Source organism: Xanthomonas sp. NCPPB 2866, assembly GCF_041475745.2.
In the GTDB taxonomy this organism is placed as follows: Bacteria; Pseudomonadota; Gammaproteobacteria; order Xanthomonadales; family Xanthomonadaceae; genus Xanthomonas; species Xanthomonas arboricola.
The window spans coordinates 4633336-4691006 of the sequence record NZ_CM192975.1; the positions used below are offsets into that span (position 1 = coordinate 4633336).

The following is a 57671-nucleotide window of genomic DNA, read 5'->3' on the forward strand; positions in this document are numbered from 1 at the left end:
CATCACCGGCCCGTACGGCGTATGCAGCTGCTCGCGCACCGCCTCCAGCAAGGCCGCGCGCTGCGCGCTGTCGGCGGTGCCGGCCAGCAGCGCAAAGCTCTGCGGATTGAGATAGATGCGTCCTTCCACATCCTCGGCGATGCCGAAGCGCACGCCATCGTCGGTGATGCCGCGCGCATACCAGTTGCCGTCCCACAGCTCGCGGTTGGCATCGGCGTTGATCGCCTGCACGGCCTGCGCAAACGTCTCCGCCTGCGCGCTTCGCCCATGCGCTGCGCAGATGCCCGACCACAGCCGCAATGCATACGCGGTGGCCACGGTGAGCCAGCCGGACACGCCCTTGCCGCGCCAGCCGACCATGTTCATCGGGTCGCACCAATCGCCCTGCGCGATGAAACTCAAGCCACGGGCATCGCGCGCGTCCAGCAGCCACTGCATCGCTGCATCCAGTCGCTCGGCCACGCTGAGCGCCTGTCCATCGTGCGTGCGGACCGCCGCATCGAGCACGCTGGCATCGCCGGTTTCGGCCAGATAGGCGCTCAGGAAGATCGGCAACCACACGCAGTGATCGGTATGCGGCACCTGGTTGATGTATTTGAGCTCGGCGCCTTCCACCAGCAGGATGCCGTCCGGCATCGCACCGCTGGGCTCCTGCTGCGAGAGCGCATGCAACAACGCCGCACGTGCAGTGGCCGGCTGCAGGTAGGCCATGCCCATGTGGTCCTGCAAATAGTTGCGCGTCTGCGGATCGGTGGTCAGGCGATTGACGTCGCCGTGATAGAACACCTGCCGCGGCAGCCAATGGTTGACCAGGTTGTCCAGGGCCGGATCGGGCGTGGCGATCTGCGCGCAACCCCGCCCGCCCTGCAGATATTGCGCGTAGTCGCGCGCGGCGGCGGCAAAGCCGGCTTCGGACAGATAACGCGCACGCAGCGCGGCGATCTCCGCATCGTCCTTGGCCGGCCCGAACGCGAAGCGGTAGACGTTTGCCGCATCGGCATCCAGCGTCAGCCGATACTGCAACGCGGCGGCCGGGTTCTCGTAGTGCGCATCGCTGTTGCCCAACTGCTCGGCCTGGATGGCCGAGGGCGCATGCAGGCCACCCTCGCCTTCGAAGGCCATCTGCTGCGCATCCCAGGCCACCGGCGGCTGCTCGTGCAACAGGAAGGTGCAGTCCTTGAAATCGCGCTGACGGAAATAGTCGTCCACCTTCTGGTACGGCGCCACGCTACGGCAGACGATGCCGCCCAGCGCCGGCTCGTAAGCGCCGCCCTGATGCATCCACGACATGTAGCCGATCGGAAAGTAGGGGTACAAGCTGAGCCGGCGCGTACGCCCGGACTGGTTATGCACGCGGCATTCCCACAGCTCCACTGCATCGTCGGTGGGCAACGCCACGCACAGGTCCACCACGATGCCGTCGTGACGCACCCGCCAGCGCACATCGTGCTTGCCCGCGGAAAACGCGAACTGTTCCGGCGTTGCGCGCACCGGTTCGTGCGGCACCGAATACAACGCGCCGCTGTCTTCGTCCTTGAGATAGAAGAAGCGCCCGGGATGATGCGCGTAGTACGGCTGCTCGGGCATCATGAAGTTGCGCGCTTCCAGCAGTGGCGCATGCGCGTACTTGGCCGGCTCCGGCTGCATGAACTGCCCGGTGGCGTAACCACGGCAGGTCAGCTGCAGCATCATGCGGCGGTTCCACAGGAATCCGCCCGCGTTCGGCATTGCGGTGGGGCTGTAGAGCACATAACGCGTGCCGTCGGCGCTGGGCGCCAGCAACGTGGACAGATCGTCGTCGGACGTGGACCTGGAATCGGCGTGGGAGAGTGCAGACACGGTCAGCGGTGCTCCTGTTCGTCGCGCTTGCGCGCGGCCAGTTCGTGTTGGATGCGGCGCAACAGGCCATCATCGAGTGGATAGAAACGCATGGTCCAGGCTGCCAGCAGCGCCACCGCGCCCGGGATCACCGTCAGCAGTAGCACGATGCCGGTCAACGAGGCGGCTGACTGCGCGCTGTTGGCCACATAGCCCATGCCCGCCAGCACCCAGGCGATGCCGGCCGAGGCCAGCGCACCACCGAGCTTTTGCGAGAAGGTCGCGGCGGCGAAGGTCATCGCGGTGGCGCGCCGGCCGGTGCGCCATTCGGTGTAGTCGGCGCTGTCGGCATACATCGAAAATGCCAGCGGCGACTTCGGCCCCAGTGCCAGCCCGATCAACATGTTCAGCGCGAAGATCGCCCACACCGCATCGGCAGGAATGAAAAACATCAGGCAACTCAACACGCCCACCACCGCCATCAGCGCGGTCATCAACTGGCGCTTGTCCCAATGCCGTGTCAGCAACGGCGTGATCGCCGCGCCCACTGCCAGCGACACCGAATAGCCACCCAGAAACAGCCCGGTCAGGTCCGGCCGCTGCACGTAGTACTTGAGGTAATACACGCCCGCACCACCGCGCATGACAATGGTGATCATGATGATCAGCGACAGCACGAACAGCACGCACCACGGCTTGTTCTGCAGCAGGTCGGCGATATCCCGGCGGATCGGCGTGCGCTGTTGCGGCGGTGGCTGCACGCGCTCGCGCGTGGTCAACGCCACGGTCACGAACAACGCCACCGCCACCGCGCCGTACAGCATCATGGTGCGCTGCCAGCCCAGTGCATCGTTGCCGGCACCGAACCAGGCCACCAGATCCAGCGTGCAGTAATTCACCAACGTGGTGCCGGCGAACGCGGCGATGAAGCGCAGGCTGATCAAGCTGGTGCGCTGGCTGCTGTCGGCGGTGATCACGCCGGACAATGCCGAGTACGGAATGCTCACCACCGTGTAGGCCAGCATCATCACCAGGAAGCTGATCGTGGCCCACCACATGCGCCCGTTCTGATCCAGCGCAGGCGTGGTGTAGGCGAGCACGCCGGTCACCGCCATCGGCACGGCGCCCCACAACAGATACGGGCGGAATTTGCCCCAGCGGCTGCGTGTGCGATCGGCCAGTGCACCCATCGCCGGATCGGCGATCGCATCGGCGATCTTGGTCAACAGGATCATCGTGCCCACCGCCGCTGCCGGCAGATGCATGGTGTCGGTGTAGAAGATCAGCAGAAACGCCGAGATGTTGGCCCAGTACAGATTCAGGCCCAGATCGCCGGCGCCGTAGCCCAGTTTTTCGCGCCAGCGCAGGCGCGCCGATGCAGGAGACGTTGCAGGCGATGACGGCATCGGCAGACCTTGGAGTGCGTTGAACCCGGCCGAGCGCGCCGTTACGCTGGGCGGCCCGCTCACCTGGCGAGGAGCGCCGACGCTACACCACGCATCGACTGCCGCCAACGTGAAATCCGGCAAAATGCCGAATCGATCCGGAGATATAACCTGACGTGATGGACACCGCCGCCCCCGCTACACCCGCGTCCGCTTCGCCCCTGGCCATCGTGGTGATGGGCGTTTCCGGCAGCGGCAAGACCACCATCGCGCAGGCGCTGGCAGCGCATTACAGCTACCGTTTTCTGGATGCCGACGACTACCACAGCGTGGCTGCACGCGCGCAGATGGCCGCCGGCCAGCCACTCACCGATGCGATGCGTCTGCCGTGGGTGGAGTTGCTGGCAGCCACCTTGCGCAACTGCGTACAGGCAGGCGAGTCGGTGGTGCTCGCGTTCTCGGGCTTGCGCGGCACGCATCGTCAATTGCTGCGCCGCAGCGGCATTCCGATCCGCTTCGTGTTCCTGCACGCCGCCCCGCACGTGATCGCCGCGCGCCTGAGCGCACGCGCCGGCCACTTCATGCCGGCCAGCCTGCTGGACAGCCAGTTGCAGACCCTGGAATTGCCGCTGGACGAAGCCGATGTGGTGTCGGTGGATGTGGACGCCACGGTGGCGGAGGTGGTGCAGGATGCGATCGCGCAGTTGGCGCTGATCGCTCCCGCTGCAGCGCACACCGCCGTGCCCTCGCCGCAAAGCGCATAACGCGCCGGATAGCGCAGCTACATGGCTGTTTCCTTCTCCCAGCGGGAGAAGATGCCCCGAAGGGGCGGATGAGGGGACGTGCGAAGCCTCGTGCATTTTGACGACACAGAAGCTTCGCCCCTTACCCTCTCACCCCAACCCCGCTCCGAGCCCCGGCCCGCGTTTGCGACGCGGGCGCTCCAAGGCACGCGCGCCAGTGGCGCGCAAACCGTGCCTTCTCGCCCCGCAGGGAGAGGGGCTGTGTTCGACACCGTGGCCAACCTCACAAGGTGGCGCAACATTTCCTGGTTACTTTTTGCAGACCATTGATTTGCATGCAAATACGCATGCATCGCGGCCAATCATTTTTTCTATCGCAGCGGCCGCCGATCGTGATGAATCATCAGCAATTGTGCGAATAGCGAACACGTTGAACGCAATTTTTTCGAGCTGGTGGCACCAGATGCGAGCGGACCCGACCGTTGAATGAATGCGGGAAGGTGCGTGTGTTGCACGGTCGCCACAATCGGCCATCTTCACTCGGCAGATCCGGGGGGATCCAGCGCTTCCTTCCATCTATGGACATGCCGTGATGACAAATTCAATTCGCCGCTTGCGATTTCGCAGTTTGACGCTCATTCCCTGCCTGCTTGCCAGCGCAGTGGCTTTCGCCCAGGCCGGCTCCGCAACCGCACAACAGTCGGTGTCGTCGCTGGATACCCAGGCTTTTGCACGCTCCGGCCAGATCTGGCGCAGCTTCGGCAATCAGCTGCCGTTCGCCAGTCCCACCAGCTGGACCACCGCCGGCGGCGGCTACTTGAATCAGCGCTTTGCGCCGGGCGAGTGGAAGATCAACCGCACCACCGTCAAAGGCCTCAAGCCGGCCTGGACCCTGACCACCACCGGCGACATCTCGGCCACCCCGAGCGTGGAAGGTGGAACGTTGTATGTGCCCGACTGGGGCGGCACGCTGTATAGCGTCGACACCCAGACCGGCAAACCGAACTGGCAGGCCAAGTTGTCCGACTACACCGGCAATGCCAACTCGGTGACGCGCAACACGCCGGCCATCAGTGCCAACAGCATCATCGTCGGCGACCAAGCCGCCGGCACCGTGCTGGCGATCGACAAGAAGACCGGCAAGCTGCTGTGGAAGACCACCGCCGAAGCCAACCCGCAAGCGCGCATCACCTCCTCGCCGGTGATCTACGGCAACCGCGTGTACGTGCCCGTGTCCTCCGGCGACTGGGGCAACCTGGACCCGACCCACACCTTCAGTTTCCGCGGCAGCGTGGTGGCGCTGGATCTGAACACCGGCAAGAAGGTGTGGCAGTTCTACAACGTGCCCGAGGGCTATACCGGTGCATCGGTGTGGGGCCAGGTAGCGATCGATCCGATCAACCGCCGCCTGTATTTCGGCACCGGCAACAACTACAACATTCCCGCCAGCGTGGGCAACTGCGTGTCCAACGCACGCTCTTATCGCGGCAGTGAACTCACCGTGCAGGACGAACTGGCGTGCATGGCGCCGGACAACTACGTCGACTCGGTGATCTCGCTGAATCTGGACACCGGCAAGCTGGTCTGGGCCGACCGTGCACAAGGCTACGACGCCTGGAACCTGTCGTGCATCGTGGCGCCCACCAATGGCCTGTGCCCGAACACCCAGGCAACCAACCTGACCGGGCCTGATTACGACTTCGGCGGCGCCGGCGTGCAGCTGTTCACCGTGTGGCGCGATGGCAAGGCGCAGCAGCTGGTCGGCGCAGGGCAGAAGAGCGGCATCTACTGGGCCTTCGACGCCAAGACCGGTGCCAAGGTCTGGTCGACCCAGGTCGGCCCCGGCGGCACCACTGGCGGCGTCGAGTGGGGCACTGCGTTCGATCCGTACAAGTCGCAGGTCTATGTGGCCATCAACAACAGCTCCAACGCCACCTATACGCTGGGGCCTGCGAATACCCAGAGCCACAATGGCGGCTCGTGGGCAGCGCTGGATGCCGCCACCGGCAGGATCAAGTGGCAGGTCAAGGTGCCCGGCATCAACCGCGTGAATCCGAACGTGCCGGCCGGTGGCCAGGGCTCGCTGACGGTGTCGCCGAACCTGCTCTACGCCGGTTCGATGGCCGGCAATATGGTCGCCCTGGATACCGACACCGGCGCTACCTTGTGGAACCACGACGCCACCGGCTCGGTGATCAGCTCGCCGGCCATCGTGGACGGTGCGCTGTACTGGGGCGCCGGCTACGGCCGCTTCAACTTCGGCACTGCCGCAACGGCCAACCAGCTGACCAAGTTCGTGCCGGAGGCCAGCCCGGCCAAGTAAGCGTCAACCCCTGTGATCTGCGTCGAGCGACGCGCAATCACGGCAGAACGACGGCGCCACCTTCGGGTGGCGTCGTTGTGTATCACGTCGCTACAGCCGCGTGACCTGGCACAAGCGGATCTGCCCCGCTTCCAGCCCATGCGCCTCCGCCGCACGGCGGCGCAACGCGGTGACCAGCCCGGCGGCATCCAGCACGCCATCGGCAGGCACGTCCACGCTGTGGGCCAGTTGCCCCCACAGCACCGGCCGACCGTCGCAATAGCCCTCGTAGTCGGCGAAGTAATGCAGCTGGCGCAGCTCAGGTACCGACGTGGACATCGCCCTGGATCTCCGTGCAGCCCAGATGTTCCAACGCAATTTCCAGCCCGAGCAGATAGCTCTGCGCGCAGTAACCGCGCACCGTCGCAATGCGTTGCCCGAACCCCTCCGGCAGGCAACGCTCCGGACGGTCCACGCTATCGTCGTGAGCCTCCACGAACGGATACGGCAACGCGCTGAGCACACGGTGCAGGCGCGCACTGTCCACGCAGCTACCCGGATCGATCAGCGCGATTTCCATCCGCGCCTGCCCGGCCACACGCAAGGCGTCCAGCAGCTCCTGCTCCGACCCGCAGGCACGCAAGGCCACCGTCTTGCCCGCGTCGCCGGCGCATTGCACGAGCTGCCGAATGACGGCCCGCGGCAACGGCTGCGGCCCACGCACCAGCGGCATCGCCGCCTCCGGCCCACGCACGATCATGATCGACATGGCGGCTTCCTCAGGCAGCGGCGCGCAAGGGCGCGCACAGCGACGGCAGACAACGCGCCGCAATACCCAGCGACATCGCATAGGCGCGCGATGCATCGTGCGGCGTAATCACCACCGCCAACGGCGCATGCTGCGGATGCAGCCACGGCTCCAGCTCCTGCGCCGCATCGGTATGCAGTTCGATGTAGGGCGCAGGCAGCGCATCCAGTGCGGCACGCAATGCGGTCGCATGCACCTGCGCACGCTCGGACGGCGCCAGATCACCCGAATCCAGCAGCACCAGTTCCACCTCGGCATCGCCACCGGCGGCCTGCAAGCCGGCAATCAAGCCATCGACATCGGCACACGCCAGCGTGCGCAACGCACGTCCCGCACACTCGGGCAGCTGCATCGGCGCCACCTGCGCCGGATCGGCCTGCGGACCTTGCAAAATCAGGATACACATCGTGTTCGACTCAACGCACCACAGTGCGGGAGTGCCAAGGTAGGCCTGCCGGGCATAAAGAGGCTATTTGCACCCTGGCGTGCGGGCATAAAGAGTGCGTAATGCCTGCCCGATGCCGGGCGTGCCCTGCCCCGCAACGTCGCGCGCCGGTTCTAGATCACCGCAGCGCTCGACCTGGCCATGCCTGACGCACGGCCTCATCCTGGACATCCGCATTGCGTCATGTCCCGACCTGACGCAATACAACACCACACACCGTCGATGCGCCGATGCACGGCGGGCGGCTACTTCTCCCGCCGCCAGTTCACCGAGCCCTTGGTCTCCACCGTGCTGGATTCGGCTTCGATATCGAAGCCGCGGCTGAGCAGGTATTTCAGCGTCAGGACCGAGCCGCTGCCGACCATCGAGACGCCGTAGCCGACGTAGAGTTTTGGCGAGAGGTACTTGCCGAAGCCCACGACCGAGCCGACGGTGCTGGATTCGCTCACCCCCGCTTCGTCCAGGCCAAGCTTGGCGCCGATCTGCGAGGCGATCAGGCTGCTACCGGCCGACAGGGCAGCCGAGGCGGCGCTGACCTGCTGGGTTTCGTCGCTGCTTGCGGTAGACAGGCCACGGCCGAGTACCAGGTACGACAATGCTTCGGATTGCGACATCGCCGGTTCCGACCACACATCGGCGCGCGGCGATTCGGCACGGCCGCTGACGTCGATGCCGGCGGTGACATCGCCGACCTTGCGCTCGGCGCGCAGGCTCACGCGCGGGTCGGAGACGATGTTGTTGTTCCAGGTCAGCTGGCCGCGGCTGATGGTCAGGTCCTGGCCGTAGGCCTTGTAGCGGCCGCGCACGTCCAGCCCGCCGTTGGCAGTCATCTCGCGGCCCGGGCGGGCGCGGATCTGCATCTGTCCGCTCAGCCCGCCCTTCAGGCCGAAGCCGCTCATGTTGACCTTGTCGCCAAGCACGATGGCCAGATCCATATCCAGCGGCGAAGCGGGCGCTTCTTCCGGATCCACCGGGTCCAGCACCACCACGTCCTCGGATACCGAGGTGCCGCGATCCAGGCGTTCCAGGTCGATGTCGGCTTCGGGCACGGTGACCTTGCCACGCAGTTGCATGGTGTTGTCGGTGATGCCGAACTGCATGTCCGGGTTGGCGATGATGCGCAACTCGCTGGTGTTGTAGGCCAGCACGTTTTCGCCGCGGATATTCAGCAGCAACGGCGTGCTGGTGCCGAACCACGACAGCCCGCCATCGATGTTGAGCGTGCCCCGCCCCGACTTGGCAGAAGCAGTGATCTTGGCCGAGCCATCCGGTAGCGCGTCGAAGCGGCCCTTGCCCTCGCTCAGGGTCAAACCCATCGACGGATATTCGGCAGTGAAATCGCTCAGGGTGGCATCGCCGCCCAGCAGCGGCTTGTCTCGAGTACCGCGCAGGCTCACATGGCCTTCGACCAGACCCTTGGGCCGCACCACATCGGCCACCACCAGCTCCAGCCAGTACAGCCGCGACATATTGAGATACAGCTCGCCGTTGAGCGGCGCGTACGCATCCCAGCCGGTGTTGAACTTGGCATCGACAAAGCCGGCGCCCTGGAAGCCGATACCCAGCTTGGCCTGGATCTGCTGCGGGGTGAAATCGGCCTGCACGCTGAACTGGTCGTAGCGCAGCAACTCGCCGCGATTGGGGTTGCCGGCCACCGCGGCGTAGCGGGTTTCGCCCAGGCGGATGCCGCCTTCGGGCGAGGCGATGCGGAACGAGCCTTCCCAAGCATTGCCGCGCGGCTTGAAGCTGCCGTCCAGCGACAAATCGCCACGCAGATAGATCTGCCGCCCCTCCTGCTTGGGCAGCCACGGTTGCACCAGCGACAGCGGCAGTGCATCGCCGTGCACCACCATGCCCTCGCGCGGCCAGTTGGCGCTGGCGCACAGCGCGCCGCCGGTGGCCGCGCCCAGGCAGGTGTCTGACAGCGTAAACGCGGCGCCATCGGTGCTGAACTGCGCCGGCTGGCGCAACGCCCAGGCATCGCCTTTGGCCGGTGCGATCCGCAGCGTGGCGACTTGGCCCTGCCAACGCTCGCCATTGCGACGGACATCGCCCTGCAGCGCGACGTTGGCCATGCTGTTGGCGATATCGGCATCCAGGCGCAGCGCTTCCACCGCACCGCGTGCCTGCACGCGCACACTGTCCAGCACCACGCCGGCTTCGATCGCGGTGCCCTGCAAGGCCAGCTGCCCGTCGCTGCCGCGCCACGGCAAACGCCCGCGCAAGCTGATGCTCTGCGCGCTGTAGTCGTTCCAGCGCAAGCCGTTGCCGACCAGGTCGGCAGTGATGTCGGGCGCGTCGCGACGGCCGCTGACCTGCAGCTGCCCGCGCATCGTGCCGGTGGCGCCGGGCAAGACATCGTCCAGCTGCAGCGGCTGCAATTGCGCGGCGATATCCAGCTGGTCGCCGACCTTGCCCTTGGCAGTGATGCGGCTATTGCCCAGCGACAGCTGCAATTGGCCCTCGCCCTGTTCACCACGCAGGGCGAACTTGCCGTTGGCCGACAGCGCGCGTTGACGCAGCTGGCCGGTCAGGCTCGGGATATCGGCCGTGGCCTCGAAGCCCGGCGACACGCCACCGGCCGGTGCCGGCAACTGGCGGCCCTTGGAGGCGACCTTGCCGGAGAGATTGCCGTTCCAGCCCGGCGCGAAGTAGCCCGGATCGAACTTGGCCAGCTGGGCAGTGACATCCCACTGCAGCTCCGGGGTCCAGCCCACCTCGCCGGTGAGATCCAGCGAGCCGCCCGGGGTCTTGGCCTGCACCTGCTTGAGTTGCGCACGTTGATCGTTGCCGCGGCTGTCGAACACCAGCGCGGCCTGCTGCCCGTCGCGCTCCAGCGTGGCGCGGCCGATTGCCGCCCACGCCTTCAGATTACCGGCCACGCCCAGGCGCGCATCGACCAATTCCACCGGCACCACCGGCGCATCGGGGGTGGCTGGGTCCGGCGTCGGAGTGAAGCGCAGGCCGCTGGCGTTGACCGCAAAACGAAAGCTCGGATTCTGCGTGTCGCGGAAATCGGCAGTCCCACGCAACTGCGCGCGGCCTTCGAAGGTATCGATCACCAATGGCTCTACGGTGATGACCTGGTCCAGCAGGCTGATGTGCGAGGGCTGCAAGGTGGCGCTCAGCTCGCCCTGCTTGACGCTGCCTTGCAGGTCGGCGTTGCCGCCCTTGCCGGAGGCCTGCAGGTTCAGCGCGATCGGTGTGGCCGGGGCGGCGTACTCCCCATTGGTGGCCGGCGTCAGCAGCGAGGTATCCAGCGCGTCGGTGACGGCCTTGAAGGCCCAGGTCGGATCGTCGCGCCCGGTGAACACCAGGCTGGCCTGCAGCGGCGCCGGCGCGCGGCCGGCGATGGCCACTTCCATCTTGTCCAGATCGCCGCGTGCGACCAGCCCCAGGCTGGCCGGGGTGCGCCCAGGCGCGGCCGGCAGCACCGCGGTGGCGGTCAGGTCGGCGCGGTAATCGTCGTTGGGCACGTAGTCGCCGTGCAGGCGGAAGTCGCCCATGTCGGTATCGACCACCAGATTGCGCGTGCGCAATTCGCCGGTGGCCACTTCCAGCCCGCCCTGCACCTTGTGCAGGACGATCATCGGCTGCTGCAGCTGGGTGATGCGCAGATTTTCCACGGCGATCTTGTCGGCCTGGATCGCCAGCGGCACGTTGATCTGCGGCAGCGATTCGGGCCAGCTCGGCAGCGTGAACGGCTCCTCGCTCTTGCCCAGATTCAGGCTGGCATTGCTGACCTGCACCGCATCCAGTTGCAGCTTGCGCCCGAGCAGCGGACGCAGGTCCGGCTCCAGGTATACACGCTCGGCGGTGAAGTGGATGTCCTGATAACGGAAATCGACATCGCGCAGGGTCAGCGGGCCGGCCACCGGGCCTTCGACCTTGCCATAGGTAAAGGTGGCACCGACCGGCAGGCGCGCGGTCACCTGCGCCAGCAACACATCGCGCCCGGCCACGGTCTGCAGCAGCCAGTACACCGCGATCAGCGCCAGCAACACCAGCCCCAGCACGGTCAGCCCGGAGCCCACCCAGAACCGGCGGCGGCGGTAGAAACGCGCGCGGCGCGGTGCGGGGGGTGGCGTAGGGGTCGGCGTACTCACAGGTTGGCCCCGATATCGATATAGAGCTGGAACTGCGAGTCGGGGTCGTTCAGGCCATGCGCGATGTCCACGCGCACCGGGCCCACCGGCGAGCGCCAGCGCAGGCCGAAGCCGATACCGGTGTGCCAGTCGGGCGTGTCGTCGAAGGCACTGCCACTATCGACGAACACCGCGCCGCCCCAGGGGCCGCCCTTGAGGTAATGCTCGTATTCGGCACTGGCGGTGACCACGTTCTTGGCACCGAGCGCGAATTCGTCCGGCTTGGGCGTGCGCGGGCCCACTTCGCGGAAGGCATAGCCGCGGATGCTGTTGGCGCCGCCGGCAAAGAAGCGCAGGCTCGGCGGCATCGCCACCAGGTCGCTGGTCCAGGTGGTGCCGCCTTCGCCGCGCAGGATCACCCGGCCGTTGTCGCCCGCCCCCAGGAACCAGCGCAGCTGGCCGTAGAGCTGGCCGAAATTGGTATCCGAGCCGGCGCCTTCTGCACCGCCGCGGATGAACGCCTGCCCGGACACGCCACTGCGCGGGAACAGGCGGTCGTCGACATTGACGTAATTGACCTGCAACTGCGGATAGATCAGCGTGGAGGTCTCATAGACCGCATCGGTGAAATCGCTGCCGCTGCTGAACCGCCAGCGCTCGCGCAGGGCGTTGATCGAGGCGATCGCACTCCAGCGCTCGTTGATCTGGCCGCTGCGGCTGCCGGTGAGTTTGACGTTGCGCAGGTCGATGTATTCGGTCTGCTCGTCGTAGAGCCGCGCCGACGCGGTGTACCAGCCATCCAGCCAGCGGAACGCCGGCACGCGGTAGCTGGTGGTCAGGCTCTTGCGGTTCTGCGCGTAATCCAGCTGCGTGTCCATCTTGTGGCCGCGCGAATTGACGTAGCGTCGCTCCACGCCGCCACGCACACCGGCGCCGCTCTCGCTGCCGTAGCTCAAGCCGGAGGTGTAGACGGTGCGCTTGGCGCGGGTGAGCTTTACATCCACCGGCACCCGGCCCTGGTCGTCGGCTTCTTCGGGCTTGGGCTGGATGTCGATGGTGCTGAAGTAATCCAGCTTGGTCAGCGACTCGCGCAGGCGATCCAGCTTGCCTTCGTGGTAGTAGCTGCCCTCGTCCCAATACACCAGCGGCTCGAACAGGCCGGGGCGGAAGTAGTCGTAGTCGAAGCGCACCTTGCCCATGTCGTAGCGGCGGCCGCTGTCCCAGTTCAGATCGATATCGGCGGCGTGCTCGGCGCGCGTCACCGCGACGCGGCGCTGGGTGAAGTCGGCATCGAAGTAACCGCGCTCGGCCAGCCGGCGGGTGATGCGCACCTTGCTCGCTTCGTATTGCGGATGGCTGAAGACCTGGCCTTCGCGCGGCTCGAACTGCTTGAGATCCTGGCCCAGGTAACGGTCCTGCTCGGCCCAGCCGGTGATGGAGATATGCGACTGCCGCACGCGTACCGGTTCGCCGCGCTCCACGGTGATCACCACGGTCACCTTGTCGCCGGTGCGCGGCGCAGCCAGCTCGATGGTCGGCGAGTAATAGCCGAACGGTTCCAGTGCCTCGCGCGTCTGCCGTTCGGCCTGCGCCAGCAGGTACTCCAGCCGCGACTCGCCCTGCTCCTTGCCGACGGCCTCATACAGAGACAGGGAGACCTCGATGTTCTCGATCATCTCGGCGTCGGCGTCGGCGTCCAAGCCCTTGATTTCGATCTTGTCGATGGTCGCCCGGGCAACCGCTTGCAGCGGAACGAACAGGGTGCACAGCAGGGAGAGAGCAAACGCGGCTTTAAGCATCGGCAAAGGATACCCAGCCTGGGCGTGAAGGGACAAAAAAACTGAAGAAACACGCCTATACGGCATCGGATAGAACTCGGTACAGTCGGTACGTTGTTAACGTTTCGTTGACACCCATTGCGTGCGGCCCCCCCCCCCGATTGCCGCGCGCCCGTTCATACCTTTGGAGAGAGAGGTGCGTTTCATGAAACGTCATTTGCTGGTCACCGCCGTGTGCACCGCCCTGACCATGCCATCGCTTGCGATGGCACAGGATTCAGGTGAAGTGACTCAACTGGACAAGGTCACGGTGACAGGGTCGTTGATTCCCCGGTCCCAGGTCGAAACCGCGACCCCGGTGTTTTCGATTACCGCTCAGGACATCCAGCGCCGCGGCTTCAAGGACGTCTACGACGTGCTGCGCTCGCAACCGATGGCCACCGGCTCGGTCCAGGACGGTCAGTTCAGTGGCGGCTTCACTGCCGGCGCCAAATCGCTGAGCCTGCTCGGCCTGGACCCCGGCTTCACCCTGGTGCTGATCGACGGCCGGCCGATGGCCGATTACCCACTGCTCTACAACGGCCAGAGCAATTTCGTCGACCTGGCCAGCGTGCCGGTGGGCATGGTCGAACGCATCGACGTGGCGCCGGGCAACCAGTCCTCGATCTACGGCTCCAGCGCCATTGCCGGCGTGGTCAACATCATCCTGAAGAAGCGCATGGACGGCGTGCAGATGAATTACCGCATGGGCACCTACGACGGGGGTGGCGGCAACAACCAGCGCTTCCAGCTCACCGGTGGCAACGAAATCGGTGGCGCCAACATCGTGTGGGGCCTGCAGCTCAACAATCAGGATCCGATCTACGGCTACCAGCGCCGCGACTTCGATTCCACCAGCGACAATCCTGACCCGACCCTGCGTTACGGTTCACGCATTGCCTTGCATAACCTGCCCACCACCTATCTCGATCCGGGCGCCGAAAATTGCGCTGCATTGGGACCGCTGTTCAATGGCTCGGTGCAGTACGACAACCGCGCCAACCGCGGCAACTTCTGCAGCAGCCGCACCGAGCCGGGCTACGCCAGCATCCTCAACAAGGAACGCAGCGCCAGCGGCTATGCCAACCTGAGCTATGCCTTCAACGACAACGTCGAGCTGTACTCGACCCTGCTGCTCAATCGCACCAAGGTCGAGGTCAATAGTGGCCCCCGCTTCTGGCAGACCTCCTCCGATACCGGTGGTTTTTTCTACAATCAGGACAGCCAGCAGCTCGAAAGCTATCAACGCATCTTTGCGCCGGAGGAAACCGGCAATCAAAACTTCAACAACGACCGCCAGACTGCCGACTCCTACAACATCGCGCTTGGCCTGAAAGGCGGCCTGGGTGCCAGCAACTGGACCTACGATGCCTACTACGCACGCTCGGAATATCGCATCGAAAGCCGTCAGCAGTGGCCGCTGGCCGACCGCATCGAAGATTTCTTCCGCGAACAGTTCCTTGGCGCTCCGCAGGGCGAGTATTACGGCTACCCGATCTATTCACCCAACGATGCCAACTTCTATCGCGCCTTGACGCCGGCGCAGTACCGCAGCTTCAACGACGAAATCCGCACCAAGTCCCGGACCTGGACCCAGAACGTCAACCTGCAGCTGACCAACACCGAGTTGTTCAACCTGCCGGCCGGTGCGGTCGGCGTCGCCGGTGTGGTGCAGGCCGGTAATCAGTACTGGACTAACCCGACCGACCAACGCGTGATCGCTGGCGACTTCTACCAGCTGACCGGCACCCAGGGCAGCGGCAAGCGCGAGAACTGGGCGGCCGCCTTCGAAATGCGGGTGCCGATCCTGAGCACCTTGACCGCCAATCTGTCGGGCCGCTACGACGACTACAAGAACCAGGGCGGCGGCGGCGATTCCAAGTTCACCTACAAGGCCGCGCTGGAATTCCGTCCGATCGATTCGCTGCTGTTCCGCGGCAACTACGCCACCGCGTTCAAGGCACCGGACATGGCGTTTTCCTTCGCTGGCGACAGCGGCTTCTTCCAGGGCGTCAACGATTACTACCGTTGCGCACTCGAAGAACCCAACGTGCCGATCGCCGACTGCACCTATGGCGGCACCAGCATCCAGGGCCGTCGGTCCGGTAATGCGGATCTGAAGTCGATCACCGCAAAGTCCTGGGGTGCCGGCGTGGTGTGGTCGCCGAGCGCAAGCTTCAGCGTCAACGCCGATTACTACAACATCAAGATCGATGACAAGGTCAGCGACCTGAGCACCGATGCCCTGCTGCAGAACGAATCGGCTTGCCGGCTCGGCGCCCTGGATATCAACTCGCCGACCTGCGTCGACGCGCTGTCGCGCATCGATCGCACGGCCGCCGATGCGCCGGTACCCAATCGCCTGAGCAACATCCGCATCAACCCGGTCAATATTTCCAACGAGGAAATCTCCGGCGTGCTGACCAAGGCGACCTACAACCTGGCTACCGACTCCTGGGGCCTGTTCGTGTTCGACGCGCAATACAACCTCACGCTCAAGCATGAAAGTCAGCAGTTCCCGCAGGACCCGGTGCGCGATCTGCTCAGCGAACCGTTCTTCTCCTCCGAGTTCCGCAGCATCGTCAATGCCTCGGTCACGTGGCAGAAGGATGCATGGACCACCACACTGTTCGCTCAGCGCAATGGGCGCACGCCCAACTTCGTGGCGCAACAAAGCACCGATGGCTATGCGGTGGAAGGCGCACGCAAGGTCGGTGCGTGGACCACGCTCAATGCCACGCTGGACTATGCGGTCAACGACGACATCTCGCTGACCGCCACGGTCAACAACCTGGCCGACACCCGGCCGCCGCGCGATCGCACCTACAGCAGCTATCCGTACTACAACATCTTCAACTACACCGGTTACGGACGTTCCTACATGCTGGAGCTCAACTGGCGTTTCGGCGCGCACTGAGTCAGCCAGGGTGGTATTTGCCAACGGCAGCCACGTGGCTGCCGTTGGCGTTTTGAGACAAGCGTTTTGAGACAAGCGTTTTTGGATCGAGCGCTTGGGGATCGCCGCTGCTGCGAGTGGGCGAACTTGGAGTGGCCAGACACGACGAGGCTGGCGACACCCAGGCGTTTTCGATTGCGGGCATAGCGCATACATCGCGGCGGCGTCTCCGCGTCGTTTCGCTGGCCGTTGTCAGCGTGCGTCGGTCTGGATCAGGCCGGCATGCAACAAGGCCTGCCGCAGCGGCTCCAGCTGCGCGGCGTAGCGCCGCCATTCTTCAACGTTGCGCCCATGCACGCCTTCGCGCACCTGCACGCTGCTCAGCGTGGCCGACGCGGCCGCATTGCGGGTGATATCGATCTGCCCGGGCTCGATCTGCAACCCGCAGCGCGCCATCAACTGCTGCAATACCGCGGATGGATCGCGCACCATCTGCGCATAGTCCACATCGACCACCCGGCCCGGCAATGCCGCGCGCCATTGCGCCATCAGGGCGTGATACGCCTGATAGTGGCGCGCCAGCGTGTGCAGGTCGTAGCTGTAGGCGTAGGAGTCGCCGAACAGTGCGCGGTAATTGGAGAAGCACACCGCCATCGGCTCGCGTACCAGATGCACGATCAATGCCCCCGGCAAGGCACGGGCAATCGCGCCGATCGCCACTGCGTTGGCCGGTAACTTGTCGATGTACCAGCGTGCCGTTCCGGCCCGCCATTGCGTCTGTTCCAGGTAACGCGCGCCGATCTGCGCGTAGTCCAGCGTCGGCAAGGCCTGCAGCAGCCGCGCATCCAGCAGGCTGCGACCGGCCTGGTCGGCGCCCCAGCGCAGTTGATGGCCGAAGTCGTTCAACTCGCCAGCCGACACGATCTGGGAATGATTGCCCAGCATCCGCTCCAGCACCGTGGTACCCGAGCGCGGCAAACCGAGCACGAAGATCGGTTGCGGGCCGTGCGCGACGGTGGCTTGCTGCGCGGCGAACAGGCCCTGGTCGGCCAGCGCACCCAGCTGCGCGTACAACGCCGCCTCGGCGTCGGCGTCATGACGCAGGCGTGCATGCATCACCGCGTTGCCGTGCTGTAGCGCGTCCCAGGCGGCCCCGGTCTGGCCGAGGTCTTCCAGCTCCTTGTACAGCGCGAACGCCAGCCCGGCGCGATCTTCGCTGTCGGGCTTGGCGAGCTGCAATTGCCGACGCAGTTGCGCCACATGGTTGCTGCTGGCGCTCTGCCGGCGCAGGCGCGCACGCGTCAACGCCGCGCGGCCATAGCCGGGCGTGTGCGCCAGCGCATGCTCCAGCGCCTGCGCCGCTTCATTGAGGCGACCATTGAACTGCAACTGCACCGCAAGGAAAAAACGGAAATCCGGTCCATCGAATCCGCAGGCCTGCGCGCGCTGCATCATCGCCAGTGCGTCGACATGTTCGCCCAGGGATTGATGCACGTGCGCGAGCAGGGCCAAGGTCGCGCCGTCCCGGCACCGCATCACCGACGAGTGACGCAGCAAGGCATGCAGTGCGCGATGCTCGCCGACGCGCAGCAAGGCCTGCGCCACCCGGCAACGCATCGTCACGTCGTCGCCCAGATCGCCTGCCGCCAGCCGCAGCTGCACAACCGCCTCGCGCATCCTGCCGTTGGCCAGCACGATGCCGGCCAGCAGCACGCGGGCCGCCACATGCGCCGGCTCCACCTCCAGCAGCGCCTGCAACGCAGACGCCGCCACAGCCAGGTCGCGGCGTGCCAACGCGGCCTGCGCGGTCTGCCAGTGCACCGCGCCGGCGGACGCAGCCATCAGCTGGACAGATGCTCGATGGCGGCGACGCTGCCGAGGCGGTCGCCGAGCTTCTTCAGCAGGGCCAGACGATTGGCGCGCAATTGCGCGTCTTCGGCATTGACCATCACGCCATCGAAGAACGCGTCCACCTGTGGGCGCAACCGCGCCAGGCGCGCGAGCACGGCGACGTAATCGTGCCGGTGCAGCGCATCGCCGGTATCGCCGATGGCCGCTTCCACCGCTTCGGCCAGGGCTTCTTCGGCCGGTTCGCGCAGCAGGCTGGTGTCGATATCGCCGGGGATCTCGCCCTCGACCTTGCGCAGGATGTTGCGGATGCGCTTGTTGGCGGCGGCCAGGGCTTCGGCTTCGGGCAGCGTGGCGAAGATGCCGATCGCATCTATGCGGCGGTCGAAGTCGTAGAGGGAGCCGTGGGTCGCGCCCAGGTGCGCTCCTACGAGCCCTGTAGGAGCGCCCTCGGGCGCGACCGAGAACAGTGCGGCGACCGCGTTGAAGTGGGTGGCAGGAACGCCCTTGTCTGCGTAGTAGCCGCGTAGGCGGTCGAGGATGAAGTCAAAAATCTCTGCATCTTGAGCCGCCTGCGCCAACGCGGTGTGTGCGTCCTTTTCAACAGATGGCGGCAGGGCAGCACCGGCATCTTTTGCTTTGGTGATCGCAGTTTCTGTCTTGAGTAATTGTCTGGCACTTGCTTGGACATTGATCTGATTTCTAGCCTCTACAAGCAGCTCTTTCAAATCCAGATCAAACCCACTCTCAATCACCGTCCGCGCCAGCCCCAGGGCATTGCGCCGCAGCGCGAACGGGTCCTTGTTGCCGGTCGGCTTCAAACCGGCCGCAAAGCCACCGGCCAAGGTATCCAGCCGTTCGGCAATCGCCAGCACCTTGCCCAGCGGCGACAGTGCGATGTCGTCGCCGGCAAACCGCGGCTGGTAGGCCTCGTCGATGGCCAGCGAAATCTCGCTCGGCTCACCGGCGGCCTTGGCGTAATGACGCCCTGCAATGCCCTGCAGCTCCGGGAATTCGTTGACCATGCGCGATTGCAGGTCGTTCTTGGCCAGCTCCGCAGCGCGACGCGCCTGCGCCGGATCGGCGCCCACCTGCGGCGCGATCGCCTCGGCCAGCGCCGCCACACGCGCGGTCTTGTCGGCCACCGTGCCCAGCTTGGCCTGGTAGGTCACGCTGGCCAGGCCCGCACCCATCGCCTCCAGGCCCTGCTTGAGGTCCTCGTCGAAGAAGAACTTGGCATCGGCAAAGCGCGGACGGATCACCCGCTCGTAGCCCTTGGCGACTTCAGCCACGTCCTTGGAGACGATATTGGCGATGCCGATGAACTGCTCGGTCAACTTGCCGCCGTCGTCCAGTACCGGGAAGAATTTCTGGTTGATCTCCATGGTTTCGATCAGCGCTTCCTGCGGCACCGCCAGGAAGTCGCGCTCGAAGCTGCACAGCACCGCCGACGGCCATTCGACCAGGTTGACCACCTGCTCCAGGTTGTCGTCGCTGATGCGTGCGCTGCCGCCGGCCTGCCTGGCGGCGGCTTCGACCTCTTCGACGATGCGCGCACGGCGTGCGTCCGCATCCACCAGCACATGCGCCGCGCGCAAGGCCTCGATGTAATCGCCCGGTGCCGCCAGCGACACCTCGCCCTGATGCATGAAGCGGTGCCCGCGGCTGAGGCGATCGCCACGCACGCCCAGCAGCTCGGCCGGAACCACGCTGTCGCCGAACAGCAGCACCAGCCATTGCACCGGCCGCGCGAAGGCGTATTCGTGCGCGCCCCAGCGCATCGGCTTGGGGATCGGCATCGCGGCGATGGCTTCGCGCAGAATGTCGGGCAGCAGGTCGGCGGTGCGCGCGCCCGGCGTCACCGCGCGGTGCACGAAGCGCTCGCCCTTGGCGTCGCTGGTGCGCTCCAGCGCGGTCCAGTCGATCCCGGCCTTGGCGGCGAAACCGGCCAGCGCCTTGGTCGGCTTGCCCTCGGCATCCAGCGCGATGTTGAGATACGGACCCAGCACCTCGGAGCGCTGCTCGGGCTGCTCGGTGGCCACGCCCGGCAGCAGCACCGCCAGGCGGCGTGGTGTGGACAGCGGCTTGGCATCGCCCCGGGTGACCGCGACGCCGCGCTTTTCCAGACCGTGCAGCACGCCATCGAAGAAAGCCTGCGCCAGACCCGGCAGCGCCTTGACCGGCAGCTCTTCGGTGCCCAGTTCGATCAGCAGGGGAAGTTGTTCGCTCATAAGACGTGGACCTTTACGTGTTCCCTTCTCCGGTCGGGAGAAGGTGCCCCGAAGGGGCGGATGAGGGTACGGGCGAAGCTCTGTGGAGTTTGGGTGCAGGAGGGCTGCGCCCCGTCCCCTCACCCCTCTCCCGGGGGGGAGAGGGGTCTGCTGGTCACTTCTCCCACTGGGAGAAGGTGCCCCGAAGGGGCGGATGAGGGTACCGGCGAAGCTCTGTGGAGTCTGGGTGCAGGAGGACTGCGCCTCCGTCCCCTCACCCCAACCCCTCTCCCGGGGGAGAGGGGCTTTGGTTACTTCTTTACTCCGGGAAAGCCAAGCTTCTCGCGTTGTGCGTAATACGCCTGCGCCACGCCCTGCGCCAGCGCGCGCACGCGCAGGATGTAGCGCTGGCGTTCGGTCACGCTGATCGCGCGGCGCGCATCCAGCAGGTTGAACGCATGGCTGGCCTTGGTGACCTGCTCGTAGGCCGGCAGCGGCAGGCCGACCTCGACCAGGTGCCTGGCTTCGGCTTCGCAGGCGTCGAAGCGATGGAACAGCTCGGCCACGTTGGCATGCTCGAAGTTGTAGGCGCTCTGCTCGACCTCGTTCTGGTGATAGACATCGCCGTAGCTCACCGGCGTGCCGTCCGGGCCGTAGGTCCACACCAGGTCGTAGACGTTGTCGCAGCTCTGCAGGTACATGCACAGCCGTTCCAGCCCGTAGGTGATCTCGCCCAGCACCGGCTTGCACTCCAGTCCGCCGGCCTGCTGGAAGTAGGTGAACTGGGTGACTTCCATGCCGTTGAGCCAGACTTCCCAGCCCAAGCCCCAGGCGCCGAGCGTCGGCGATTCCCAGTTGTCCTCGACAAAGCGCAGGTCGTGCACCAGCGGATCGATGCCCAAGGCCTTGAGCGACCCCAGGTACAGGTCCTGGATGTTGTCCGGGTTGGGCTTCATCGCCACCTGGTACTGGTAATAGCGCTGCAGGCGGTTGGGGTTTTCGCCGTAGCGGCCGTCGGTGGGGCGGCGCGAGGGCTGCACGTAGGCCGCATTCCACGGCTCCGGTCCCAGTGCGCGCAGGAAGGTGGCCGGATGGAACGTGCCTGCGCCCACTTCCAGGTCCAGCGGCTGGATCAGCACACAGCCTTGCTCGGCCCAGTACTGGTTGAGGGTCTGGATCAGGCCCTGGAAAGTGATTGGAACGCGCCGGGAATCGGACATGCAGCAAAGGCCGTGCGGAAGGGGTGCGCTAGTATACCGGCCGACCCGCAGCGCTTTGCCGCGGAGCACCGCCGCAGGGGAACATCGAACATGGAACAGCGGCGTACGGCCGATCCAGACAGCGCAGCGGCGATCCTGCCGCGCGGCCGGTTGATGTTCGACCCGGTGGCTGCCGCGTTGCTCGCCGATGGCATGGTGGTGCCGCACGAACACGAGCGCGTGCAGTTCTCCGCCGCCGGCGTACGCAATGCCAGCGAGGTGCATCCGCTGGTGCTGCTGGCCAATCTCAAGCTGCATGCCGCGCAGCCGCCGGCCGGCGAACTCGGGCTGGAACGGCTGACCGAATGGCTGGCCACCCGCACCGGCCTGCGTTATCTGCGCATCGATCCCACCCGCATCGATGTGGCCGCGGTCACCGGTGTGGTCTCGCATGCGTATGCGCGCCGCCACCGCATCCTGCCGCTGGCGCTGGATGCCGAGCGCGTGCTGATCGCCACCAGCGAGCCGCTGGCGCTGGAATGGCTGGCCGACGTGCAGCATCTGAGCCGGCGTCGCATCGAGCTGGCACTGATCAACCCGCTGGACCTGCATCGCTACACGATGGAGTTCTTCGGCGTGACCCAGTCGGTGCGCGGCGCGCGCGGCGATGTGCGCAGCGCCGAACCGGGTGCCGGCCTGCCCAGTTTCGAGCAGCTGGTGGAACTGGGCCGCGCCGGCGACGTCAATGCCGACGACCACCACATCGTGCATATCGTCGACTGGCTGCTGCAGTACGCCTACGAACAGCGGGCCAGCGACATCCATCTGGAGCCGCGTCGCGAGGCAGGGCGCATGCGCTTCCGCATCGATGGGGTGCTGCACAAGGTGCTGGAAGTACCACCGTCGGTGATGACCGCGGTGGTCAGCCGCATCAAGGTGCTCGGCCGCATGGACCTGGCCGAACGTCGCCGCCCGCAGGACGGCCGCATCAAGACCCGGTCGCCGGGTGGGCGCGAGGTGGAAATGCGCCTGTCCACGATGCCCACCGCGTTCGGCGAGAAGTGCGTGATGCGCATCTTCGACCCGGATTCGGCGTTCAAGAGCATCGAGCAGCTCGGCTTCAGCCCGGAAGAGGCCGCCGGCTGGAGCGCGCTGGTCGAGCGCCCGCACGGCATCGTGCTGGTCACCGGCCCGACCGGCTCGGGCAAGACCACCACGCTGTACTCCACGCTCAAGCGTCTGGCCACGCCGGACGTGAACGTATGCAGCGTGGAGGACCCGATCGAAATGATCGCGCCCGAGTTCAACCAGATGCAGGTACAGCAGAACATCGACCTGGATTTCGCCAGCGGCGTGCGCACGCTGCTGCGCCAGGACCCGGACATCATCATGATCGGCGAGATCCGCGACCTGGAGACCGCGCAGATGGCGGTGCAGGCCTCGCTCACCGGGCATCTGGTGCTGTCGACGCTGCACACCAACGACGCCGCCTCGGCGATCACCCGTCTGCTGGACCTGGGCGTGCCGCATTACCTGGTGGCGTCCACGCTCAACGGCGTGCTGGCGCAGCGGCTGGTGCGCACCCTGTGCGTGCACTGCAAGCGCCCGCATACGCTCAGCGACGACGAGTGGGCGGCGATCCGCGAGCCGGGCGAAGCGCTGCCGCAGGTGCTGAACGTACACGCGCCGGTCGGCTGCCTGGAATGCCGCCGCACCGGTTACCTGGGCCGTGTCGGCCTGTACGAGTTGCTGCCGGTGAGCCCGCGCCTGCGCAGCCTGATCCGCGCCGACACCGACCTGGCCAGCTTCAGCCACGCCGCGCGTGGCGAGGGCCTGCGCACGCTTCGGCGCACCGGCCTGGAGAAGGTCGCCGCCGGGCTGACCACGGTGGAAGAGGTGTTGTCGGTGTTGCCGCCGCGCGACTAGGCGGATCGCCTGGGACGTGCACGGTTATCGGCACAGGCGCCCCTCATCCCAATCCTTACTCCGCACCCCGGCCCGCGTTTGCGACGCGGGCGCTCCAAGACACGCGCGCAAGTGGCACGCAAGCCATGCCCTCTCGCTCGGCGGGAGAGGGGCTCGCTCCGTTCTTCCACCGTTTGCTCCCGTCTTCCATCGGGAGAAGTGCCCGAAGGGCGCACGAGGGTACGTCGGCACGCACATTGCGCCATTGGCAGGGGCTCGGCATCGCCATTGACCAGGTACACGGCACGGCCGAGTACAACCAGATCAGCGGCGCACGATCACCGCGGCAACCGAGTCGGCAACCGACGTGGCACAAACCATCTCCAGCCATCGCTGCTCTTACATCCACACGGCGCAAGTAACCAGCGCCCCGCCCCCAGCCATCAGCACATAGCCATCCGGAATAACCTTAGCTGCATGCGTTGGCACGCCACTTGAAAAAAACCGCCTGGAGCTGCCTACAATCGGGCACATCAGTCGCTGCTGGATTTCCGTCCGCATGTCCGCCTTGCCGTTCCTGATCATCGAAACCGGGCATCCCGTGCCGGAGATGAAGCGATACGGCCGTTTTCGGCACTGGATCCGCGTCGCGGCCGGGCTGGCCGAGCATGAGACCGTCGCCGTCGATGTCGCCAACGGCGGCCGCCTGCCCGACCGCGACGGCTTTGCCGGCACCATCGTCAGCGGCTCGGCCGCCTACGTCACCGACCGCGCCGACTGGAGCGAACGCAGTGCCGCCTGGCTGCGCGATGCCGCCCACCAGGGCATGCCACTGCTCGGCATCTGCTACGGGCACCAGCTGCTGGCGCACGCGCTGGGTGGCGAAGTCGACTACAACCCGGCCGGGCGCGAGTCCGGCACCATCGCGCTGGAATTGCACCCGCCGGCCGAGCAGGACCCGTTGTTTGCCGGCCTGCCGGCGCATTTCCCGGCGCACGCCACCCACATGCAAACCGTGGTGCGCGCCCCGGACGGGGCCATCGTGCTGGCGCATTCGCGGCAGGACCGTTGCCATGCCTTCCGCTGGGGGCAGGCCACCTGGGGCGTGCAGTTCCACCCCGAGTTCGCCACCCACCACATGCGCGGCTATGTGCAGGCGCGCGCCGAGTGCATTGCCCGCCACGGGCACTGCGCCCGCACGGTCGCCCGCGAGGTCACCGCCGCGCCGATCGCCCGCAAGCTGCTGCGCCGGTTCGTGCATCACGCACGCGGCCTGCAAACAGTGACCACTCATCCCGCCGCACACACGCAAAAGCAGCGATAATCGCGTCACGCCGGATGGTCCGGTGCGTATCGATCCGGAATGGGAATGAGCGAAATCCGCAAGGTGCCGGCGTCTGCCGGCGCAGAATGGCTGTTGACCGGTTTCTCGCTGTTGAAGCGGGCGCCGCTGGCGCTTGGCTCGCTGGGGGTGATCTGGAGCGTGGCGGCCACCCTGGTGGTGTCGCTGTCGGTGCTGGTACCGCTGCTGGGCCCGGCCCTGCAGTTCCTGCTGGTGCTGGCCGGCCCGCTGTTCATGGGCGGCCTGCTGTGGGCGATCCGCGAGGTTGACGAAGGCCGCATCGCCAAGCCGTCGCATCTGCTGCACGGCCTGCAGGACGGCCGCGCGCCGCATCTGCTGGTGTCGCTGCTGCCGCAGCTGATCGCCGGCCTGCTGCTGGGCGTGCTGCTGCTGGTGATGATCGGCGCCAGCGGGCTGCAGCAGTTGTCCGAGGTGATGATCAAGATCAACCAGATCAGCCAGTCCGGCGCGCAGCCGGACCCGGTGCAGATCGAGCAACTGGCCGCCAGCCTGCCGGCCGGCCGCATCCTGCTGTGGCTGCTGCTGACCATCGCCACCTTCGCGGCGATGACGCTGGCGCTGTTCGTGATGCCGCCGCAGGTGATGTTCGACCGCAGCACCGGCGGCCATGCGCTGCGCGAGAGCCTGCGCGCCAGCCTGCACAACCTGCCGGCGATGCTGGTGTTCTTCGTGCTGGCCTTCATCGCCATCTTCGCGATCTATTTCGCGGTGATGATCGTGGCGCTGATCGTCGGCCTGGTGGCCGGGCAGACCGTGGCGATGTGGCTGGCCCAGCTGCTGCTGATGGCGGTATTGATGCCGGTATTCGCCGGCTCGGTGTACGCCGCCTGGAAGCAGATGTTCACCCACGCAGGCGCAACCGCGCAGCCCACGGCGCCGTCGCGCCCGGATGTGTTCGCCGCCTGATCGCCTTGACCGGCGATGTGCTGACAACAAACCCTGATCCGTAGGAGCGCACCCGGGCGCGATGAAGCTTCCCCGGGGACGCCCTCGCTCGCGCCAACGTGTTCGCCGCCTGACCATCCCACCCCGTAGGAGCGCGCCTGGGCGCGACGAAGCCTTCCACGGGAGAGCCCCAGTCGCGCCCGGGTGCGCTCCTACGGGCGTGATTGCATTCGGGTGATGCCGGGTTGCGCGCCTGCATGTCGGCGCGCCTCACCGCGGCGAGTGCGCTAGGCGGGCTTCGGCCCCACCGCGCGCGAGGCGATGATGCCCAGCTCGTAGAGCAGGCACATCGGGATGGCCAGCATCAGCTGCGAGACCACGTCCGGCGGGGTGAGCACTGCGGCCAGGATGAAGATGCCGACGATGGCATAGCCGCGGCCTTCGCTCAGCTGCTTGGGGCTGACCCAGCCCAGCAGCACCAGGATCACCAGCGCCACCGGCAATTCGAAACTCGCACCGAAGGCGAAGAAGATCGCCAGCACGAAATCAAGATAGGAATTGGCGTCCGGGGTAATGGCGATCACGTCCGGCTTGAACGTGGTCAAAAAGTGGAACACCGCCGGCAACACCAGAAAATACGCGAACGCGCAGCCGATGTAGAACAGCGCCACCGCCGAGGCCAGCAACGGGAATGCGAGTTTCTTTTCGCGCTGGTACAGGCCCGGCGCCACGAAGGCCCAGGCCTGGTACAGCAGCCACGGCACGCTGACGAACACCGCCACGAAAAAGGTCAGCTTGAGCGGTGCGAAGAACGCGCCGGCCGGGTTCATCGCGATCATCGTCTGCCCCAGCGGCAGCTGCGAAATCAGCGGCGCGGCCAGCCACGAATAGATCGCACGCGAGAACGGCAGCAACGCCAGCAGCACCACGCCCAGGCCGATCAGGGCGCGCACCAGGCGCGCGCGCAATTCGACCAGATGCTCGATCAGACTGCTTTCGGCCTGTGCGTCGTCGAACAGGCTCACGGCTGTTTCTCCTGGATCTTGTGTGGCGCGGTCGGCTCGCTCGGCGCTTTCAGCGTGCTCGGCTCCAGCGGCGTGGCGGTGGCCGGCGCCTGCGCGCCGGTGCTGCTGAGATGCGCGGCATGCGGCGCCGGCACCACGGTGTCGTGCGGGGCCGGTACCAAGGTTTGATGGGGCGCCGGCGCAATCGGCTGGGCCTGGGCAATGACCGGTGCGGCCTCATGGTCGGCCGCATCCGCAGCGCCCGCTGCCGACACGGCAGTCGCCCCGGGCGGCAGATCCGCATGCGCCAACTCCAGCGGCGTCGCCACCGGTGTGGCCGGGCTGCGGATATCGATATCGCGCCCCACCTCGTCGTGCAGCGCGCGGGCGCCCTGCTCCAGATGCTGCTGCTTGGTGCGCAGCTGGTCTTCGGCTTCGCGCAGCGAGGCCTGCACATCCTGCAGGCTGCGCTTGAGCTCTTCGGCTTCCAGCTCGCGCTCCAGCTCCTGCTTGACCGAATCCCACTGCATGCGCGCGCGGCGCACCCACAGTCCGGCAAACCGGGCCGCCTTGGGCAGGCGCTCGGGACCGAGCACCACCAGGGCGACGATCGCAATCAGCGTCAGTTCGCCAACACCTATGTCAAACACCGACGCCGCTCCGGATCAACGCGCGTCGCGATCGCGCTCGGCCTGCGCCTCACGTGCCTGCTCGGCCGTGCGGGTGTCGTCCCCGAGCTTGCCGGCCGGCTTGTCGTCGTCGTGCATGCCTTTCTTGAATTCCTTGACCGCGCTGCCGAGATCCTTGGCACCGCTGGTGAGCCGCTTGGTACCGAACACCAGCAACACGATCACCAGCACGATCAGCCAGTGCCAAATGCTGAAACCGCCCATGATCTGCTCGCTTGCTGAAGAAGAAGGAAGACGCAGGATACCCCAGCGCACCGCGCAGGGGGATGACAGCCTGTCAGCGGTTGCCGTCCAGCGATTCGGTACGGATTTCGCCATCGGACACCGGCTGGAAGCCCTGCTGCGGCGGTGGCGTCGTGCTGGGCTGCATCGGCACGGTGCTGGCCTCGTTCACCGCTGGCGGCGGCGTGGTGGTCGCCTGGGCCGGCGGCGGCGTTGCCGGACGCGGCGCGCTGGCCCCATCGTCGGCGCTGCCATCGGTACCGCGATTGGCGCGTGCGGTGTAGGTCGCCTCTTCCAGGCGGTCGCGGAAGGCGATCACGTCGGTGGAGGCACGCTCGTTGGTGCGGCCTTCGAAGATCATGCGCGGGGTGGCGCCGCCACCGTAGGCGTTGAGGTCGGCGGCATCGTCGATCTGCAGCACCGCACCGTCCAGCGCCACGCCGGCGAACAGGCCACGGGCACGCGACCACGACCAGATTTCGGCCTTGAGCTGGCCGTCGGTGGCGGCGGCGGCATTGCGGCCGACCGGGCCGGCGGCCACGCCGGCATCGGCACCGAGGGTGAACTTGCCGTTGACGATGTTGTCCAGGCTGCGGTCGTTGCGGAACACCAGCACCACGTCGGAGGACTGCACGCCGGCCTGGAAGCCGATGCTGCCGCCGGTGAGCTTGACGAACACCGGCTGCGACCAGCTGCCATCGGCATTCTTCATCGACATCAGGCCGTGCCCGCGCCGGCCGCCGATCACCAGCCCGGCCTTGAGCGTGTCGGGGATGACCACGATGGCGCGCGCCTCGTCGAGCAGCTTGTCCGGGATCGCCTGCTCGGGGATCTTCATGATCTCGTTGAGCACGCGCACCGCGTTACGCGCGCGCTGGTCCTCTTCCGGGCCGGCGACGGCATGGCCGGCGGCGAAGGTCAGCGACAACAACAGGGCCAGGCGCGACAGACGAGGCATGACAAGCTCCAGAGGACAATCCGTCAAAGATAGCAATGGCGCGACGTTAGTGGTGGCGCAATGAATCGGTGGTGAGCGCAGCCAGGCGGCAGAGGCGGTCAATGGCGGCGATCGATGCGCTGTCCTCGGCAGCGCTGCTGCGCTCTGCCAGAATGGTGCGCATGAACACCACCCCCGATACCGCCCTGCTGGTCGTCAATCTCGGCACCCCCGAGTCGCCCACCGCCCCGGCCGTGCGCCGCTACCTAGCCGAGTTCCTCAGCGACCGTCGCGTGGTCGCGATCCCGCCGCTGTTCTGGAAGCCGCTGCTGTACGGGGTGATCCTGCCGATCCGCGGGCCCAAGTCGGCCGAGAAATACGCCAAGGTCTGGCTGCCGGACGGCTCGCCGCTGGCGGTGTACACGCGCCGTCTGGCCGAGGGCCTGAAAGAGGTCATGCCGGACTGGCACGTGGAGTGGGCCATGCGCTATGGCGCCCCGGCGCTGCGCAAGACGCTGGATGGCCTGCGCGCGCGCGGCATCAGGCGCATCGTGGTGCTGCCGCTGTATCCGCAGTATTCCACCACCACCACCGCCTCGATCCAGGACGTGATCGATGCCTGGCGCCCGAGCGCGCCGGAAATCGCGGTCGAGGTGATCCAGGACTATTGCGAAGACGCCGGCTGGGTCGCGGCGATCGCCGATTCGATCCGTGCGCACTGGCAGGCGCACGGGCGCAGCGAGAAGCTGATGTTCTCCTTCCACGGCCTGCCGCAGCGCGTGGCCAATGCCGGCGACCCGTATCCGCAGCAATGCGAGCGCAGCGCGCAGGCCATCGTCACCGCGCTCGGCCTGGGCGCGGACGAATGGCAGATGGGCTACCAGTCGCGCTTCGGTTCGGAACGCTGGCTGCAGCCGTACGCCGAGCCGACCTTGTGGAAACTGGCCGAAGGCGGCGTGCGCAGCTTCGACCTGGTCTGCCCGGGCTTTGCCACCGACTGCCTGGAAACCCTGGAAGAAGTGGCGCTGGGCTTTGCCGAAACGCTGGCCGAACGCGGCGCCACGCTCAGCTACATCCCCTGCCTCAACGCCAGCCCGGCGCATGCGCAGGCACTGGCCGCAGTGGCCCGACGCGCGTGAGGTTGGAGCCGTTTGCGTGCGACCTGGCGATCGGCCGGGTCACCGGGCTGCGCAATCCCGAACGTGGCCCGCGCCGGGTGCTGGCCCTGCATGGCTGGCTCGACAATGCCGCCAGCTTCCTGCCGCTGAGCGCGCATCTGCACGCGCAGGACCTGGATCTGGTGCTGCTGGATCTGCCCGGCCACGGCCATAGCGCGTGGTTGCCCACAGGCGCCGAATACACGCTCAGCAGCGCGATCGCGATCCTGCTGCAGGTAGCCGATGCGCTGGGGTGGGAGCGCTTCAGCGTGCTCGGCCACTCGCTGGGCGGCGGCGTCGCCAGCCTGCTGGCCGCTGCGGCGCCGGAACGCGTCGAGGCACTGATCGCGATCGAGGCCTTGGGCGCGCTGGCCGAGCCGGTCGAGAGCACCGCCACCCGCCTGCGTGATGCGGTGTCGTCGGCACGCACGCTGGCGCAGCGGCCGTTGCGGGTGTTTCCCTCGATGGAGATGCCGGTGCGCGCACGCATGATGGCCAACCAGCTCACCGAACCGGCCGCGCGGCTGCTGGTGGAGCGCGGGGTCTGCGCGGTCGAAGGCGGCTACAGCTGGTGCAGCGACCCGCGCCTGACCTTGCCCACCGCCATCCGCATGACCGAAGCGCAGATCGACGTATTGCTGGCCTCCATCGCCTGCCCGACCCAGGCCATCTTCGCCACGCCGGCGCAGGTGTACTTCCCCGATGCCCTGCGCGATCACCGCGTGGCACTGATGCGCGATGCACGCCTGCATCTATTGCCAGGCACGCATCATGTGCACATGGAAGCACCGGACGCGGTGGCGGCGGTGATCAATGGTTTTCTGGCGTCGTTGCCGCCGCCGCACGCGTGATGCGTGGAATGCGTGCATGCGTCCTGCGCGATGCCACGGAGCTGACGTTTGTGCTTGTTGCCTTGCATGCGACAGCAGACCTCAGTGCCAGCAGGCATCGTCAGCGGCGCACGGCATCCTGGCACCGTTGAGCTAGCGCAATGGGCCATCCAGACCCGCTTGTCGCCGCGATCGAATCCTTCGAGCAGTGGAGTTTGCCAGGGACGTTCCTGGAGACGGTGCACGCGTCGCCGCAACTGAATCCGGACGATCGCCGGCGCCTGGATGAGGTCTGGTCGGTGGCCTGCGACGCCGACCATTGGGGACCGGCACGCGAGCTGCAGGCCGGCATCGCGGCCATCGAGTGTGCCCTGACCAGGCGCTTTGCGTGGCTGTCGCCGCTGGCCTGCCGGCACCTTGCGCGCGCCGCGTCTTACCAATGGCGCTAGCGCAGCCGCGTGGCGCTATGTCACTTCGCTAGCCGCGCCATCGCGCAGCAGCTCTCCGAAAGCCAGAAGCGCATTGGCGCCCCGACTTCGCGCCTTGATCGTTGCAGGAGCGCCGCCACAGCGACGGCAACTGCATCGCGACGACCCGCGTCACTCCACCTGCAACAAGCGCCGCAGTTGCGCCTTGAGCTGGCGGCCGTGCTCGTGGAAATAGCTGCGCTCGTCGCGCCAGGCGGGGAAGCGTTGTTCCACCTCGGCCCAGAACGCCGGCGAGTGGTTGGCCTGCAGCAGGTGGCAGAGCTCGTGCACCAGCACGTATTCGAACGCGGACGGGCGGCCGAGCACCAGCGCCAGATCCAGCGCCATCGAGCCATCCGGTGCCAGCGAGCCCCACTGCGAGGACATCACCTTCAGCCGCACCCGCGCCGGGGCGCGCGGCAGGCCGGGCAGATAGCTCGGCAACCAGCGGCCGACATCGGCGCGCGCCTGCGCTTCGTAGAATTCTTTCAGCGTGCGGCGCAGGCCTGCATCGCCCAGGCGGGTCGGCACATGGAACTGCGCGCCGTCATCGGTGACCTCGATGCGTGCGTAGCGCCCGTCGTGCCAGCTCAGCGGCAACAAGGCGCCGCGTAACGGCAGCAGCCCCGGCACGCCACGCTCCAGCGCCGGAAACGCATCCACCTGCTGATAACGCGACAATTGCGTGCTCAGCCAGTCCAGATGCGCCTGCAGAAAGCGTTCGCCGGCCACCAGGCTTGCGCGCAGTGGCAAGGTCAGCCGCGCGCCGCGTTCGTCCACACTGAGCTTGATGCGCCGCGCACGCGGGTCGCGCACGCGCAGCACCGCGATCTCGCGCCCGTCCAGCTGCAGGCGCAGGCAATCGCGTTCGACAACCTGCGGGGCGGGCGCGATAAGGCGGCGGACGGGCTTGAACATGGGCACAGGATAGCGCTGCGATGTGTCAGGTGGTGAGACGGGGCGATTGATGCATTCGATGTTGGCGCGACTTCTTTGAGCGACTGGCAAACGACGCTGCCCACCGCCAGGTGGGCGCAGCCGACGTCGCTAGATCTGCGGCCTGGTTGCAGGGCCCTTGCCCGCCCAGCACGGCCGAGTCTCTGTGTTTGGGGCGTCGTACTGGATAGCGCGAATGAAAAAGCTGCAGAGCGGCGGATTGGCGACTTGGCTGCAAGGTCCTTGCCCGCCCACCCTCGCAGGACACGCCGCAAGTACGTCCTTGTAGGCTCTTACGCGGCATCCATGCCGCGTAAGGTCCCGCGACGGTAGGCGGGCAAGGACCAGTCGAGATGCTCGGTACGCATGGCTTTTAACAAAACAGCCAGCAAACTGTCTGGTGCGGTGCCCTCACCGATTGCGGGACCGTGTGGCGGCATGGATGCCGCCACCGAGCCCCCAGGGACGGGTTCACGGCGTGTCCCGCGAGCGGTGAGGGCACCGCGCTCTCGACTCACCTGGCTTTGATTGTTGATCTGCGACTTGGCTGCAGGGCCCCTGCCCGCCCACCATCGCAGGACACTCCGCAAGTACGTCCTTGTAGGCTCTTACGCGACGGTGGGCGGGCAAGGCCAGTCGAGATGGTCGGTGTGCATGTTTGCTAACAGGGCATGACCTGCGCCGGTCGGATCACTGTGCGTCGACCAGCTTTTCACTCCCCTCCTTCGCATGCCGAGCGGTGGACAAGTTTTCGACACGCAAGCTGCAAACTTTTCAATGTCTGGCGCAGCGCAGCCGGACGACACGCTTTCAAGAAAGCAGCCGACCAACTGACTGCTGCGGTTTCCTTGCCGGTTGCGGAACCCTTGGCGGCATGGATGCCGCCAAGGAGCCTCCACGAACGGATGCACGGCGTGTCCCGCGAGCGGTGAGGGCACCGCGCACTCCACTCACCGGGCATTTGACTCGAGCATCGATCGCGATGACACCACGCCACCGCTCGACCGTTGCGCTTACTCGGCCTTGCTCAGTTTCAACGCGGTTTCCAGCAGCAGGAACAGGCGCCGGATCTCGGCGCTCATCAGCGCGAAGCGGGCATCGAGTTCGGCGCGTGCGCCGTCGTCTTCGCTGTGTTCGAGCTGGTCCAGTGCGCCGTCGAGGAACTTGAGCTTGCGGATCACCAGATCGTCGCCGAGCACGAACGACAGATTGTCGTCCAGCACCAGCGCCAGCTTGGTGACCTGCTTGCCGGCTTCCAGGTGCTTGTCGATCTCGTCGCCGCGCAGTTCCTGGTGCTGGCACTTGACCACCGCGCCGCCTTCGATCGGGTCCTTCATCTCGCACTCTTCGCCCAGGCTCAGGCCTTCGGGCAAGGGTTCGCCGGCGATCCAGCCGGTGAGGATGGCGCGCGGTGCGACTTCGGCATTCAACGGCAGTGCCGGGAAGCTGCCGAGCGCGCCGCGGATCTCGCTCATCACGTTCTCGCCGCTCTTGCGGCTGGAGCTGTTGACCGCGATGTAGCCGTGCTGCAGATCCAGGATGGCATCGGTGCGCGAGCTCTTGACGAAGGCGCGCGGCAACAGCTCATGGATCAGGTCGTCCTTGAGGCGCTTGCGGGCCTTGCCACCGGGGCGACGGCCTTCCTTCTCTTCGATCTCGGCGACCTTGCGCTCGAGCAGGTCGTTGACCACCGCGCCGGGCAGGATCTTGTCCTCGCCACCGACGGTGAGCCAGAGGAAATCTTCCAAACGGTGCGAGAGCACTTCCTGCTCGTCGCGGCCGAACGGGGAGATGAAACCGCGCGAGCTCATTTCCAGCGGGCCGACCGGCTTGAGCTGCACTTGCGGCAGCAGCGTGTCGATCTCGGAGAAATCCAGCGTGGTCGGGAAACGGAACAGGGTGAGATTACGAAAGAACATGCGTCAGACCGAAGAGGAGGGAAACGGGGAGGGTGGAAAGACTGCCGGCGCCGCGATGGCGGCGTCAGTCGCTGTCGTGTGCGCTGTCGCCGGCGGCGAGCCAGGCGCTGGAATCGGGATCGGGATCGGGCGGTGCTGTATCGCCATTGCGGCCCAGCGCCAGGAAATCGAACAGGGTGCGGTCGGCCAGTTGCTCGGGCCGCACATCGCCCAGCGCGCGGGCGATCTGCTCGACCCGCCCGGGCTGCTCGCGGTCCCACTGCTGCAGCATCCGCCCGACCTGCTGGCGCTGCAGGTTTTGTTGGCTGCCGCACAGGTTGCACGGAATGATCGGGAACTGGCGCGCCTGCGCGTAGGCGGCGATATCGGCTTCGCGCACGTAGGCCAGCGGGCGGATCACCACATGCGCGCCGTCGTCGCTGCGCAGCTTGGGCGCCATCGCCGCGAGCCGGGCGTGGTGGAACAGATTCATGAAGAACGTGGCCACGATGTCGTCGCGATGGTGGCCAAGCGCGATCTTGGTCACGCCATGCGCCTGCGCATAGGCATACAGCGCGCCGCGCCGCAGCCGCGAGCACAACGAACACATGGTCTTGCCGGCCGGAATCACCCGGCTGACCACCGAATAGGTGTCCTGCTCGACGATGTCGAACGGTACGTCCAGCCCGCGCAGGTAAGTGGGCAGCACCTGCGCGGGGAAGTCGGGCTGCTTCTGGTCCAGATTGACCGCCACCAGGGTGAACGGCACCGGCGCCTTGCGCTGCAACTGCAGCAGCATGTCCAGCAAGGTGTAGCTGTCCTTGCCACCGGACAGGCAGACCATGATCTTGTCGCCGGGGGCGATCATGCCGAAGTCGGCAATCGCCTGGCCCACCTGGCGCTGCAGGCGTTTGCCCAGGCGCAGCTGCTCACGCTGCAGCCGCTGGCGCGGGTCGCGCGGCGCGGGGTCGGCCAGGGGTTGCGGCAGCGGCAGGACAGCGGTCATAAGCCGGCCATTGTAGCTGCCCGGCGCGCGGCGGGCCGACGCCGCGCGTACGCGACTGAACGGGCGGTCAGCCGCTTGCGGGCGGGGTGTCCGGCGCTGGTTTGGCGGTGCCGGGGCGCTAGCGAGCCGATCACGGCTAAAGGTGTGCCGCAGGTGCTCGGGGCAGCGTACATCTCGCAGCGCAGCAAGCCTTTCGGCGCCGGGCTGGGTAAAGTCGGGCAGACCGCTTCACTCGGGATCGTCATGGCATCTTCAGCTTCGCTCCATCGCGCGGCTTTTTTCGGTCGCGATTGTGGTAGCGCTAACATTCTGCGCGGCACGGGTCAGGCCCCGTGCCGGCGTCCGTGCCAGGCGCTGCTTGAGAGTGCGCGCCGGTGGCGGCGGTGATGGCCTGCATACGCAATCGCTGCGCTGCGTGGCTGGTCACTCGCGTGCGACATCTTTCCCTTCTCCCCTCGCCTCTCTGCAGGAGTTCCACCCCATGAGCAACACCGTCTACATCGGCGCCAAGGAATATTTCCCCGGTATCGGCAAGATCGGCTTCGAAGGCCGCGACTCGGACAACCCGCTGGCGTTCAAGGTCTACGACGCCAACAAGCAGGTAGGCGACAAGACCATGGCCGAGCATCTGCGCTTTGCCGTGGCCTACTGGCACAGCTTCTGCGGCAACGGCGCCGATCCGTTCGGCCCGGGCACGCGCGCGTACCCGTGGGATATCGGCAACACCGCGTTGAATCGCGCCGAAGCCAAGGCCGATGCCGCGTTCGAGTTCTTCACCAAGCTCGGCGTGCCGTACTACTGCTTCCACGACGTGGATCTGTCGCCCGATGCCGACGACATCGGCGAGTACCAGAGCAACCTCAAGCACATGGTCGGCATTGCCAAGCAGCGCCAGGCCGACACCGGCATCAAGCTGCTGTGGGGCACCGCCAACCTGTTCTCGCACCCGCGTTACATGAATGGTGCGTCGACCAATCCTGACTTCAATGTCGTCGCGCGTGCGGCGGTGCAGGTCAAGGCCGCGATCGATGCCACTGTCGAGCTGGGCGGCGAGAACTACGTGTTCTGGGGCGGCCGCGAAGGCTATGCCTGCCTGCACAACACCCAGATGAAGCGCGAGCAGGACAACATGGCGCGCTTTTTGACCCTGGCACGCGACTACGGCCGCGCGATTGGCTTCACCGGCAACTTCCTGATCGAGCCCAAGCCGATGGAGCCGATGAAGCACCAGTACGACTTCGACAGCGCCACGGTGATCGGCTTCCTGCGCCAGCACGGCCTGGACCAGGACTTCAAGCTCAACATCGAGGCCAACCACGCCACGCTGTCGGGCCACAGCTTCGAGCACGACCTGCAGGTGGCATCCGACGCTGGCCTGCTCGGCAGCATCGATGCCAACCGCGGCAACCCGCAGAACGGCTGGGATACCGACCAGTTCCCGACCGACCTGTACGACACCGTCGGCGCGATGCTGGTGGTGCTGCGCCAGGGCGGGCTGGCACCGGGCGGCTTGAACTTCGATGCCAAGGTGCGCCGCGAGTCGTCCGACCCGCAGGATCTGTTCCTGGCGCATATCGGCGGCATGGACGCGTTCGCACGCGGGCTGGAAGTGGCCAATGCGCTGCTGACCTCCTCGCCGCTGGAGCAGTGGCGCGCCGAGCGCTACGCCAGCTTCGACAGCGGCGCGGGCGCGGACTTCGCCAACGGCAGCAGCACGCTGGTGGATCTGGCCAAGTACGCCGCCGGCAACGAACCCAAGCAGCTCAGTGGCCGCCAGGAAGCCTACGAGAACCTGATCAACCAGTATCTGACGCGTTGATGTTGTGCCGATGGTCGCCTGCACGCAGAACCGCGTGCAGCGTCATGGCTGTTTCGTTGCATCCGGCGCCGCCGGTGCGGCCACCGAATCCCGCTTGACCAGCAGGTGCGCGACCACATGATCGACCATCTTCACCGTGCGCTCCTTGGCGCGAATCGTCTTCAACAGGATGTCCAGCGCAGCGTCGGCCATGGCGGCGATGGGCTGCTGCACGGTGGTGAGTTCGGGCCATACCGCAGTGGCGGCGGAGGTGTCGTCGAAGCCGACCACCGACAGATCGCGCGGCACATCCAGACCGCGCCGATGCGCGACCGAGATCGCGGCGGCCGCCATATCGTCGTTGCTGGCGAAGATGGCGCTGGGGCGGCGTTTGCGCGCCAGCAGTTTTTCCGCAGCGACCAGGCCGGATTTGTAGGTGTAGTCGCCCGGTTGCACCAGATGCCGGTCCAGCCGCAGGCCCGCATCGGCCAGCGCGGCCTGGAACCCCTCGAAGCGACGCGTGCTGGCAGACAGGTTGGGATGCCCGGCGATGTAACCGATACGCGTGTGGCCCTGCGCGATCAGATGCTCGGTGATTTCCTTGGCGGCAGCGAATTCGTCGATGCGCACACAGGCCACATCCGGGCTGAAATGGTTGGAGGCGATCGCCACCACCGGCACCTTGGCGCGCACCAGTTCCAGTACCGCGGCCTTGGATTCGCACAGCGGCGGCGGCAGGATCACCCCGGCCACGCCCTTGGCGAGCTTGCGCGCGGCACGGCGTTCGGCGTCGGCATCCAGGTCGTCCCAGCAATCGATCACCAGCTGGATCGGTGTGCGCGAGGCAACCCGCAACACGCCCAGCAGCAACTCACGCAGGTAGGCGCCGCTGGGATCGCTGTAGATCAACGCAATGCGCGTGCTCTGCGCGGCGGCCAGGGCACTGGCCGCCAGGTTGGGCGTGTAGCCCAGCTTGTCGACCGCGCGCAGCACGCGAGCGCGGGTGGCATCTCGCACGCTGCCGTTGTTGTTGACCACGCGCGAGACCGTCATCGGCGAGACCTTCGCCAGCGCCGCCACCTCGTCGATGGTGGTCGCGCGGCTGGTGCGGCGGACCGATTTCCTGACCTTCTCCAAGCGTGGCCTCTTCAAGTGGGTGGCGAACCTGCACGATGCACACAACCCGCTGCAGTAACGCAAGCGCCGACTGCGTGCATGACGATGCGACGCATGGTACCGGGAAGCAGGCAGAGCGGCGATACGCCGCAGCGTGCGGTGATGCCGCTGGAGCATGCCGCATGAGCGCGCGTGCAATGCGGCACTGCGGCGCGTATTGCGCAGCGTTGACGCAGCCGTGGTGGCTGGCGCTGACGTTGCTGTGCGGATTGATGCTGGCCAGTGCCGGCGCGCGGGCCGAGGATGGCTACGATTTATGGTTGCGCTACCACCCGCTGGCCGACGCGGCGCAGTTGCGTGGCAACGCAAGCGAGTTGATCGTCGCCGGCGACTCGCCGACGTTGCAGGCTGCACGTGAGGAATTGCAGCGTGGACTGTCGGGCCTGCTTGGTGCTGCGCCGCAGTCGTCCGCCACGGTCACGCGCGATGGGGCGATTTTGCTGGGCGCGGCGGCTGCGCCGCAGATCGCGGCATTGCAGCTGCAGACCACCGGCCTGGGCCGCGAGGGCTATCTGATCCGCAGTGTCAGCGTGGACGGGCATCGCACCATCGCCATCGTCGGCGGCAGCGATGTCGGCGCGCTGTATGGGGCATTCCACTTCCTGCGCCTGTTGCAGACCGGCCAGTCGCTGGCCGCGCTGGACCTGCGCGAATCGCCGCGCTTGCAGCTGCGCATGCTCAACCACTGGGACAACCTGGACGGGGTGGTCGAGCGCGGCTACGCCGGCGCCTCGTTATGGAACTGGCAGACCCTGCCGGGTTACCTGGATCCACGCTACACCGACTACGCGCGCGCCAATGCATCGCTGGGCATCAACGGCAGCGTGCTCAACAACGTCAACGCCAAGGCCTGGAGCCTGACGCCGCAGTATCTGGACAAGGCGGCGGCACTGGCCAAGGTGTTTCGTCCCTACGGCATCCGGGTGTTTCTCAGCGCGCGCTTCAGCGCGCCGATCGAGATCGGCGGTTTGACGACCGCCGACCCGCTGGATCCGCAGGTGCGCCAGTGGTGGCGCGACACCGCCGACCAGATCTATGCACGCATTCCGGACTTCGGCGGTTTCCTGGTCAAGGCCAATTCCGAAGGCCAGCCCGGCCCGCAGGACTACGGACGCAGCCATGCCGATGGCGCCAATCTGCTGGCCGACGCGCTGGCGCCGCACGGCGGGGTGGTGATGTGGCGCGCATTCGTCTATTCGCACGAGCAACCGGACGATCGCGCCAAGCAGGCGTACAGCGAATTTCTGCCGCTGGATGGCCAGTTCCGCGACAACGTGATCGTGCAGGTCAAGAACGGGGCCATCGACTTCCAGCCGCGCGAGCCGTTCCATCCGCTGTTCGGTGCGATGCGCAAGACGCCGTTGATGCCGGAGTTCCAGATCACCAAGGAGTATCTGGGCTTTTCGACCCATCTGGCCTACCTGGGCACGCTGTTTGCCGAGACCCTGCAGGCCGACACCTATGCACGCGGCAAGGGCTCGACCGTTGCCAAAACCGTGGATGGCACGCTCTTCAATGATGCCAAACGCACGCGCCTGACCGGCATTGCCGGGGTGGCCAACATCGGTGCGGACCGCAACTGGAGCGGCTCGATCTTCGATCAGGCCAACTGGTATGCGTACGGGCGGCTGGCGTGGAACCCGCAGTTGTCGCCGCAGGCGATCGCGCAGGAGTGGGCGCGCATGAGCTTCTCCAACGATGCTGACGTGGTGACGCCCGTGGTCGACATGATGCTGCGCTCGCGCGAGGCAGTGGTGGACTACATGACCCCGCTCGGCCTGCATCACCTGATGGGGCGCGGCCATCACTACGGCCCGGCACCCTGGGATGCGGGCAGCGAGCGCCCGGACTGGGACCCGGTCTACTACCACCGCGCCGACCTTAACGGGATCGGCTTTGACCGTAGCGCCAGCGGCAGCAATGCGGTGGCGCAATACGCCAAGCCAGTGGCGCGCATGTTCGGCGATGTGCAGCGCGTGCCAGAGCATTACCTGCTGTGGTTCCACCATGTGCCCTGGGAGCACCGCATGGTCTCCGGGCGGCCGCTGTGGGACGAGCTGGTATGGCATTACGACCATGGCGTGGACGAGGTGCGTGCCATGCGCGCGATCTGGCAGGGCCTGGCCGGCAGGATCGATCCGCCGCGTTACCAGCAGGTGGCCAGTTTCCTGGCGATCCAGCAAGACGAAGCGCAGTGGTGGCGCGATGCCAGCATCGCCTACTTCCAGCGCGTGTCCGGGCGGCCGTTGCCGGCCGGCACGGCGCCGCCGGCGCATCCGTTGGCGTATTACCAGGCATTGCAGTTTCCGTATGCACCGGGGAATCCGAAATGAGCGCGCGCGTCTCGACGGTCATCATGGCAACGCTCTGTGCAGCACTGCTGCCGCGCCTGGCGCAGGCGGCCGACGCGCCGCTGCTGCATGCGCTGTTTCAGGAGCATGTGGTGTTGCAGCGCGATGCGCCGATCCGGGTGTGGGGCGATGCACCCCCTGGTACGCGCGTGAGCGTGCAACTGGATGCGCAGCAGGTGCAGGCACGCGCAGATCGGAAAGGCCACTGGGAAGCACGCCTGCCCGCGCACGCCGCGGGTGGCCCGTACACCTTGAGCGCACGCACCAGCACGGGCGTGACGCAGCAGGTCAATGACGTGCTGATCGGCGATGTGTGGCTGTGCTCGGGCCAATCCAATATGGAATTGCAGGTGCATCGCACCCTGGATTCACGCAGCGAGATCGCCGATGCCGACAACCCGCGCATCCGTATGTTCAAGGTGCCGGCGCAGTCCAGCCCGACGCCGCAGCGCCGCTTCGGTGGCGCTGCGGCATGGCAACTCACCACGCCGGAGACGGTGAAGGAATTTTCTGCCGCCTGCTACTACTTCGCGCGTGAATTGCAGAAGACCGTCGATGTGCCGATGGGCCTGATCAACGCCTCCTGGGGCGGCTCGCAACTGCAGGCCTGGATCGGCGAGAAGGCACTGCGCGCTGCCGGCGACGATGGCCCGGCGCTGGATGTGCTGGCGCGTTACGCACGCGACCCGGTGGATGCCGCGCCGCATTGGGGGGCGCTGTGGGAGGCCTGGTGGCATGCGCACGGCGAAGGCGAGCCCTGGCAGGCGGATGCACCCGGCGCCTGGCAAACCGCACCGGCGGCATTGGGCGCGTGGGACGACTGGGGCGTGCCGCAGTTGGTCGGCTTCAACGGCATGGTCTGGTACCGCACCAGCGTGGAGCTGACGCCGGCGCAGGCCGCGCAGGACGCCAGCTTGTTGCTCGGGCCGGTGGACGAGCTGGACCAGACCTGGGTCAACGGGCGCGGCGTGGGCAGCAGTTACGGTGCCGACCAGCCGCGTCGCTACAGCGTGCCGCGCGGGCGCCTGCATGCCGGGCGCAATAACATCGTGCTCAATGTGCTCAACACCTATCGGCGCGGTGGGCTGCTGGGCGATGCGCAATCGCGTGCGCTGCAGTTCGCCGATGGCAGCACGCTGCCGCTGGATGCGCCCTGGCAGTACCGCATCGTGCCGCCGCAACTGGGCTCGCCACCGCGCGCACCGTGGTCGTCGGCGGCCGGGCTGACCACCTTGTACAACGGCATGATCGCCCCGCTCGGCCAGCTCGGCCTGCGTGGCGTGCTGTGGTACCAGGGCGAATCCAATGCCGGTGATGCGGTGCATTACCCAGCCTTGCTCGCTGCATGGCAACGCGATTGGCGGCAGCGCTTCGGTGCGCAGTTGCCGCTGCTGATCGTGCAATTGGCCAACTATGGCGCGCCGCCCACCCAGCCGGTCGACAGCGGCTGGGCGCAGCTGCGCGAGGCGCAACGCCGCTTCGTCGCCAACGATGCGCATGCGGGCCTGGCGGTGACGATCGACATCGGCGACCGCTACGACATCCATCCGGCCAACAAGCAGGAACTGGGCCGGCGCCTGGCGCGTGTGGCGCGGCAAGTGGTGTACGGCGAGGCGCTTGCGCCCTCCGGCCCGGTGCCGCGCAGCGCGCAACGCGAAGGCGACAGCGTGCGCATCGCCTTCGACGATGTGGATACCGCCTTGCTCAGCTATGGCGCCGATGCGCCGATCGGCTTCGAGCTGTGCGGCGCCGCGTCCAACAGCTGCCGCTATGCCGTTGCCAGCTTGCACGACCACGCCATCAGCCTGCGCGTTCCCACCGGCCTGGCCGTCACGCGCGTGCGCTACTGCTGGGCCGACAGCCCGGTATGCACCTTGTACGACCGCAGCGGGCTGCCGGCCGGCCCGTTCGAACTCCCCCTCACTGCCGCCACTTCTCCCTGAGCGAGACCACGATGTCACAGACCCCCGACTCCCCTGCTCCGCTGCAAGGCTCGGCCCGCGATCGCGAGATCGTCGAGGCGCGCGTCATCGTCACCTGCCCGGGCCGCAACTTCGTCACCCTGAAGATCCGCACCCGCTCGGGCATCACCGGGCTGGGCGATGCCACACTCAACGGCCGCGAACTGGCGGTGGCGGCGTACCTGCAGGAACACCTGGTGCCGAACCTGATCGGCCGCGATGCCGGCCGCATCGAAGACATCTGGCAATTCTTCTACCGCGGTGCGTACTGGCGGCGCGGCCCGGTGACGATGAGCGCGATCGCTGCGGTGGACGTGGCCTTGTGGGACATCCTGGGCAAGATGGCCGGCATGCCGTTGTATCAGCTGCTGGGCGGGCGCTCGCGCGAGGGCGCGCTGGTCTACGGCCATGCCAATGGCCGCGATATCGCCGAAACCAGCGATGAGGTGGGCCGCTTCCGCGAGCTGGGCTTCATCGCCATCCGCGCGCAATGCGGCGTGCCCGGCATCAAGAAGACCTACGGCATTTCCAGCGGCGGCAAACCGTATGAGCCGGCCGAGAGCGAACTGCCGACCGAAACGGTGTGGTCCACGCCGCGCTATCTCGGCGTGGTGCCGAAACTGTTCGAGCAATTGCGCAACGATCATGGCGATGAAATCGAACTGCTGCACGACGCGCACCACCGGCTCACCCCGATCGAGGCCGCGCGGCTGGGCCGCGACCTGGAACCGTACCGGCTGTTCTGGCTGGAAGACGCCACCCCTGCAGAAAACCAGCGCGCGTTCGAAGTAATCCGCCAGCACACGGTCACCCCCTTGGCGGTGGGCGAGGTGTTCAATTCGCTGTGGGATTGCAAGCACCTGATCGAGCAGCAACTGATCGACTACATCCGCACCACGATTGTCCACGCCGGCGGCATCACCCATGTGCGCCGGCTGGCCGATTTCGCCGCGCTGCATCAGGTGCGCACCGGCTTCCACGGCGCCACCGATCTGTCGCCGGTGTGCATGGGCGCGGCATTGCACTTCGACACCTGGGTGCCCAACTTCGGCATCCAGGAATACATGTTCCATTCCGACGAGGCCAACGCGGTATTCCCGCACGATTACGTGTTCCGCGAGGGCCGCCTGCATTGCGGCGAAACGCCCGGGCATGGCGTGGACATCGACGAGGCCCTGGCCGCGAAGTATCCCTACGTACCCAAGCAGTTGCCGATCGCGCGGCTGGAAGACGGTGCGATGTGGGACTGGTGATGCGCTGGCTGCCGGCCGCGCTTGCGGCACTGCTGCTTGCGGTGGCCGCGCCTGCGCGCGTGCAGGCGCAAGCAAAAGCCGATGTCGCCTTCGACTGGTTCGAGTATCGCGGCGACGATGCGATGTTCGCCACGCCATTGCCACCCGGCCACTACCGCAACCCGGTGCTGGCCGGGTTCTACCCGGACCCCAGCGTGACACGCGTGGGCGAGCGCTACTACCTGGTCAACTCCACGTTCGCGTATTTCCCGGCGATCCCGGTGTTCGAAAGTACCGACCTGGTGCACTGGACGCAGATCGGCAACGTGGTCGAGCGCCGCGAACAGCTCGACTACGACGGGCTGGGCGTGTCGCGCGGCATGTTCGCTGCCAGCATCCGTCATCATGCCGGGCGTTTCTATGTCGTGGGTACCTCGGTCGACAGCGGTGGCAACTTCATCGCCAGCGCCCGCGATCCCGCCGGCCCATGGTCGGCACTGACGTGGTTGCCGGGCATCGACGGCATCGACCCGTCATTGTTCTTCGATACCGACGGCAGCGCCTACCTGCTCAACAATGGCCCGCCGGAAGGCACGCCGTTGTACGAAGGCCATCGCGCGATCTGGATGCAGCGCTTCGACCTCGCCAACAATCAACCGGTCGGCCCGCGCAAGGTGTTGCTCAACGGTGGGGTGGATCTGGCCAGCAAGCCGATCTGGATCGAAGGCCCGCATCTGTACCAGCGCGACGGTTGGTATTACCTCTCGTGTGCCGAAGGCGGCACCGGGCCGCAGCATTCGCAGGTGGTGCTGCGCAGCCGCACTGTGTGGGGGCCGTTCGAGCCCTTGCCGCACAATCCGATCCTGACCCAACGCGACCTGCCGGCCGGGCGCGCGCACCCGGTCAGCAATGCCGGGCATGTGGATCTGGTGGACACACCGGACGGGCAATGGTGGGCGGTGTTCCTGGCCAGCCGCCCGTATGCGGGCGAACGCTACAACACCGGGCGCGAAACCTTCCTGCTGCCAGTGCACTGGCGCGATGGCTGGCCGTCGATCCTGCCGGCCGGCGAGCCGATTCCGTATGTCGCACAGAGCCCGCGCGGCGCCAAGACCCCGGCCGATCAAGCGCCGTTGTCGGGCAACTTCACCTGGCGCGACGACTTCGCCGGCGCCTCGCTGCAGCGCGAATGGCTATCTCTGCGTGTGCCCAAACATGAGGTGGCCGATCTAAGCGCACGCGCCGGTTGGCTGACCCTCCATGCCAGTGCGCAAGGATTGGATAGCACCGCCACACCCGCCTTCCTCGCGCGGCGCCAGCAACACACGCGTTTTACCGCAAGCACCGCGTTGGCGGTGCCCAAGCAGGCCGGCGTCAGTGCCGGGCTTGCAGTCTTGCAGAATTCCAACGCGTGGTATGCGCTGGGTGTGCGACGCAACGGCGATGCGCTGGACGTCTTTCTCGACAAGCGCGAGGGCGCAAGAACCACCACGCTCGCACGCACCCGCGTCCCCGCAACGGCGCAGCTACGCCTGCAGATCAGCGGCGACGGCGCTGCGTACAGCTTTGCCTTCGATGCCGATGGGCGCGGCTGGCAATCGTTACACCGCAACGATGCTGCGGGCATGCTCAGCACCGCACAGGCCGGCGGCTTCGTCGGCAGCATGATCGGGCCCTTTGCCCAGCTGGAACCGCACCGTACCCAGGAGGACTGACCATGCATTCGCACCCCGCCCACCGCGCCACCGCCCCGCGTTGCCCACCTGCGCGCGGCTTACTGCTGGCGATGGCGATGGCCGCCACCGGCACGCAGGCCGCAACGCCGCCGCCGTATCTGGACACCCAACGCCCCTTCGACGCGCGTGCGGCCGACCTGGTGTCGCGCATGACGCTGGACGAAAAGGCCGCGCAGATGCAGAACGCCGCCCCGGCGATCCCGCGTCTGCAGGTACCCGAATACGATTGGTGGAACGAAGCGCTGCACGGCGTGGCGCGTGCCGGCGGCGCCACCGTGTTTCCGCAGGCGATCGGCCTGGCGGCCACCTTCGATACCCCGTTGATGGCCGAGGTGGCCACCGCCATCAGCGACGAAGCGCGCGCCAAGCACCACGCCTTCCTGGCGCGCGGCGAGCACAAGCGCTACCAGGGACTCACCTTCTGGTCGCCCAACATCAACATCTTCCGCGACCCGCGCTGGGGCCGCGGGCAGGAAACCTATGGCGAAGACCCGTTCCTGACCGCGCGCATGGGCGTGACCTTCGTGCAGGGCCTGCAGGCGCAGCAAGGGCCGTACCGCAAGCTCGATGCCACCGCCAAGCACTTCGCCGTGCACAGCGGCCCGGAGGCCGACCGTCATCACTTCGACGTGCATCCCAGCGAGCGCGATCTCCATGAAACCTATCTGCCCGCGTTCCAGGCCCTGGTGCAAGAAGGCAAGGTCGCCGCAGTGATGGGCGCCTACAACCGCGTCAATGCCGAATCCGCCTCGGCCAGCACGCGGCTGGAAGGCATCCTGCGCCGCGACTGGGGTTTCGATGGCTACATCGTCAGCGACTGCGCCGCCATCCGCGATATCTGGCAGAACCACAAGATCGTGCCCACGCCCGAGGCCGCCGCCGCGCTTGGCGTCAAGCACGGCACCGACCTGGATTGCGGCGACACCTATGCCGCGTTGCCGGCGGCGGTGCGTGCCGGCTTGATCGACGAGGCCAGCATCGACATCGCGCTCAAGCGGCTGATGACCTCGCGCATGCGGCTGGGCATGTTCGACCCGCCGGCCAGGGTGCCGTGGGCGCAGATTCCTGCATCAGCCAATCAATCGCCAGAGCACGATGCACTGGCCCGCCGCACCGCGCGTGAATCGCTGGTGCTGCTGAAGAACGACGGCCTGCTGCCGCTCAAACCCACGCTCAAGCGCATCGCCGTGATCGGCCCCACCGCCGACGACCCGATGTCGCTGCTGGGCAATTACTACGGCACGCCGGCCGCGCCGGTCACCATCCTGCAAGGCATCCGCGACGCCGCACCGCAGGCACAGGTGGTCTACGCGCGCGGCAGCGATCTGGTGGAAGGGCGCGAAGACCCCAATGCCGCGGCACCGATCGACACCCGCTATCTGCGCCCGGCGCCGGATGCCAAGCAGAACGGCCTCACCGGTGAATACTTCCGTGGACGTGCGTTGGCCGGCCAGCCGGTGCTGACCCGCATCGACCCGCGTATCGCCTTCCGCTGGGACCGCAATGCGCCCACCGACGATGCCGTCGGCCGCGGTGAACTGCAGGCCGATCGAGCGCTGGCCAAGGACGACTTCAGCGTGCGCTGGCATGGCCAGCTGCTGCCGCCGGTGTCGGGCACCTACGAGCTGCAGATTGCCGCCGACGATGGCGTGCGCCTGTTTCTGGACGGCAAGCTGCTCATCGATCAATGGAGCGAGGCCCCGCGCATGCGCGGCGGCAATGCCAGCGTGGCGCTGGAAGCCGGCAAGGCCTACGACCTGCGCGTGGAATACTTCGAAGCCACGCGCGATGCCGGCGTGCGTCTGGCCTGGCGCATGCCCGGCGCCAAACCGCCGCTGCAGGAAGCGGTGGACGCCGCACGCAACGCCGAGGTGGTGGTGTTCGTCGGTGGCCTCACCGGCGATGTCGAAGGCGAGGAGATGGACGTCAACTATCCCGGTTTTGCCGGCGGCGACCGCACCGACACCCGCCTGCCCAAACCGCAGCGCGAATTGCTGCAGGCACTGCAGGCCACCGGCACGCCGGTGGTTGCGGTGCTGACCACCGGCTCGGCGCTGGCGATCGACTGGGCGCAGCACCACGTGCCCGCCATCCTGCTGGCCTGGTACCCCGGCCAACGCGGCGGCAGCGCGGTCGGCGATGTGCTGTTCGGCCAGGCCAGTCCCGGCGGCCGCCTGCCGATCACCTTCTACAAGGAAGACGAGCGCCTGCCCGCCTTTGACGATTACGCCATGCGCGGCCGCACCTATCGCTACTTCGCCGGCAAGCCGCTGTACCCGTTCGGCCACGGCCTGTCGTACACGCAGTTTGCGTATTCGGATCTACGCCTTGATCGCACGACGGTTGCCGCCGATGGCACGCTCACGGCCACGGTCACGCTGAAGAACACCGGCCAACGCGCAGGCGATGAAGTGGTGCAGTTGTATCTGCATCCGCTCAAGCCGCAACGCGAACGCGCCATCAAGGAACTGCGCGGCTTCCAGCGCATCACCCTGCAACCCGGCGAACAACGGCAGCTGCGCTTCACCCTCAAGGCACAGGACGCCCTGCGCATCTACGACGAGCAGCGCAAGGCCTACGCAGTGGATCCAGGCGACTACGAAGTACAGATCGGCGCTTCCAGCGCAGACATCCGCAGCACACAACGCTTTACCGTCACCGACAAGTAGCAGCCGTTGACACCCTCGCCATGCGGACGTGGGCGAAGAACCCACTCAGCCGCGATTGCCCTAAGCCCCTCTCCCGCCGGGGCGAAGAGGCACCGCTTGCGCGCCACTGGCGCGCGTGCCTTGGAGCGCCCGCGTCGCAAGACGTGGGCCGGGGCGCGGAGCGGGGGTTGGGGTGAGGGTACGGCCACGGGCGAACTTGCAGCACCCCCCACGATTCCAAACAAAAACCCATGCCAATTCCAACGCTCTCCATCGCAACACTCGCGCACCTACCAACCACCGTCCTCACTCCCAGCTACGACCCCAAACAGACCACCATCGGCATCGTCCATCTAGGCGCAGGCGCCTTCCACCGCGCCCACCAGGCCGTCTACATCGACGACCTGCTCGCACATGACCCCACCTGGGCCATCTGCGCCGTCTCCCTGCACAGCCCGAGCGTGCGCGACGCCCTGCGTCCACAAGACGGCCTCTACACTCTCGCCCTGCTCGACAAGCACCCGCAACTGCGCATCATCGGCGCCATCCGCGAGGTGCTGTGCGCCGCCGACGAACAAACCGCCGTGCTCGCACGCCTGGCCGATCCCGCCGTGCGCCTGGTTACCCTCACCGTCACCGAAAAAGGCTATTGCCTGGCCGGCGACACGCTCGACCTCGCCCATCCCGACATCGCGCACGACATCGCCAACCCCGGCACACCGCGCAGCGCCATCGGCTATCTGGTCGCCGGCCTGCAACAACGCAGGCAGCAGGGCAGCGCACCGTTCAGCGTGCTCAGCTGCGACAACCTGCAAGACAACGGCAACCTGCTACGCCGCGCAGTCTTGCTGCTCGCACAGCAAACCGATCCCGCGCTTGCGGCATGGATCGACCGACACGTCACCTTTCCGCGCTCAATGGTCGACAGCATCACCCCCGCCACCGACGACGCACTGCGCGCCAACGTACAAGCGCAAACCGGTCTGCACGACGCCTGGCCGATCCAGCGCGAGCGCTACAGCCAGTGGGTGATCGAAGACCGCTTCTGCAACGGCCGCCCCGGTTTCGAAAACGCAGGCGTGACCCTCAGCGACGACATCGCCGGCTATGCACGCGCCAAACTGCGCCTGCTCAACGGCCCGCACTCCGCACTCGCCTATCTCGGCAGCCTGCTCGATCTGGAAACCGTCGCCGACGCCATGCGCAACCGGCAACTCGCCACCTTTGTCGAAACCCTGATGCGCGAGGACATCGCCCCCACCCTGCAGCGCATGCCGGGCTTCGACCCGCAGCACTACATCGACGCCATCCTCGCCCGCTTCCGCAACCCCGCCATCCGCCACCTGCTCGCCCAGATCGCCTGGGACGGCTCGCAGAAGATTCCGGTGCGTCTGCTCGGCGTCATCAGCGATGCATTGGACACCGGGCAACGGATCGACCGGCTCTGCATTCCGGTAGCGGCGTGGCTGCAGTTCGTGCGCAGGCAGGCGGCCAACGGCGTGGCCCTGGTCGATCCACTGAGCGAAGTCCTCAGCGACATCGCCCATTCGACCACCGGCGATGCCAGCCATGACATCGCGGCATTCCTCACCGTGGATGCGGTGTTCGCTACGCTCTCTGGCGATGCGCGTTTTGTGGAAGCCTTAGAGCGTTCCTACGCAGCGTTGCATCTCGGAAGTCCGGCAAATGTGCAAAACGCCCTATCGACACAGGGCTGAATTTCTTCATTTCAGCAGTCAATCAGGCTCAGGCAATAGAGTTTTTCTTATTCCCAAAATTGTTATACACATGGCATTGCTGCTTCAGTTCGATAAAGCGAGCTGATCCATAATCCAGACAAAATTCGGTGTAACTGCATCACCAGTCGCCTTTGCTGTGGTAGAAATTGCCAAATCGGGGAAAGGAGCAATGGGGATGGATTTCATTGATCAACTGCGCGTGCTTGCAACGCGCATCAGTACGACGCGCGCACTGATTCAAACAGAAGAAGCCACCAAGAATGCGATGGTGATGCCGTTGATCCAGATTCTTGGATACAACGTCTTCGATCCGCTCGAAGTCACACCAGAAATTGTGGCAGATGTAGGAACCAAGAAAGGCGAGAAGGTCGACTACGCAATACTTCGCGACGGCAAACCGATCATCCTTTTCGAGTGCAAGAAGGCGGGCGCTGAACTTAACATCAACCATGCCGGTCAACTCTTTCGCTACTTCCACGTTACTGCTGCCCGCTTTGGGGTTCTCACAAACGGCTTGGTCTACCGGTTCTTCACCGATCTTGAGCAACCGAACAAGATGGATGAGAAGCCGTTCTTCGAGTTCAACATCCTGGACTTCAAGGACCGCGACGTCGAGGAATTAAAGAAATTCGCTAAGGCTGCGTTCGATCTGGATACGATCCTGACGACTGCCAACGAGCTGAAGTACACACGCGCGATCCAAACCAAACTGACGGAGTGGATGCACCAACCGACCGAAGAGTTCGTCAAACTGGTTTCAGCCGACCTCGTCGGAACTCGGCGCTTTACGCCGGCGATCCGCGATCAGTTCACATCGATCACGCGGCGCGCATTCGATCAGCTGGTTAGCGAGCGGATCAATGAACGGCTTAAAGGCGCCATGGCACCTGAAGCAATCTCAATCAGCGATCACCCTGCGCCTGTCATGACGGAGCAACCTGCCGCGACGACGCAGCCATTGCTAGCCGACCCTCTGATTGTCACCACTGCGGAAGAAATTGAAGGGTTCCATATTGTTCGGGCCATCGTGCGCAAGGTGATTCCTGGCAAGCGCGTCTTCATGCGGGATGCCCAGAGCTATTGCGCCGTGCTGCTCGACGACAACAACAGAAAACCGATCTGCAGGCTTCGCTTCAACAATCTTCAAAGACTTCGACTTGGCATCTTCAATCAGGATAAAGAAGAAGAGCAACTCGACCTCGGCTCGATCGACGACATCTACAACTTTGCGGACAGGATCAAGGCCACCGTCGCATCCTACCTGCCTCAGGAAGCTTGATCATAGGTTAGTGGAGCCTGGTTGATGCATCCATTCAACCGGCTCCAGTCCTTCTTACCCGAGATAATCAGGCTCCCGTTGGACGGAAGGCTCAGCGTTCAATCACCTGCCCAATCCTGATCAGATTTCCGCTCTCATCGACAAGCGCGAATTCCCGCATCCCCCACGGCTTGTCGCTGACAGCATCGAGCCTGGGGATGCCGTGCGCCGGAAGCTGCGCGCCGCGCATGGCGGCGTAGACCGCATCGACATCGCCAACCCGGATATAGCAGCCCGCATAGCAGGCCGCAGGATCAAGATCCGGGTGTGCGAAGAAATGCAGCTCCACCTCGCCACGCGTCAGGATCGCGTAGCCCGCATCGTGCGGGTGCGCGTCGCCGACAAAGCCCAGCCGCCGATAGAAGGCGACCGTGTGTTCGATCGAGCGACCGGGGAGCAGTGGAATCGCACGGTCTGGTGTTTCGGCAGTGGAAGTCATCGCTTTCTCGTAGTGGGATAACGAAGCCGTCTTTGAGCACAACGATACGCCAGATACGAGGGATCGGTTGGGAGCCGTGCCGTGCTGTCTTGACTCGCTGTGTTGGCGAGTAGCAAGATCGCTCTGCTGCGGCACATTCCGCAGCCGGGTTTAGCAGCCCGTAATCACAAGGCGCACCAGCGCCCATTGCACGATGTCGGCGCTTTTCTTTTGCCCGACTTATCGCATGGGCAGGCGTGCTCGCTTTACGGCGGGCGGTGCGCGGAGACCGCAAGGTCTGCCGGTTCCTTGTGACCGGTCTGCTAACCGCGCATCGTCCGCCACCCTCGTTTAGCAGCGATGCGGCGGACTTCCTATCGCACAAGGAGTTCGATATGACCCGTTCCAAAGCAACCACCCGTGCACGCGCTGCATCGCCTTCCAGGCGATCTGTTGTGATACGCGCCAGATCCAGGCACCGCCCGGCCGCCAGCATGACCGACGCTAAGCCAGCGGTGGATCCAGCGCTGGCGCCTACCCCGCCCTTGCGCAAGCCCGGCTTCCGCATTCCCGAGCGGGTCACCATGAGCTATCAGCACTACGACGTGCGGCGTGCCGAGGATGTCATCGGTTGCGCGGTGCCCAAGCTGCGGCTGTCCGGGCGCTGGCTGGAACACTGCGGTTTCGCAGTGGGTGATGCGTTGCGGGTAACGGTGGGACGCGGCGTGCTGTTGATCAGCCGCGTGGCGCCTGCGGTACCGGCGGTGAGATCGCGCCGCAGGTGACACGCCTGGGGTGGGCGCCCTTGCCCGGCGCTTTGCGGTCCCTTCTCCCGTGCACGGGAGAAGGGACGCATTCTGCTCTTGTCTGGATTGCAGAAGGGAGGCCGGCTGTTTGCCCCTGAGAGCAGAGGTGCCTGTTGCGGTGCGGAGCAGCAAAGCAAGGCTGCGTAGCGCAGGGGCTGTCAGCGGCAGAGAGCTTCTTGCCTGCAATGGCATCTGCACCGCATCGCTCGACATGACATGCTTGGCCTCACCTACGCCGCACCCACGTTCGGACAGGTTCAAGCGCCACATGGCCACGCGCAAGCTACCGTATTCGCGCACCGATGGAGTTCTCTGCATGAAAATGGCTGTCTTCAGCACGCGCCCTTACGACAAGCGCTTTCTCGATGAAGCGAAATTACGCCCCGGCATGCAATGTGCAGCCGAGTTCGTTTATTTCGAGGCATCGCTCGATCTGCAGACGGCAGCGTTGGCGCAGGGCTGCGAGGTGGTCTGCGTGTTCGTCAACGACCAGCTCGATGCGCCCGTGCTGCGGGCACTGCACGCGGCCGGTGTGCGCGCGGTGCTGCTGCGCTGTGCCGGTTTCAACAATGTGGATCTCGCTGCGGCCACCGCGCTTGGGCTGTTCGTGGCACGCGTGCCGGCCTACTCGCCCGAAGCAGTGGCCGAGCACACCCTGGCGCTGGTCATGACGCTCAACCGCCAGACGCACCGCGCCTACAACCGCGTGCGCGAGGGCAACTTCATGCTCAACGGCCTGCTCGGCCGCACCTTGCACGGCAAGACGGTGGGCCTGATCGGGCTGGGCAAGATCGGGCTGGCGACTGCGCGTATCTTTCGGGGAATGGGCTGCGATGTGCTGGGCTTCGACCCTTATCCCACGCCTGGCTTCGATGCGCTCGGGCAGCGGGTGGAGCTGGAGACACTGTTCGCCCGCTCGGACGTCGTCTCGCTGCACTGCCCGCTGACACCGGCGACGCAGCACCTGATCGATGATGCGGCGCTGGCGTCGATGCAGCCGGGTGCGATGCTGGTCAACACCTCGCGCGGTGGCTTGGTGGATACCTATGCGGTGATCCGCGCGCTCAAGTCTCGCCAGCTCGGCCATCTGGCCATCGATGTCTACGAACAGGAAAGCGCGTTGTTCTTCCAGGACCGCTCGGGCGAGATCATCGACGACGAAGCGTTTCAGCGCCTGATGACCTTCCCCAATGTGCTGGTGACCGGGCACCAGGGGTTCTTCACCGCAGAGGCATTGCAGGAGATCTCCGACATCACTCTGCGCAACCTTGCCGATTTCGCTGCCGGTTCCCCATGCGCGAATCGTGTTCCGGCACCTTAGCGTCGCTTTCCTCGCTCACCAGCCGCGCAGGTTCGACGCATCGACTCCTCTGTCGTGGTACTCGGGTTCAAGCCGGTACGGCAGTTGCCTGGCGACGCAGCGCACAGATCCGCGTGCAACCAACCGCGGCGGCCAGCCCCAGCTGACCGGTGTACCAGCTCACCTGCCGCAAGTATCCACCCAGGCGGCAGTTGACTGCATGGCCCAGTGGCCGCACCCGCCTGTGGCCCCGGCGCATGTATGCATCCCGGATCACCGGCGCCACGCCCTGCAGCAGAACCGGGCCCAGCCGGCTTGCCAACAAGTATGCAAACACGTCGATACCCACCATCTCCAGCAGTGGTATGGCCGCTGCAACCTCCGGATTGGATGCGATGCAGGCAATCGCCAGCGTGGTGATGGCAATGACCGCCCTGCGGTTCAAGTTGACCGGCCACATGTCGATGGTCCTGAGCGCTCTCTGGATGTCACGCAGATCTGCACAATTCAGACACCTTCGCTTGCCTGTCGGTCACGATACCCGGACGCCCTGGCTGCCGCCGGATGTATTGAAGATGCGCGTCAGCACCAGCACGAGCAGGACCACAAAGCTCAACTCCCACACATAGAATGCGGCGCCCACGTGATCGATCATGACTTGCTGGCCAGCCTCGTTCTTGTCGAACCGGGTTGCGCGAAAGGTATCCAACCCGATCAGGCAAGCCGCTACCAACAGGGCCGCCGCCATCTTGTCCGCCTTGAGGAAATAACACAGCCATGCCAGCAGGAACAGCGGGTTACTCATCCAGGCCAGGCACTGGCCATCGAGCACCTGCATCCAGCCAAGCAGCAGGATGACAAATCCACTCAGTTGATCATTACCGCCATGCAGTGCAGGAAGGCACAGCGAAATGCCGTACAGCAGGGCAGATAGCAGAAGTGGAAACAGCTTCATGGGCGTCCTTGTCTGATGATGAGGCGAGTGCATGTCCCCGCGTTGGGGGGGCTCGTTCCATCTCGGCACAAGCCAACCTGCGTCACTATAGACACTGCGCATGCCGCTTTCACGACCACGCTGCCAAGCCCGCCGACGCATCTCGTGGAGCGGCGGAGGCTTCGGCCCAATGCATCGCTATGGCATGCTTGAACCCCTGCCGCACAGCGTCCGACGTCCGCCTTGCCATGGCCGCCCACAAGAAGCAGAACTTGCCGGAAAAGCTCTGCGTTCAATGCAGGCGACCCTTCTGCTGGCGCAAGAAGTGGGAAAAGGTGTGGGACGAGGTGAAGTATTGTTCGGACCAATGCCGCCGAAACAGCAAGCGGCAGCGCCCGGAACAATAGTCTGCTCACGCGCAACCCACCTCTCCCGTGCCGTCGCGCGTGAGCCGAGCGGGTTCGGCCATTCTGACAGCCGGTTGCGGCTAACGTTTACCAGCTTTTTTCGCAGCCCCCGATCCACTCGCCCGCTTGGCAGCGCTGCCTTTACCTGCCACTGCCATGTTGTCCACCAGATTGGGATAGGGGCGGCCTGCTGCCTTGGCGCGTTGTCTGGCCTGTGCCTTCTGCGCCGGGGACAGCGGACCTGAGCGCGAGCGACTCTTGGGGTTGGGCCTTTTCCATGGCGCAGACGTCTTGCTTGTGCCTTTCTTCGCTGCACCGCGCGTGGAAGCGCTCTTCCCGGCTGCAGTTCGGCGGGCGACCGTCTTGTTTACCGCTTTCTTCGTCGATGCTGCCTTCTTCGCAGGAGATTTCCTGGCCGCAGTCTTCTTGACTGCCTTCTTGACTGCCTTCTTGACTGCCTTCTTGACTGCCTTCTTGACTGCCTTCTTGCCGGTCGCCTTGCGGGCACCGGCCGAGGGCGCCGACTTGCGCGTCGCTGCGTTACCGGCGCTCGTTTTCTTGGTCGCGGCCCGTGTTGCCGACGGTTTCCTCGCTGGCGACGTTCCGGTTGCTTTCTTTGCGACCGCCTTCTTTCTCGCGGCCTTCTTCGGGGTGCGCTTGTCCGCGGCACCGGCATGGGCGGCGGCCGTCGTGGTCGCGCTTGCTCGTTTTCCTGCCGGGGTCTTCGCGCTCGCCGCCTCTTCCAGACGCTGGTATAGCCGCGCCGCCCAGCGCTGGCCGGCATCGCCGCCCCAGAGCAGCCAGGCAATGTAGCCGGCCGATGGCGCGCTACGGTCGGCCCAGCCCCTGCCAGTCTTGTCCACGCTGTGGCGCGCGAAGTACGCATGCATGCGCCGGATGGTCTGCGTGGAAAGCGATTTCCGTGCCGAAAGATCGCGCGCACGCGCAACGCCGATTGCGGTGCCACCACGCCCATGCTGCTCGCGCAACCGCAGTCCGCGTGCCGCCGCGTCGGCAACTGTCTTGGGTGGTGTTGTCGAAGACGCCTGCTTTGCCGGTTTGCGTGCCACACCTTTCTCCTGTCGTATCGCGTTGCCGTAGTGTTCGCATGCGCGGTGCTGCTGCATGTGAAGAAGCCGGCAGCCAGGACTGCCTAGGCAGCCTGCCGGGGACATCACGGCAATGCGCAAGCACGCGCGACCTGGCCCTGGATCGGCTTGCTTGTGCGAGTGGATCATCGCGCACGTGTCGCTACACTGGCCTGCTCACGCCATCGGAAGAGTGCTGCATGCGCCTGTTGACGAGCTGGTTCCGCGCAAGCCTGTTTGCTGCCGCGGTCGGCACTTTCCCCGCGCTTGGTCAGGCCACCGACAAGGCGGTGCCGGTGGCCACCTCGGCACAGCAGCACGCCGCCGCTGGCGGTCAGCCATGCGCAGGCAGTGGTGTCGTCGGGGAAGATCTACGTCGTCGGCGGCCTGACCGGCGACTACCCGGAAGAAGCCGCGCTGACCCACCTGTTGATCTACGACCCTGCCACCGATCGCTGGCAGGCAGGCGCGGAGATTCCCGAGGGCCGTCGCCGCGGCGCGGCAGGCGCGGTGGCGCACGACGGCGTGCTGTACCTGGTCGGCGGCAACGCGCGCGGCCATATGAGCGGGTACGTGCCGTGGCTGGATGCGTTCGACACCAGGACGCAGCAATGGACGCAGCTGGCCGACGCACCGCGTGCGCGCGATCACTTCCATGCAGTGGTGCTCGACGGCAAGCTGTATGCCGCCGGTGGCCGCAGGTCCTCGCACGAGAGCGGCAACACCTTGGCGCAGACGATTTCCGAGGTCGATGTCTATGACATCCAGCGCGGCACCTGGAGCGTTGCCCCGGCCGCACTGCCGACGCCGCGCGCCGGTGCCGCCGCCATTGCACGCAATGGCCAGCTGCTGGTCATGGGCGGCGAGAGCACGCGCCAGGTGAAGGCGCACGACGAGGTCGAAGCTTACGACCCGGCCACCTCCACCTGGACGCCGCTGGCCGCGTTGCCGCAAGGGCGCCACGGCACCCAGGCCGCAGCGGTCGGCGACGCTCTGTACATCGTGGCGGGCAGCGGCAACCGCGGCGGCGGGCCGGAGCTGGATGATGTGCTGGTGCTGGGTGAGGCGGAAGCCATTCGGTAAGCGACGTGGCTGCATTCGAGTCGCATCGCGCTGCTGGCTCGGAGAGAATGCGACTTGTCATGCACGGCGATCGGTACAGCTCCATCGCGGCCAGGGCCGCTCCTACAGAGCGGCGACTGCTGTGCTGCGGTTTGGCCGGCCAATGGGCGCTACGGCGCGAATTCCAAGCCAAGCGCTTTGACCCGCACCCGCGCCAGCATCGCGTGCGAGGTCATGTACAGCGTATGGCCGTCATTGCCGAAGGTGCAGTTGGAGATGGGCTCGCCGGTTTCGATACGGCCCAGCCTGCGGCCATCGGGGGCGAACACGATGACGCCGCCGGGGCCGGTGGCAAACAGGTGGCCGTCGGCGGAGACCGCCATGCCGTCGGGCAGGCCGGGCGCGTCCTTGGCGACCAGATCGGAGGCGTCGGCGAACACGCGCTTTCCGGTCGCTGCACCGGCTGCGTCGAGCGTGTAGGCCATCCAGATCGGGCGCTCCGGATCGGAGTTGGCCACGTACAGGGTGCGCGCATCGGGCGACAGTGCGATGCCGTTGGGAAGGCTGAGACTGTCGTCCAGCAGATGCACGCTGCCGTCGGTGTCCAGCCGGTAGACGCCGTTGTAGCGCAGCTGCTTGACCGGCGAATCGTTCATGCCCTTCAGGCCGTAAGGCGGGTCGGTGAAGAACACCACGCCATCGCTGCGGCGGACCAGATCGTTGGGGCTGTTGAAACGGTGGCCTTCGAACTGCGTCGCCAGCGGCGTCTTCTTGCGCGTGGCCGGGTCGAGCCTGGCGACGATGCGCGTGCCCGAATCGGCCAGCAACACGGTGCCGCCCGG

43 protein-coding genes and 1 pseudogene (2 of these 44 only partly in view) are annotated in these 57671 nt (G+C 66.1%); 21 read left to right on the plus strand and 23 right to left on the minus strand.

Annotated features, from left to right (window positions below; all coding sequences use genetic code 11):
- Positions 1 to 1839 carry the 5' portion of a GH36-type glycosyl hydrolase domain-containing protein gene (locus ACCQ04_RS19690; protein WP_372358604.1) on the minus strand. The gene continues 576 nt to the left of window position 1, outside the view, so 1839 of the gene's 2415 nt are visible here — the first part of the coding sequence; its start codon is at positions 1837 to 1839; the stop codon falls past the left edge of the window.
- A 2-nt stretch (positions 1840 to 1841) separates the two neighbouring features.
- Positions 1842 to 3224 (minus strand): MFS transporter, encoded by a 1383-nt coding sequence (locus tag ACCQ04_RS19695; protein ID WP_046345094.1) that lies wholly within the window; start codon positions 3222 to 3224, stop codon positions 1842 to 1844.
- A 158-nt stretch (positions 3225 to 3382) separates the two neighbouring features.
- Between ACCQ04_RS19695 and ACCQ04_RS19700 the strand changes: the two genes are divergently transcribed.
- Together ACCQ04_RS19700 and ACCQ04_RS19705 are read left to right on the plus strand one after the other, a co-directional pair.
- Positions 3383 to 3967 (plus strand): gluconokinase, encoded by a 585-nt coding sequence (locus tag ACCQ04_RS19700; RefSeq protein WP_226427878.1) that lies wholly within the window; start codon positions 3383 to 3385, stop codon positions 3965 to 3967.
- 571 nt (positions 3968 to 4538) lie between these two features.
- Positions 4539 to 6269, plus strand: a complete 1731-nt coding sequence (locus ACCQ04_RS19705) for an outer membrane protein assembly factor BamB family protein (protein WP_104543512.1) — start codon at positions 4539 to 4541, stop codon at positions 6267 to 6269.
- Positions 6270 to 6359: 90 nt separating this feature from the next.
- Here ACCQ04_RS19705 and ACCQ04_RS19710 read toward each other — a convergent pair whose 3' ends face one another.
- The 5 genes from ACCQ04_RS19710 to ACCQ04_RS19730 form a co-directional block, all read right to left on the minus strand.
- Complete coding sequence (locus ACCQ04_RS19710) at positions 6360 to 6587, minus strand: hypothetical protein (protein ID WP_016903869.1); 228 nt, start codon at positions 6585 to 6587, stop codon at positions 6360 to 6362.
- A complete protein-coding gene (locus ACCQ04_RS19715; RefSeq protein ID WP_046345097.1) occupies positions 6568 to 7017 on the minus strand; it encodes a 3-dehydroquinate dehydratase in 450 nt (149 codons plus the stop codon). The genes ACCQ04_RS19710 and ACCQ04_RS19715 overlap by 20 nt, the downstream gene beginning before the upstream one ends.
- Before the next feature lie 10 nt (positions 7018 to 7027).
- Positions 7028 to 7462, minus strand: coding sequence for a hypothetical protein (locus ACCQ04_RS19720; RefSeq protein WP_102584138.1), 435 nt, complete (start codon positions 7460 to 7462; stop codon positions 7028 to 7030).
- A gap of 284 nt (positions 7463 to 7746) precedes the next feature.
- Positions 7747 to 11607, minus strand: a complete 3861-nt coding sequence (locus tag ACCQ04_RS19725; RefSeq protein WP_372358605.1) for a translocation/assembly module TamB domain-containing protein — start codon at positions 11605 to 11607, stop codon at positions 7747 to 7749.
- A complete protein-coding gene (locus tag ACCQ04_RS19730) occupies positions 11604 to 13385 on the minus strand; it encodes an autotransporter assembly complex protein TamA (RefSeq protein WP_039521248.1) in 1782 nt (593 codons plus the stop codon). The genes ACCQ04_RS19725 and ACCQ04_RS19730 overlap by 4 nt, the downstream gene beginning before the upstream one ends.
- A gap of 244 nt (positions 13386 to 13629) precedes the next feature.
- Here ACCQ04_RS19730 and ACCQ04_RS19735 point away from each other — a divergent pair, with 244 nt between their 5' ends.
- Positions 13630 to 16320 carry a TonB-dependent receptor domain-containing protein gene (locus ACCQ04_RS19735; protein WP_226427964.1) on the plus strand — a complete coding sequence of 897 codons (2691 nt, stop codon included), beginning with the start codon at positions 13630 to 13632 and terminating at the stop codon, positions 16318 to 16320.
- 231 nt (positions 16321 to 16551) lie between these two features.
- Here the strand turns inward: ACCQ04_RS19735 and ACCQ04_RS19740 are convergent, their stop codons facing one another.
- The 3 genes from ACCQ04_RS19740 to glyQ all read right to left on the minus strand — a co-directional run bounded on the left by ACCQ04_RS19740 (position 16552) and on the right by glyQ (position 21577).
- Complete coding sequence (locus tag ACCQ04_RS19740; protein ID WP_226427876.1) at positions 16552 to 18141, minus strand: tetratricopeptide repeat-containing sulfotransferase family protein; 1590 nt, start codon at positions 18139 to 18141, stop codon at positions 16552 to 16554.
- Positions 18141 to 20378, minus strand: coding sequence for a glycine--tRNA ligase subunit beta (glyS, locus tag ACCQ04_RS19745; protein ID WP_226427875.1), 2238 nt, complete (start codon positions 20376 to 20378; stop codon positions 18141 to 18143). Before glyS ends, ACCQ04_RS19740 begins: the two co-directional genes overlap by 1 nt.
- Positions 20379 to 20668: 290 nt before the next feature.
- Complete coding sequence (glyQ, locus tag ACCQ04_RS19750) at positions 20669 to 21577, minus strand: glycine--tRNA ligase subunit alpha (protein WP_039513568.1); 909 nt, start codon at positions 21575 to 21577, stop codon at positions 20669 to 20671.
- Positions 21578 to 21667: 90 nt separating this feature from the next.
- Here glyQ and ACCQ04_RS19755 point away from each other — a divergent pair, with 90 nt between their 5' ends.
- The 3 genes from ACCQ04_RS19755 (at position 21668) to ACCQ04_RS19765 (ending at position 25730) form a co-directional block, all read left to right on the plus strand.
- Positions 21668 to 23482 (plus strand): GspE/PulE family protein, encoded by a 1815-nt coding sequence (locus tag ACCQ04_RS19755; RefSeq protein ID WP_054591723.1) that lies wholly within the window; start codon positions 21668 to 21670, stop codon positions 23480 to 23482.
- 538 nt (positions 23483 to 24020) lie between these two features.
- On the plus strand, positions 24021 to 24785 hold the full coding sequence (locus tag ACCQ04_RS19760; protein WP_016904252.1) for a glutamine amidotransferase: 765 nt from the start codon (positions 24021 to 24023) through the stop codon (positions 24783 to 24785).
- A 45-nt stretch (positions 24786 to 24830) separates the two neighbouring features.
- Positions 24831 to 25730, plus strand: a complete 900-nt coding sequence (locus ACCQ04_RS19765; RefSeq protein ID WP_016904253.1) for a BPSS1780 family membrane protein — start codon at positions 24831 to 24833, stop codon at positions 25728 to 25730.
- A 266-nt stretch (positions 25731 to 25996) separates the two neighbouring features.
- Here the strand turns inward: ACCQ04_RS19765 and tatC are convergent, their stop codons facing one another.
- The 4 genes from tatC to ACCQ04_RS19785 form a co-directional block, all read right to left on the minus strand.
- Positions 25997 to 26734, minus strand: coding sequence for a twin-arginine translocase subunit TatC (gene tatC, locus ACCQ04_RS19770; RefSeq protein WP_016904254.1), 738 nt, complete (start codon positions 26732 to 26734; stop codon positions 25997 to 25999).
- Positions 26731 to 27363 carry a Sec-independent protein translocase protein TatB gene (gene tatB / locus ACCQ04_RS19775; protein ID WP_226427874.1) on the minus strand — a complete coding sequence of 211 codons (633 nt, stop codon included), beginning with the start codon at positions 27361 to 27363 and terminating at the stop codon, positions 26731 to 26733. Before tatB ends, tatC begins: the two co-directional genes overlap by 4 nt.
- Before the next feature lie 15 nt (positions 27364 to 27378).
- The gene (tatA, locus tag ACCQ04_RS19780) at positions 27379 to 27606 is read right to left on the minus strand and encodes a Sec-independent protein translocase subunit TatA (protein ID WP_016904256.1); all 228 of its coding nucleotides are present in this window, start codon (positions 27604 to 27606) and stop codon (positions 27379 to 27381) included.
- 73 nt (positions 27607 to 27679) lie between these two features.
- A complete protein-coding gene (locus ACCQ04_RS19785; RefSeq protein WP_016904257.1) occupies positions 27680 to 28582 on the minus strand; it encodes a lipid-binding SYLF domain-containing protein in 903 nt (300 codons plus the stop codon).
- A gap of 152 nt (positions 28583 to 28734) precedes the next feature.
- Here ACCQ04_RS19785 and hemH point away from each other — a divergent pair, with 152 nt between their 5' ends.
- The 3 genes from hemH to ACCQ04_RS19800 all read left to right on the plus strand — a co-directional run bounded on the left by hemH (position 28735) and on the right by ACCQ04_RS19800 (position 30997).
- Positions 28735 to 29700, plus strand: coding sequence for a ferrochelatase (gene hemH / locus ACCQ04_RS19790; protein WP_039521260.1), 966 nt, complete (start codon positions 28735 to 28737; stop codon positions 29698 to 29700).
- A 2-nt stretch (positions 29701 to 29702) separates the two neighbouring features.
- Positions 29703 to 30569: an alpha/beta fold hydrolase gene (locus ACCQ04_RS19795; RefSeq protein ID WP_054591725.1), complete on the plus strand. Its 867-nt coding sequence runs from the start codon at positions 29703 to 29705 to the stop codon at positions 30567 to 30569.
- Positions 30570 to 30709: 140 nt separating this feature from the next.
- Complete coding sequence (locus ACCQ04_RS19800; RefSeq protein ID WP_065048698.1) at positions 30710 to 30997, plus strand: hypothetical protein; 288 nt, start codon at positions 30710 to 30712, stop codon at positions 30995 to 30997.
- 150 nt (positions 30998 to 31147) lie between these two features.
- Here the strand turns inward: ACCQ04_RS19800 and ACCQ04_RS19805 are convergent, their stop codons facing one another.
- The 3 genes from ACCQ04_RS19805 to ttcA all read right to left on the minus strand — a co-directional run bounded on the left by ACCQ04_RS19805 (position 31148) and on the right by ttcA (position 34855).
- The gene (locus ACCQ04_RS19805; RefSeq protein ID WP_039513591.1) at positions 31148 to 31933 is read right to left on the minus strand and encodes a YgjP family zinc-dependent metalloprotease; all 786 of its coding nucleotides are present in this window, start codon (positions 31931 to 31933) and stop codon (positions 31148 to 31150) included.
- 1031 nt (positions 31934 to 32964) lie between these two features.
- On the minus strand, positions 32965 to 33870 hold the full coding sequence (locus ACCQ04_RS19810) for a recombination-associated protein RdgC (RefSeq protein WP_007974628.1): 906 nt from the start codon (positions 33868 to 33870) through the stop codon (positions 32965 to 32967).
- A gap of 64 nt (positions 33871 to 33934) precedes the next feature.
- Positions 33935 to 34855: a tRNA 2-thiocytidine(32) synthetase TtcA gene (ttcA, locus tag ACCQ04_RS19815; RefSeq protein WP_167709963.1), complete on the minus strand. Its 921-nt coding sequence runs from the start codon at positions 34853 to 34855 to the stop codon at positions 33935 to 33937.
- Positions 34856 to 35336: 481 nt separating this feature from the next.
- Between ttcA and xylA the strand changes: the two genes are divergently transcribed.
- Entirely contained in the window at positions 35337 to 36674 is a 1338-nt protein-coding gene (gene xylA, locus ACCQ04_RS19820; RefSeq protein ID WP_104568532.1) for a xylose isomerase, read from the plus strand.
- Between the two features lie 42 nt (positions 36675 to 36716).
- Here xylA and ACCQ04_RS19825 read toward each other — a convergent pair whose 3' ends face one another.
- The gene (locus ACCQ04_RS19825) at positions 36717 to 37790 is read right to left on the minus strand and encodes a LacI family DNA-binding transcriptional regulator (protein ID WP_372358606.1); all 1074 of its coding nucleotides are present in this window, start codon (positions 37788 to 37790) and stop codon (positions 36717 to 36719) included.
- Positions 37791 to 37966: 176 nt separating this feature from the next.
- Here ACCQ04_RS19825 and ACCQ04_RS19830 point away from each other — a divergent pair, with 176 nt between their 5' ends.
- The 7 genes from ACCQ04_RS19830 (at position 37967) to ACCQ04_RS19860 (ending at position 50775) form a co-directional block, all read left to right on the plus strand.
- A complete protein-coding gene (locus ACCQ04_RS19830) occupies positions 37967 to 40162 on the plus strand; it encodes an alpha-glucuronidase family glycosyl hydrolase (protein WP_372358793.1) in 2196 nt (731 codons plus the stop codon).
- Positions 40159 to 42123, plus strand: a complete 1965-nt coding sequence (locus ACCQ04_RS19835; RefSeq protein WP_372358607.1) for a sialate O-acetylesterase — start codon at positions 40159 to 40161, stop codon at positions 42121 to 42123. The genes ACCQ04_RS19830 and ACCQ04_RS19835 overlap by 4 nt, the downstream gene beginning before the upstream one ends.
- 11 nt (positions 42124 to 42134) lie before the next feature.
- A complete protein-coding gene (gene manD, locus ACCQ04_RS19840; protein WP_102252931.1) occupies positions 42135 to 43394 on the plus strand; it encodes a D-mannonate dehydratase ManD in 1260 nt (419 codons plus the stop codon).
- Entirely contained in the window at positions 43394 to 45088 is a 1695-nt protein-coding gene (locus ACCQ04_RS19845) for a glycoside hydrolase family 43 protein (RefSeq protein ID WP_372358608.1), read from the plus strand. Before manD ends, ACCQ04_RS19845 begins: the two co-directional genes overlap by 1 nt.
- Before the next feature lie 2 nt (positions 45089 to 45090).
- Positions 45091 to 47778, plus strand: coding sequence for a glycoside hydrolase family 3 protein (locus tag ACCQ04_RS19850; protein ID WP_372358609.1), 2688 nt, complete (start codon positions 45091 to 45093; stop codon positions 47776 to 47778).
- A 230-nt stretch (positions 47779 to 48008) separates the two neighbouring features.
- The gene (locus ACCQ04_RS19855) at positions 48009 to 49475 is read left to right on the plus strand and encodes a mannitol dehydrogenase family protein (protein ID WP_372358610.1); all 1467 of its coding nucleotides are present in this window, start codon (positions 48009 to 48011) and stop codon (positions 49473 to 49475) included.
- 196 nt (positions 49476 to 49671) lie between these two features.
- A complete protein-coding gene (locus ACCQ04_RS19860; protein WP_372358611.1) occupies positions 49672 to 50775 on the plus strand; it encodes a type I restriction endonuclease in 1104 nt (367 codons plus the stop codon).
- Positions 50776 to 50866: 91 nt separating this feature from the next.
- On the opposite strand, the gene ACCQ04_RS19865 is transcribed toward ACCQ04_RS19860, so the two are convergent.
- Entirely contained in the window at positions 50867 to 51253 is a 387-nt protein-coding gene (locus ACCQ04_RS19865; protein WP_372358612.1) for a bleomycin resistance protein, read from the minus strand.
- A gap of 473 nt (positions 51254 to 51726) precedes the next feature.
- Here ACCQ04_RS19865 and ACCQ04_RS19870 point away from each other — a divergent pair, with 473 nt between their 5' ends.
- Positions 51727 to 52017, plus strand: a complete 291-nt coding sequence (locus ACCQ04_RS19870; protein ID WP_227024132.1) for a SymE family type I addiction module toxin — start codon at positions 51727 to 51729, stop codon at positions 52015 to 52017.
- Between the two features lie 337 nt (positions 52018 to 52354).
- A complete protein-coding gene (locus ACCQ04_RS19875) occupies positions 52355 to 53359 on the plus strand; it encodes a 2-hydroxyacid dehydrogenase (protein WP_372358613.1) in 1005 nt (334 codons plus the stop codon).
- A 67-nt stretch (positions 53360 to 53426) separates the two neighbouring features.
- On the opposite strand, the gene ACCQ04_RS19880 is transcribed toward ACCQ04_RS19875, so the two are convergent.
- A complete protein-coding gene (locus ACCQ04_RS19880) occupies positions 53427 to 53798 on the minus strand; it encodes a hypothetical protein (RefSeq protein ID WP_104596793.1) in 372 nt (123 codons plus the stop codon).
- A gap of 72 nt (positions 53799 to 53870) precedes the next feature.
- Positions 53871 to 54293 (minus strand): hypothetical protein, encoded by a 423-nt coding sequence (locus ACCQ04_RS19885; protein WP_372358614.1) that lies wholly within the window; start codon positions 54291 to 54293, stop codon positions 53871 to 53873.
- Between the two features lie 227 nt (positions 54294 to 54520).
- On the opposite strand from ACCQ04_RS19885, the gene ACCQ04_RS19890 reads away from it, so the two are divergent.
- Complete coding sequence (locus ACCQ04_RS19890; protein ID WP_046346114.1) at positions 54521 to 54679, plus strand: DUF2256 domain-containing protein; 159 nt, start codon at positions 54521 to 54523, stop codon at positions 54677 to 54679.
- 80 nt (positions 54680 to 54759) lie between these two features.
- On the opposite strand, the gene ACCQ04_RS19895 is transcribed toward ACCQ04_RS19890, so the two are convergent.
- Positions 54760 to 55806, minus strand: coding sequence for a DNA-binding protein (locus ACCQ04_RS19895; protein WP_372358615.1), 1047 nt, complete (start codon positions 55804 to 55806; stop codon positions 54760 to 54762).
- A gap of 243 nt (positions 55807 to 56049) precedes the next feature.
- On the opposite strand from ACCQ04_RS19895, the pseudogene ACCQ04_RS19900 reads away from it, so the two are divergent.
- Positions 56050 to 56850 (plus strand): annotated as a pseudogene (locus tag ACCQ04_RS19900) (Kelch repeat-containing protein); the annotation flags it as partial.
- Between the two features lie 149 nt (positions 56851 to 56999).
- On the opposite strand, the gene ACCQ04_RS19905 reads toward ACCQ04_RS19900, so the two are convergent.
- Positions 57000 to 57671, minus strand: partial view of an SMP-30/gluconolactonase/LRE family protein gene (locus ACCQ04_RS19905; RefSeq protein ID WP_226428040.1) — the 3' portion only. 366 nt of this gene lie beyond the right edge of the window; the window shows 672 of its 1038 coding nt (coding positions 367–1038); its start codon lies beyond the right edge, outside the window; the stop codon is at positions 57000 to 57002.

Excerpts from the sequence above, each read along its gene's own strand:
- ACCQ04_RS19695 (WP_046345094.1), bottom strand. The coding sequence starts at position 3,224 with ATGCCGTCATCGCCTGCAACGTCTCCTGCATCGGCGCGCCTGCGCTGG.
- ACCQ04_RS19700 (WP_226427878.1), top strand. The coding sequence starts at position 3,383 with ATGGACACCGCCGCCCCCGCTACACCCGCGTCCGCTTCGCCCCTGGCC.
- ACCQ04_RS19705 (WP_104543512.1), top strand. The coding sequence starts at position 4,539 with ATGACAAATTCAATTCGCCGCTTGCGATTTCGCAGTTTGACGCTCATT.
- ACCQ04_RS19710 (WP_016903869.1), bottom strand. The coding sequence starts at position 6,587 with ATGTCCACGTCGGTACCTGAGCTGCGCCAGCTGCATTACTTCGCCGAC.
- ACCQ04_RS19715 (WP_046345097.1), bottom strand. The coding sequence starts at position 7,017 with ATGTCGATCATGATCGTGCGTGGGCCGGAGGCGGCGATGCCGCTGGTG.
- ACCQ04_RS19720 (WP_102584138.1), bottom strand. The coding sequence starts at position 7,462 with ATGTGTATCCTGATTTTGCAAGGTCCGCAGGCCGATCCGGCGCAGGTG.
- ACCQ04_RS19730 (WP_039521248.1), bottom strand. The coding sequence starts at position 13,385 with ATGCTTAAAGCCGCGTTTGCTCTCTCCCTGCTGTGCACCCTGTTCGTT.
- ACCQ04_RS19735 (WP_226427964.1), top strand. The coding sequence starts at position 13,630 with ATGGCACAGGATTCAGGTGAAGTGACTCAACTGGACAAGGTCACGGTG.
- ACCQ04_RS19740 (WP_226427876.1), bottom strand. The coding sequence starts at position 18,141 with ATGGCTGCGTCCGCCGGCGCGGTGCACTGGCAGACCGCGCAGGCCGCG.
- glyS (WP_226427875.1), bottom strand. The coding sequence starts at position 20,378 with ATGAGCGAACAACTTCCCCTGCTGATCGAACTGGGCACCGAAGAGCTG.
- glyQ (WP_039513568.1), bottom strand. The coding sequence starts at position 21,577 with ATGTCCGATTCCCGGCGCGTTCCAATCACTTTCCAGGGCCTGATCCAG.
- ACCQ04_RS19755 (WP_054591723.1), top strand. The coding sequence starts at position 21,668 with ATGGAACAGCGGCGTACGGCCGATCCAGACAGCGCAGCGGCGATCCTG.
- ACCQ04_RS19760 (WP_016904252.1), top strand. The coding sequence starts at position 24,021 with ATGTCCGCCTTGCCGTTCCTGATCATCGAAACCGGGCATCCCGTGCCG.
- ACCQ04_RS19765 (WP_016904253.1), top strand. The coding sequence starts at position 24,831 with ATGAGCGAAATCCGCAAGGTGCCGGCGTCTGCCGGCGCAGAATGGCTG.
- tatA (WP_016904256.1), bottom strand. The coding sequence starts at position 27,606 with ATGGGCGGTTTCAGCATTTGGCACTGGCTGATCGTGCTGGTGATCGTG.
- ACCQ04_RS19785 (WP_016904257.1), bottom strand. The coding sequence starts at position 28,582 with ATGCCTCGTCTGTCGCGCCTGGCCCTGTTGTTGTCGCTGACCTTCGCC.
- hemH (WP_039521260.1), top strand. The coding sequence starts at position 28,735 with ATGGTGCGCATGAACACCACCCCCGATACCGCCCTGCTGGTCGTCAAT.
- ACCQ04_RS19800 (WP_065048698.1), top strand. The coding sequence starts at position 30,710 with ATGGGCCATCCAGACCCGCTTGTCGCCGCGATCGAATCCTTCGAGCAG.
- ACCQ04_RS19805 (WP_039513591.1), bottom strand. The coding sequence starts at position 31,933 with ATGTTCAAGCCCGTCCGCCGCCTTATCGCGCCCGCCCCGCAGGTTGTC.
- ACCQ04_RS19810 (WP_007974628.1), bottom strand. The coding sequence starts at position 33,870 with ATGTTCTTTCGTAATCTCACCCTGTTCCGTTTCCCGACCACGCTGGAT.
- ttcA (WP_167709963.1), bottom strand. The coding sequence starts at position 34,855 with ATGACCGCTGTCCTGCCGCTGCCGCAACCCCTGGCCGACCCCGCGCCG.
- xylA (WP_104568532.1), top strand. The coding sequence starts at position 35,337 with ATGAGCAACACCGTCTACATCGGCGCCAAGGAATATTTCCCCGGTATC.
- ACCQ04_RS19830 (WP_372358793.1), top strand. The coding sequence starts at position 37,967 with ATGCGGCACTGCGGCGCGTATTGCGCAGCGTTGACGCAGCCGTGGTGG.
- ACCQ04_RS19835 (WP_372358607.1), top strand. The coding sequence starts at position 40,159 with ATGAGCGCGCGCGTCTCGACGGTCATCATGGCAACGCTCTGTGCAGCA.
- manD (WP_102252931.1), top strand. The coding sequence starts at position 42,135 with ATGTCACAGACCCCCGACTCCCCTGCTCCGCTGCAAGGCTCGGCCCGC.
- ACCQ04_RS19845 (WP_372358608.1), top strand. The coding sequence starts at position 43,394 with ATGCGCTGGCTGCCGGCCGCGCTTGCGGCACTGCTGCTTGCGGTGGCC.
- ACCQ04_RS19850 (WP_372358609.1), top strand. The coding sequence starts at position 45,091 with ATGCATTCGCACCCCGCCCACCGCGCCACCGCCCCGCGTTGCCCACCT.
- ACCQ04_RS19855 (WP_372358610.1), top strand. The coding sequence starts at position 48,009 with ATGCCAATTCCAACGCTCTCCATCGCAACACTCGCGCACCTACCAACC.
- ACCQ04_RS19860 (WP_372358611.1), top strand. The coding sequence starts at position 49,672 with ATGGATTTCATTGATCAACTGCGCGTGCTTGCAACGCGCATCAGTACG.
- ACCQ04_RS19865 (WP_372358612.1), bottom strand. The coding sequence starts at position 51,253 with ATGACTTCCACTGCCGAAACACCAGACCGTGCGATTCCACTGCTCCCC.
- ACCQ04_RS19870 (WP_227024132.1), top strand. The coding sequence starts at position 51,727 with ATGACCGACGCTAAGCCAGCGGTGGATCCAGCGCTGGCGCCTACCCCG.
- ACCQ04_RS19875 (WP_372358613.1), top strand. The coding sequence starts at position 52,355 with ATGAAAATGGCTGTCTTCAGCACGCGCCCTTACGACAAGCGCTTTCTC.
- ACCQ04_RS19880 (WP_104596793.1), bottom strand. The coding sequence starts at position 53,798 with ATGTGGCCGGTCAACTTGAACCGCAGGGCGGTCATTGCCATCACCACG.
- ACCQ04_RS19885 (WP_372358614.1), bottom strand. The coding sequence starts at position 54,293 with ATGAAGCTGTTTCCACTTCTGCTATCTGCCCTGCTGTACGGCATTTCG.
- ACCQ04_RS19890 (WP_046346114.1), top strand. The coding sequence starts at position 54,521 with ATGGCCGCCCACAAGAAGCAGAACTTGCCGGAAAAGCTCTGCGTTCAA.
- ACCQ04_RS19895 (WP_372358615.1), bottom strand. The coding sequence starts at position 55,806 with ATGCAGCAGCACCGCGCATGCGAACACTACGGCAACGCGATACGACAG.